Raw genomic sequence first — 55,246 nt, forward strand, 5'->3', positions numbered from 1 at the left:
CGGCATCCGGTCGATGTCGGCCAGCCAGCCGAGCAAGTCCGCCACCGTGCCCCTGACGCGCATTTCCGCCCGCTCGACCTCGAGGTCATCGGTGCGACCGACACCTTCGGACGCCGCGGACGGCCCGGGTCGCGTGGTTTCCAGTATCAAACCGGCACGCGCCACCAATCGCTCCAGATCGGCACGCCAGACGTTCTGAGGCTCGCCACGCGGCGCCTCTGTCTGGAGCCCATCACTGGCTTCCGGCGGATGGGCCGCTCCCGCGGCCGCAACCGCGGCGTCCAATGCACCGTCGACGATCGGCAGCAAGCGCCGCCATGCGATGTCATCGGTCTGAGCGCTGCGAAGCGACGCCGTCAGTGCCGGCAATCGCTGCGCGGCTTCGTCGGTCCGTGCCAGGATCGCCTGCTCGATACCGAGGTCCTTCTGCAACGCGGCTCGCACCGGCAAGCCGACGAGCCACCAGATCGACCACGTCAGCGTCAGTCCGGCCAGCCAGGCCATGGCCGCCGAAATCCATCGCATTGGCGCAGACCACTCCGTCGGCGAGGTGGATGTCCAGGTGGCCCACCGTGTGCGCCAACGGTTCGCCATTTCATGAACGACGTCGCGGACGTCGTCCGGCGGATGGGGATCACCGTACATCGGGCGCCTCCCCCGAGGGCCAGGTCTCGTCGGCAGCGTCGGCGGTCAGCATCACTGGCCTGGGCTGCGCCTTCGGCTCGATACGCAACGTGAATCGGCGAATGTTGGGCTGTGCGCCCGTGGTCTCGCCGCCGGCCCACTGGCGTCTGACGCTCTCGGGTACCACGCTGGATTCGACTTCGGCGACCTTGCGCACCCACGGCAGCGCGCGCAAACGCTTCTGCGTCTCGCGAACTCTCGACTGGGTCGTCGCGTATCCTTCAATGCGCAGGTGGTCGTCGCCGGTCTTGACCGACGTCAGTCGCACACCGTCCGCACAGGCGCGCATGACATCCAGCAGTCGGGGTGCGATCGATTGCCGCTGCTCGATAAGCGTCACGACCGCACGGCGATGCGCCACCATGGCGGCCAGGGTACGGCCGGTGGCATCGAAGGCTGCACGCTCGGCACTGCGCGCTTCGTTCCCCGCGCGTAGTACAGCGAGTTGCTCCCGCGCTTCACCGCGAAGGTATAGGTCTCGTGCGATGGGTGCGGCAGCCGTCATCGCACCCAGTCCCGCGATGGCGCCCCAAAGACGCCACTGACGATGGAACTCACGCTGACGGCGCTGCCCGAGCGTCAGAAGGAAATCGAGCGGAGGCAATATCGCGTTCACTCGCATGACACCCCCTGCATGGACATCGCGCGCAGTGCGAGTCCGCACGCCACCGCCAGGGCGCTGCGCTGCGCGAACGGCTGGCGTCGAAGCGAGGTGGCAAATCGCCGCAAGGGATCGAAAGGCCGCACCGGGATACCGCACGCCGCAGCGAGCGCATCGCAAATCGACACCAGTGTGCCGGAGCTGACGCCCTGTGCGGCGAGGTACATCGCGCGCGGCTTGATCGCCAGCATGCCCGTCAACTCGTGCACGACGCTGGCCAACGCCTCCGGATGTCCGCCGATGCCATCGAAGCGTTCCCTCACGTCCGCCACGCAATCGCGACCGTCAAACACGGAAAGGTCGAGATCATGCGCATCCACCTGCAGCAGCGCCAACGGAGGCGGCTCCCGCTCGCTGTCCGCCGCCGCGTCGACGTCGGCGCCATTGCCAACACTCGTGTCGACACGCGCGGCGCCCGGCCACGCCCATCGGAACGCCCGACGTCCGGCTTCGTGTGCGGCATCGACCGCCTGCGGCTGCAAGCCCGACATCTCCAGCACCGCGACACGGGCGTCGACCAGTTCCGCCTCGCAGGCATACAAGCGCAGCCGATGGCTGGCGGGATCCGCCCACGTCACCCCGACACGGCAGCGCAGGCCTGCGTCCGCGTCGCCGGGTACCAGCAGCGCGGCACGCCGTTCGCACCAGGCACGCAGCGCGCGCGGCGGTACGTCGGGCGGACAGTCGATCACTTCGGTCTTGAGCCCGTGCGCCGGCAGCGCCAGCACGATCGTGTCGTCGCACAGTTCCGAGGCGCTCATGCCGGTTCGCTCCAGCAATTCCGTCAGGTGCCGGGCTGCGGCCTCCGGCTTGGCAATCAGCGCTCCCCGCAGGACATCGTCCTCGACGGGCGCGCTGCCATAGGCCGCCAGACGCAGTCGCGCCGGACCGGCACACCGTGTCAGGCGAACGAATTGCACCGCTGCCGCGTCAAAGTGAATGCCCACCCCGCCGCCACCGGCACGTGGCAGCACCGCCGCCAGTTGGCCGCCCATCCGACGTACTCCGTGCAGGATCGCTCTCATCGTGCCCTCCTTCCGTTTCTCGCTTTGTCGATGCGATCGATCCTAGCGACGGTGATACGGCAGTCCAATCGGACCAGTCCGAATCCGGGGCGGGGGGCGGCAAGCGAATCCCGCTTTGGGATTCCACGCCCGATTTTTCTCGTCCTTTTCCGAGACCCCATGGGCCTGTACTCCGATTTCCGGCAGGTCCGGCAGGCAATACCGAGGCGTTCGTTATAATCGGCCCATCGTTTTTTCCCGTTCCCCCATGGCAAGCACACCCCAAACCGAGACACCTCGCGACAAGCGCCCACCCAAACCGCGCCGCTCCATCTGGCTGCGCCTGGCCTTGTGGTTCGTTGGCCTGATCGCCGCGATGGTCGTGTGCGGCGCGCTGCTCGCGGGGTACATCCTGGTGGTGATGACGCCGCAGTTGCCCTCGCTCGACACCATCGTCGATTACCGGCCGAAGATTCCGCTGCGCATCTATACCGCCGACGAGATCCAGATCGGCGAGTTCGGCGAGGAGCGGCGCAACCTCGTACGTTTCGCCGATATTCCGGACGTCATGAAGAAGGCCGTCCTCGCCATCGAGGACGATCGCTTCTATCAGCACGGCGGCGTCGATTTCATCGGGATCTTCCGCGCCGGGGTGACCAACTTCACTCGCGGCGGCTCGTCGCAGGGCGCCAGTACGATCACCATGCAGGTGGCGCGTAACTTCTTCCTGTCCAGTGAGAAGACGTACACGCGCAAGATCTATGAGGCGCTGCTCGCCTACAAGATCGAATCGCGCCTCACGAAGGATCAGATTCTCGAGCTGTACATGAATCAGATCTATCTCGGCGAGCGTGCCTACGGCTTCGCCAGTGCCGCACGCGTGTATTTCGGCAAGGATCTGAAGGACATCACACTGGCCGAAGCGGCCATGCTCGCCGGCTTGCCCAAGGCCCCGTCCGCCTATAACCCGATCGTCAATTACAAACGCGCCCGCGTGCGTCAGGAGTACATCCTCAAGCGGATGTACGACCTTGGCTACGTCTCGAAAGCCGATTACGAGCAAGCCATCGCCCAGGAACTGGTGGTGCGCGGGTTGGGCAGCGAGTTCAGCGTGCATGCCGGGTATGTTGCCGAAATGGTTCGCCAACTGCTCTACGCGCAGTTCAAGGACGAGATCTACACGCGCGGCTTCAATGTCTATACGACGATCAATTCGGCCGATCAGGAGGCCGCGTACGAAGCCCTGCGCGCAGGCGTCATGGCTTACGAGCTACGGCACGGCTATCGTGGTCCGGAAGCCAATATCGACCTGCCCGACGACCAGGACGCGCGCGAACAGTTGATCGACGACACGCTCGTCGAACATCCGGACAGCGGCGATATGGTCGCGGCCGTGGTGCTGTCGGCCACGCCGCAACAGGTCAAGGCGGTGCTGCTCAACGGCGACGACGTCACGGTGACCGGGGACGGGCTGCGCTTTGCCGCCGCCGGCCTGAGCGCCAAGGCGCAACCGAAGCAGAAAATTCGCCGCGGCTCGGTGATTCGCGTCACGAAGGATGCGAAGGAGAACTGGCGCATCGTCCAGATGCCGGACATCGAAGCGGCATTCGTCTCGCTCGACCCGCAGAACGGCGCGATCCGCTCGCTCGTCGGCGGCTTCGACTTCAACCGCAACAAATTCAACCACGTCACGCAGGCATGGCGCCAGCCGGGGTCGAGCTTCAAGCCGTTCATCTATTCGGCCGCGCTGGAAAAGGGCTTTGCCCCGGCGACGATCATCAACGACGGACCGCTCTATTTCACGGCGGCGCAAACCGGTGGTCAGCCATGGGAGCCGAAGAACTACGGCGGCGGCTTCGAGGGGCCGATGCCGATGCGGGTGGCACTGATGCGCTCGCGTAACCTCGTGTCGATCCGCATTCTTCAGAGCATCACGCCGGGCTACGCGCAGAAGTACATCGGCCGCTTCGGTTTCGAGGCCGACAAGCATCCGGCGTATCTTCCGATGGCGCTCGGTGCAGGCATGGTCACGCCACTGCAAATGGCCAGCGCTTACGCGGTGTTCGCGAACGGCGGCTTCCGCGTGAATCCGTTCATCGTGGCGCGCATCACGGACTCGAAGGGCAACGTCATCATGGAGGAGAAGCCCACGGCGGCGGGCGACGAGTCGATCCGCGCGATCCCGGCGCGCAACGCGTTCCTCATGAACTCGATGCTGCACGACGTCGCCACGCGCGGTACCGCTGCGAAGACCAACGTGCTCAAGCGCAGCGATCTCGCGGGCAAGACCGGGACGACCAACGATTCCCACGACGCCTGGTTCGCCGGCTACCAGTCGCAACTGGTCGGCGTGGCGTGGATCGGCTTCGATCAGCCGCGCAACCTGGGGGATCGCGAAACGGGTGGGGGCTTGGCGCTGCCGATCTGGATCGATTACATGGCCAAGGCGTTGCGCGGGGTGCCGGAATCGACGCGTCCGGTGCCACCGGGCATCATCCAGGCGAACGGAGATTATTTCTATGACGACTATCCGCCGGGCCGCGCGGTGAGCACGGTGGGCCTGAGCGCGGATACAACACCGGATGGTTCGGCGGCCACCGGCCCTGCGGCCGGCGCGCTGCCGGGCCAGATGCCCGCATCCCCGGGCCCCGCGCCGGTCGATCGGCAGGAACGTCAGCGCATTCTCGATATGTTCAACAACAAGCCTTGAGGTCCTTGGCCCTTGGCCTCTGACCTTTAACGGCGGCCGGGCGCCGAGGTAGCCCAGCCGCCGTAATTTCGTGGCCCAGCCCGATCGCATCGGCCCACGCGCGGCCCGATGCGATCGGGTGTCGCGGGCTCATCAGGCCTCGCAGACGCGACGTGGCGCTCAGTCCGCTCGTAACGTGACCGTCTCGCCGGCCTGCTGCGATGCGAAGCGCGAGAGGGCTTCGAACAGCTCGGAGTCGTCGCGGGTGTCGCGCCATTCGTCGCCCTTGAGGCGGTAGTGGTAGCCACCGGAGCGCGCAGCGATCCAGATCTCGCTCATCGGGGTTTGCAGGTTGACGATGATCTTGCTGCCATCCTCGAATTCGAGCGTCAGGACGTTGCCGGAGCGCTCGCAATCGATGTCCACATCGCTGTCCTCGACAGCCGCCTCCACCTGCGCCAGCACTGCCTCGGCGAGCGCCAGGAATTCACTTTCCGTCATGCTAAACTCCACGGTTTGCGTCATCGTTTGCATGCCGCACCACGCGGCGATACCCCCATGACTGCACCTATTCGAACCAGCGCGATTGTAGCGTCGATTGCTCTTCTGAGCGTGTTGGCCGGCTGCGGCCAGGCCGGGCCGCTTTATATACCCGCCCGCCCCGTCAAACCGACGCCGCCGCCGGGCGCCCCGCTGCCCCCGCCACCGCGTGTGCCGGAGCCGCAGCGCGGGCCATCGGTCGACGTGCCGCCTGCGGATGTGGTGCCCCCCGCCAAGCCCGAATAAGGACGGCGTCCGGCCGGGTTCAGATCGACTTCCGTCCGACGCCCGAGCGAATTCCGGCTACATTACGACTGAACGACCGAACTGCGACGCAATCCAGCGCCATTCGGCCGATGCCCGCCCCGCCGGCGGGCCACTGTTTGATCACCGAGTACCTGCGATGTCCGACGCCATCTTCTCCTACCGCGACGACGTGCTCCACGCCGAGGGCGTTGCCCTGCCGGCTCTCGCCGAGCGTTTCGGCACGCCCCTGTACGTCTATTCGAAGGCGGCCCTGACTCGCGCCTACCATGCGTACGCCAAGGCCTGCGAAGGCCGCAATGCCGCGGTGCACTACGCCGCCAAGGCCAATTCGAATCTCGCCGTGCTCGGCGTGTTAGCCCGCCTCGGCGCCGGCTTCGACATCGTGTCGGCGGGCGAACTGGCACGCGTGATCGCGGCCGGCGGCGACCCGAAGCGCGCGGTGTTCTCGGGCGTCGGCAAGCATGCGGACGAAATGCGCTACGCGCTGGAAAAGGACGTCTTCTGCTTTAACGTCGAGTCGCGTCCGGAACTCGATCGCCTCAACGAGGTGGCCGGACAGACCGGCAAGCGCGCTCGCGTGTCGCTGCGCGTGAACCCGAACGTCGACGCCAAGACGCATCCCTACATCTCCACCGGCCTGCGCGGCAACAAGTTCGGCGTGGCCTACGAGGAAGCGTTCGACGCCTATCGCGCGGCGGCGGCCATGCCGCACCTCGAAGTCGTCGGCATCGACTGCCACATCGGCTCGCAAATCACCGAAATCTCGCCGTATCTCGACGCCATCGACAAGATGCTCGATCTCGTCGAGAAGCTCGAGGCCGCCGGTATTTCGTTGCACCACATCGATGTGGGCGGCGGCCTGGGCATCACCTACACCGACGAGACGCCGCCGGACATCACGGCCTTCGCCACCATGCTGCTCGATCACATTGCGAAGCGCGGCCATGGCCATCGTCAGGTGCTGTTCGAGCCGGGTCGCTCGCTCGTGGGCAACGCCGGCGTGCTGCTCACGCGCGTGGAATTCCTCAAGCACGGCGAGACGAAGAACTTCGCGATCGTCGACGCCGCCATGAACGATCTGGCCCGCCCCGCCATGTACGAGGCCTATCACGGCATCGATCCGGTAGAGCGTCGCGCGACGGACGTCGTGACATACGACGTCGTCGGCCCGGTGTGCGAGAGCGGTGACTGGCTCGGCCGCGAGCGTGCACTGGCCATCGCTCCCGGGGACCTGCTCGCCATTCGTTCGGCGGGCGCCTATGGCTTCACGATGAGCTCGAACTACAACACGCGTCCGCGCGCCGCCGAAGTGATGGTCGACGGCGAGAACGCTTACCTCGTGCGCGAGCGCGAAACGATCGAGTCGCTGTTCGCCGGCGAACGACTGCTGCCTGCGGGCGTCTGAACACGCTGCCTGCGAAGCGCCCACAACACGCGGGCGCCGAGCAGGCACGCCACCACGATCGCGTAGATCGCCGGCTCGGCAAAGTCATGCTTGCCCGCCTTCATCCACCAGTAGTGCAGAATCGCCAGCACCGCAATCGCGTATATCGCACGGTGCAGACGTTGCCAGCGGCGGCGCCCCAGGCGGCGCGCCATCGCATACGGTGACGTCAACGCCAACGGCACCATCAGCACGAACGCCGCAAACCCCATCGTGATGAACGGACGCTTGCCCGCGACGTCGCGCACGATGCTCGTCCAGTCGAACCACTGATCCAGCCAGAAGTACGTCGTGAAATGCAGCGCGGCGTAAAAGAACGCGAAGAGGCCGAGCATGCGCCGAAACCGCAGCAGCCACGCCAGCCCCGGCAACCGGCGCACCGGCGTGATGGCCAGCGTGACGCACAGCAGGACCAGCGTCCACGTGCCGGTCGAGCGCGTGATGAACTCGACGGGATTGGCGCCCAGACGATCCGTCATGCCACTCACCACGAGGCGCAGCAGCGGCAGCAGCGCGAGCATGAACACGGCGGCTTTGGCCCACGACACCCAGTGTTGTGCGCCGACCCGATGTGCGGCACGCGCATCGACACGTTGCGGAGCTGCGGGCGCCCGATCGGCAGGCGGCGCGCCAACGGAGAAACCGTCTCGCGGATCGGTGGGTTGCGTGGACACGGTGCGTCGGTAAGGAAGGGTCAGAAGAACTTACGCAGATCCATGCCCTGGTACAGGCTGGCGACCTGCTCGCCGTAACCGTTGAACATCAACGTCTTGCGCTTCGGAGTGAAGATGCCGCCGTCGCCGATCCGCCGCTCGGTCGCCTGACTCCAGCGCGGATGGTCGACCTCGGGGTTCACGTTGGAATAGAAACCGTACTCGTCCGGTGCCGCGCGATGCCAGCTCGTGATCGGCATCTTCTCGACGAACCGGATCTTCACGATGGACTTGGCGCTCTTGAAGCCATACTTCCAAGGCACCACCATGCGCACCGGCGCGCCGTTCTGGTTGGGCAGCACTTCGCCGTACAGGCCGAAGGTCAGTAGCGAGAGCGGATGCATCGCCTCGTCCATGCGCAGGCCCTCCACATACGGCCAGCTCAGGACCGGGTACGACAACCCCGGCATCTGCTTCGGATCCGCCAGTGTGACGAATTCGACGTACCGTGCATTGCCTGTCGGTTGCACCTGCTTGATGAGCGCCGAAAGCGAGTAGCCGATCCACGGAATCACCATCGACCAGCCCTCGACGCAACGCAGGCGATAGACGCGCTCTTCGAGCGGCGCGAGCTTGAGCAGCGCGTCGATATCGTAGACCTTTGGCTGCCGCACTTCCCCCTCGATCGCGATTTGCCATGGACGCGGCTTGAGCGTGCCCGCCCGGCGCGCCGGATCGGATTTGTCAGTGCCGAACTCGTAGAAGTTGTTGTACGTGGTGACGTCCTTGATATCGGTCGGCTTGTCGGTGACGACATAGCGCGTGTTGCGCGGTGCGCTCAGCTTCGCGAGCCCCGTGCCGGGACTGTCGGCAGCCGGCGCCGCCAGAACGGCTCGCGGCGACAGCAAACCCAGCGCCGCACCGCCCAGCCCCGTCAGCCCCGCGCCGGACGCGCGCAGAAAGCGCCGCCGCGCATCCACCAGTTCACGCGGTGTGATGCTGCTCGTCGGGATGTCCGCCCCACGCAGACGCGACTTGTTCGTGTTCATGACTCGCCTCTCCTGATGCCGCCCGCCCGGCGACGCGACGGCCACCGCTGTAGCCCCCGTTGCGCCGGTGCCGTTGATTAGACCCGGCCCAGGCTTCTCCCCGTTCCCACGAACGCGGTGCGGGAAATCATACGCCACGATGAAAAAAGCCGCCGGCTCGTGAGCGCGGCGGCTTTCGGCGATCTTCCAGCGACACGCGTCGCGTCAGAGTTGTCCGTAGCTGTGCAGCCCCGACAGGAACATGTTCACGCCGAGGAAGGCGAACGTGGTGATCAGCAGCCCCGTCAACGACCACCATGCCGCAACGACACCGCGCAGGCCCTTCATGAGACGCATGTGCAGCCACGCCGCATAGTTCAGCCAGACGATCAGCGCCCACGTCTCCTTCGGATCCCAGCTCCAATAGCCGCCCCAGGCGTCCGCGGCCCACAGCGCACCAAGGATTGTGGCGATCGTGAAGAATGCGAAGCCGACCGCGATGGCCTTGTACATCACGTCGTCGAGCAATTCGAGCGATGGCAGACGCGACGAGAAAAAGCCCGTATCCGGCGCCTTGCCCGCCGCCGCCAGACGCTTGTTTTCGCCCGACTTGAGCAGATACGCCACGGCGACCATCGCGGCGAGCGCAAACGTGCCGTAGCCAATGAAGTTCGCCGGCACGTGGATCTTCATCCACCAGCTTTGCAGCGCCGGCACCAGCGGCTGGATTTCATAGGCGCTGCGCGCCACGCTGTACCAGAGGTTGAAGCTCACCGCCGCGCTGATCACCAGCAGCACGAACGGCCCGAGCGAGCGCGTTTCGTAGCGGTGCTCGTAGTACAGGTAGAACAGCGCCGTGATCAGGCAGAAGAGGACGAACACTTCATACAGGTTGGAGATCGGAATGTGTCCGACGTCCGCGCCAACGAGATACGACTCGTACCAGCGCACCATCATGCCGGTAAAACCGAGCAGCACCGCTGCCCAGCACAGCGACGAGCCGACGCTCGCGCCGAACGGCGAGCGCGCGAGCAGGCCGCCCCAGTAGAAGAGCGTCGACAGGAAGAACAGCGCACTCATCCACAGGATGGCCGACTGACTCGACAGGAAATACTTGAGGAAGAACGCCTGATCGGCGCGCGCCAGATCGTGGTGGTACATGCCGATACCGGCGAGCGCGAGAATCGCGATGCCCGCCATCAGCCAGCGCACCGCACGCCAGTGCCAGCCCAGCAGCGCGAAGGTCGGTACGGCAAGCACCAGGATCGTGTGCTCGTAGTAGTCCATGTAGTGGCCGTACTGGCTCAGTGCCACGCCCGCACCAACGGCCAGTGCGAGCACGAACAGCCAGTCGCCGAGGCTGCGCCGACGCAGCCACGAGACCTCCGAATAAGCTTGCGATAACTCCATCTGTCTCACCTTCATCGTTTTGTGACGATCTCGTCCATTTCCGCCTTCGTGCGGGCGAATTCCTTTTCGAAATCCAGTGTGCGGCGCGTGGTCGACACCGCCATGAGCACCGAACTGCCGCCTTGCGGAGCATCCTTGATCCACAGCCACAGACGGCGCTCGCGCACGTAGAACATGGAGAAGATGCCAAGCACCAGCAGCAAGCTGCCAAGATACACGATCTTCTTGCCCGGCGAGCGCGTGAGTTGGAAGACGCTCGCCTGAATCTGGTCGAACGAATCGAGCTGCAGGAACACCGGCGCGTCATACAGGAAATTGTCCGACAGCGCGTTGGTGGCCGTGTGCACGAAGCGCTCGGTCTCCGGCGTGGAGGCCGCCGGCGCTTGCCCGGCCTGCTCGCGTGCAACCTGCCACAACTGCCACACGGTGCCGTCGAGAATGCGGCGGAACATGTCGGCCGCCGCGGACTGCTGCGCCGGCGGCACCTTCTCGCTGACGAACTCGGCTATGGCCTGCAGGCCGCCCGTCGCATGGCCGGTTTTGCTTGCCGGAATCGCGCCCGCAAACAGATCCAGCTCGCGCTTCGCGCTTTCCTGCAATTGACCGCGCAGCTCGGCCGACGTCTGCGCCGGCAACGATTGCGCCGCAAAACGGCGGGCCGCTTCGGTGCGGGCGCCGTCGTCCTGCAACGCGGCGCGCAACAGCATCCATTGCTTGACGGAGCCGTCTTCATCGGCGGGAATGCGCAAGTACTGGAACGGGCCGTCCGGCGTATCGCGCACCCCGGTCATGAACACGCGCTGACCGTCTTCCACGAGAATCGGCAGCATGTAGTTGCGGTACTCCTTCGCCTGCCCGCTGCGATCGCGCACCTTGTACTGCACCGACGGCCCCACGTTGCGCAGATCCTTGCTCAGATCGGTACGCGCGCCGGAACCCAGTTGTGCACCGAGATCGTCGCGCAACGATTTACGGGCCACGCCACGCACGTCGCGCTCACCACCGCCATTGCTGATGTTCTCCACGTTGATCGCGCGGAAATCGCTGAACTCGATGGTGTATTCATCCTTGCCGGCCGCACCGCCGCGCAACTGTGTGGCGCCGCCGACGTCGCCCGAGAATGCGAACGGCTTGTCCGATGCGCCGTGCATCGGGTAGCCGGTCAGGCGCAGCTTGCTGCCGCCATCCTCGAAGCTGGACTGGTAGATTGCGACGCCCTTGTAGATGAACGGCTCGTTGACCTTCACGGTCGCGCTCATCGTCTTCCCGTTCTCGGGATCGGTCACCACGATATCGCTCGCGAACAGCTTCGGCATGCCCGTCGAGTAGTAATCGACGTGGAATTTCTTCAGCTCGATGGAGAACGGCAGATCCTGCACGACCGAGCCGTTCTGGAAGTTCAGGATCGCCGTGGTCGACTTGCCGCCCTCGGGCACGAAGGCGTAGCCGCGAAATGCCGGGTTGTTCGGCGACAGACGATGCGTTTCCGGAATCTGCGCAATGACGGCGTTCCCCTGCAGCGGCGACTTGCCGAACAACGCCATCTGCACGCGAATCAGCAGATCGCTGTCGACGAGTCCGCCCAGGCAGATGATGACGATCGCGCTGTGCGCGAAGATGTAGCCGATCTTGTTGACCGCGCCGGCCTTGGCGGCCACGAGCGTGGCGCCGTCGCGCTCGCGAACCACGAAGCGGTAGCCGCGGTGACCGAGGTAACGCGTCAGACGCGGCAGGAGCTCCGCGCGCGACGCCGGTCCGGAGAACTCGCCCTTGTGGCCGAAGGCGCGCAGGCTACCCTCGCGCACGTGATCGCGCCAGCTCCGGATGTCCGCGATCATCTTCGGCGCGTTGCGCACGATACACAGCGTCGTGGACGCCATCAGGAAGAACAGGATCAGCAGGAACCACCACGAGCTGTACACGGTGTACAGCCCGAGCGAGCGGAAGACGTCGGCCCAGAACGGGCCGAACTGGTTGACGTAGTTAGGATACGGATCGCCCTGCTTGAGCACCGTACCGACGATGCTGGCAATGGCGAGCACGGTCAGCAGGCTGATGGCAAAACGCATCGAGCTGACGAGTTCGACGCCGTCGCGCAACCAGCGTTGCGCGCCCTTGATCTGCATTCCGGAGGTACTGATACTCATCCTGATTCCGACAACAAAAAGGGCGGGGGCGCGTGTCTCACGCGCCCGCCACCCTGTGTATGCTAAACCAGTTCGAAGGCGTCGCCCCGCGGCGACGCTGCTGGTTTCGTTATAAGTCAGCGAATATACCCTGACGTTCACACGATGTCAGAGCAGGGGCTGCCGATCAGCGCAAACCGGCGATGTAATCCGCGACTGCCTTGATTTCCTTGTCCGACAGCCGCGACGCAATGTCGTGCATCGGGGCGTTGTTGCCACGGGTCTCGTCGCGGAACGCCACCAGTTGGGCCGCGGTGTAATCCGCCCATTGGCCAGACAGACGCGGGTACTGCGACGGCATGCCGGCCCCCGCCGGTCCATGACACGAGGCGCAGGCGGGCACCCCCTTGTCGGCCAGACCGCCGCGGTAGATCTTCTCGCCCAGCGGCACCGTGGCCTTGTTGCGCGCGGCGCCCGGCTTCTCGGTTTGCGAGGCGAAATACGCCGACACGTTGCGCATGTCCTGATCGGACAGCGCCGCAACCATGCCGGCCATGATGGGATTGTTACGTGCAGGGGTCTTGCCGGGCTGCGCCTTGAAATCGACGAGCTGCTTGTAGAGGTATTCGGGATGCTGACCGGCGAGCTTGGGATAGGCGCCGCCGGTGCTGTTGCCGTCCGCCGCGTGGCAGGACGCGCAAACCTGACTGGCAATGGCCTGTCCCCGGTTCAGGTCGGGTTTGGCAGGCGCCTGCGGATCGGCGGCCTGACTGGCGCCGCTCAGAAGAAAGCATGCCAGCGCCAACGGTGTTGCAGCGAGAGACTTCCACACTCCTCGGTTCATTCGCACACCTTATATCTGTTTTGTCGGGAAATCGGTCGTTCGAACTCACCGTCCGGCGCCGTGTTTCTCCTCCAACCTCACGGCGCGCGAGACGTTCGGGCAACCCTTGGCAAGGCCAAGGTTAACTTTCATATTGTACAATAAAGACTTTCCCCGGCTTTAGGGGATTTCCATGTAGAAGGCCGCAGAGCGGGGCTTCCCGGGCTGTCGCCGGCGAGCATCGATCTCACCGTTTTGCGTCCCTGCGCCCGCGTTTCGGCCCGCCTCGCGCGGCTGCGCGCTCCCCGGTTTCCGCCATGTCCCTACTTCATCAAGCCCGCTTCTTTACGACCGTCAACCACCTGCGCGACCTGCCTGCGACGGCCGTGCCCGAGGTCGCCTTCGCGGGCCGCTCGAACGCGGGCAAATCCAGCGCGCTGAACATCCTTTGCAACCAGAAACGGCTTGCTTTCTCGAGCAAGACGCCGGGCCGCACCCAGCACATCAACTACTTCGAGATCGCGCACCTGGAGCATCTGTACGGTTATCTCGTCGACTTGCCCGGCTACGGTTACGCCGAAGTCGGCGGTGGTGTGAAGGTGCACTGGCAGCAGTTGCTCGGCGACTACCTGGTGCAACGCCCGCAACTGCGCGGCCTCGTGCTGGTGATGGATTCGCGTCGCCCGTTCACGGACCTCGATTGCGAACTGATCGACTGGTTTCTGCCAACCGGACGCCCCATTCACGCCCTGCTCACCAAGGCGGACAAGCTCACCCGCCAGGACGCGACGGTCGTGCTGCGCGATACGCAAAAGCGTCTGTCCGCACTGCCGCGCACCGATGGCCTGCCGTCGGACGATCCGGCTGTTGCGCCGCAGTTCACCGCGCAACTGTTCTCGTCGCTCAAGCGCACGGGCGTGGACGCCGCCCAGCGCATGCTGGAAGACTGGCTCGCCATCCCACCGCGCGAATCCGCGAAGAAATGAGTGGCGCTCAGCCGCCTTGTCCGTTGCGCTGCGCGCCGTTCGTTTCGGCGGTGTCTGGCGCACGACGCTCAACACCGTAAGGTAGAGGGCGAACGGGCACGGTGGGCGCGACAAAACGTCGCGGCGCCGAACGACGGCGCGTCAGACAGGAAGCGGAGAGTATGGCCTCCTCGGTCGAACGGATGAGGCCGGCAAATTCGGCGAAAATACGCGACTCTCCCGGCATCCGAAGACATCCACACGACAAAGTGCGCGCGCATAAAAAAACCGCCGTGTAGGCACGGCGGGTTTAAATAAGCCTTATCGTAGAACGACAGGCGCCCGCTCAGGGAGGAGAAGCGGGGGACGCCGCACGCAGTGCGAACGTCCGGTTGGTATGATATACCATGCTTCCGAAAGTTTCCGGGCAAGCGCCGTTTTTTTGCGCGCCTTCTTCCTGACGGTTTCATTGAGCCAGACGCAACGGCGGCGCATTTCCGGAACACGTCGACACGACCCGGATTGCGGAATTTTTCACCGCGCCATTCTTCGTCCAAAGGACCGATCGCATGAGTTCCTACCCCCTGCTTCGCCCGCGCCGCATGCGACGCGATGACTTCTCGCGCCGTCTGATGCGCGAAAACCATCTGACTTGCGATGACCTCATCTATCCGGTGTTCGTGCTCGACGGTCAGAAGCGTCGCGAGGCCGTCGATTCGATGCCGGGCGTCGAACGCGTCTCGGTCGACGAGTTGCTGCGTGTGGCCGATACGTGCGTCACGCTCGGCGTGCCCGTCATCTCGCTGTTCCCGAACATCGAAGCGTCGCTGAAGACGCCTGACGGCATCGAGGCCACCAACCCGGACGGCCTCATTCCGCGTGCAGTGCGCGAGCTCAAGCGTCACTTCCCCGATCTCGGCGTGCTCACGGACGTCGCGCTCGATCCCTACACGAGCCACGGACAGGACGGTGTGCTCGACGAGAACGGCTACGTCATCAATGACGTGACCACCTCAATTCTCGTGAAACAAGCGCTCACGCAAGCCGACGCGGGTGTGGACATCGTGGCGCCGTCCGACATGATGGACGGCCGCATCGGCGCGATCCGCGAGGCGCTCGAAGCCGGCGGGCACATTCACACCCGCATCATGGCTTACGCCGCAAAGTACGCGTCGGCGTTCTATGGCCCCTTCCGCGACGCGGTCGGCTCGGCCTCCAATCTCGGCAAGGGCAACAAGATGACCTACCAGATGGACCCGGCCAACTCGGACGAAGCCCTTCGCGAAGTGGCGCTCGATATCGACGAAGGCGCCGACATGGTGATGGTCAAGCCGGGCATGCCGTATCTCGACATCGTGCGTCGCGTGAAGGACGAGTTCCGTTTCCCCACGTACGCCTATCAGGTGAGCGGCGAATACGCGATGCTCAAGGCCGCCGCGCAAAACGGCTGGCTCGACCACGACAAGGTCATGATGGAGTCGCTCCTCGCCTTCAAACGCGCAGGCGCGGACGGCATCCTCACGTACTTCGCCCTCGACGCTGCACGTTTGATCCGCGCTCAGGCCTGACGCGACGACGCAATGGCGTGATGCCGTAAGCATCGCGCGTTTAACGGCTCGTTGGCGTCGCACGCATCCCCTGGCATGACGAGTCGGAAAACAACTCGCCACCGCCCGGGAAATGAAAAAGCCAACCCGGCTGAACCGCGCCCCAAGCGCAGAGATCACCTCGACGCTTGAGGGCGGTCCGACATTCGGGTTGGCTTTTTACTTGCCGGTGGGGGCCCCTCCATACACCGGGTGTGAACTTCACCGGCACGGCTGTGCCGCGATCCCCGGCGTTCAGACGGAAGGTCCGAACGCCTTGTCGAGACTACGCAGGAATTGATCCGGCGACTGGGCACCGATCACGCGCGTCCCCGGAATCTCCTTTCCACCTTCGAAGAAAATGATGCCCGGCGGTCCGAACAGCCCGAAGCGCTTGAGCAGCGCCTGATCGTCGGCGTTGTTCGCCGTCACGTCGGCCTTCAACAATACCAACTGATCGAGCCGCGCCTTCACCTTCGGGTCGGTGAAGACAAACCGCTCCATTTCCTTGCAACTGATGCACCAGTCCGCATAGAAGTCGAGCATCACCGGACGGCTGGCACTGGCCACGATCTGATCGAGTTCGGCCACGCTGTGCACACGCTGGAACCTGGCGCCTTCGGCCGCGGCCACGCCGGTTGCCGAGGCGGTCGCCGTCAGGCCCGCCAAGGGAGCCAGTGGATCGCGCGCACCGGCGGCGGCACCGACAAGCGCCACGGCCCCGAGCAGTGCCACGGCGACACCGAGTCCCTTGAACAGACGCCGTACACCGCTCGTACCATCGGGCAGGCTGTCGAAGACGCGCATGAACGTCGCCGCCACGAGCAGCAGGACACCCCAGGCCAGCAGCAGTACCGGGGTCGGCAGCAACGGCCGCACGATCCACAACGCCACGCCCAGCAGCAGGAAGCCGAAGAAGCGCTTCACGCCTTCCATCCAGCCCCCCGCACGAGGCAGCAACGTGCCGCCGCCCGCGGCGAGAATCACCAGCGGCAACCCCATCCCCAGCGACAAGGCGAACAGCGTGGCGCCTCCGAAGACGGCGTCGCCCGTTTTAGCGATGAAGGCGAGGGCGGCGGCGAGCGGCGCAGTGACGCACGGGCTCACGATCAGCCCTGACAGCACGCCCATCATCGCCGCCCCAATCCATTGGCCGGACTTCTGCTTGCGCGCGGCATTATCGATGCGCTCCCGCAGCGCCACAGGCAATTGGATCTCGTACATGCCAAACATCGAGAGCGACAGGATCACCATCAGCAACGCGAACGATGCCAGCACCCAAGGCGCCTGGAGAAACGCGATCAAGCCTTGGCCCAGCAGCCCGGCAGCCACACCGATCACAGTGTTCACCACGGCCATTCCGAGCACATAGGCGATTGCCAAACGCAGCGCCTTGCCTCGGCTCGCCGACTGCCCCGCCACGATCGACAGGAGAATCGGCACCATCGGCAGCACGCAAGGCGTAAACGCCAGGCCAACGCCCAGCGCGAAGAAAATTCCCAGCGCCACGGCAAAGCTGCCACCCGACAGGATGCGCTCGGCTTCGCTGTAATCCTCCCGAGCCGATAGCCAGCCGCCTCCCTTGCCAGCAGGCGCCGTCGCCGCTTCCGGGGGCGCAACCGCCGCGCCCTCCGCCTCCGCTGCCGGCGCCTTACCCCCCAGCAGCGCCTGCGCGACCGGCCCCGCTGTCGACGCTGCGCCAGACATGCCGGAACCGCCTGCGACGACCGCAGCCGAAATCTTGAGGGGCTTGTCCATCGGCGGGTAACACAGCCCCTTGTCCGCACACCCCTGCATCGTGACGTTCAACGTGAACGGGCCGTTGGCCTGACTCACCGGGATGCGAACCTCAATGGGCTCGTGGTACACCTCCATGTCCTTGCCGAAGGTCTCGTCGTGTTTGACCTCGCCCTTCGGGAATTCGGGTGTGCCTAGCTCGGCAGCACCGTTGTCGGCAGCAAATGCAAATCGCTCGCGGTAGAGGTAGTAGCCCTTCGCCACATCGAAGTGCAGCACGACAGCACCGGGCTGCTCGGTCTTCGAGACCTTGAAGGCGACATCCGGATCGAGAAAATCGGCAGCGGCGTAAGCACGTCCGATCGTCAGCGCCAGCAGCATCGCGACAGCGCACAGGAGCGTCGCCCAGAAGCCGTAGGCGCGCGACGTCGGCGAACCGAACGAGCATCCTCCAGCCTCTGCCGAAACCGTCCGAGCCATCGTCTTCGCGTCAAACATGCAATTCCCCCCGGGTTTCATCCTCGACCCAGCGCGCATAGGCGGGCAACGCCGCGCTGGCCGGCCATGCGACGATTTCGGGCACGTCATAAGGATGGTGGTCTTTGATGTACTGTTCGAGCGCACTGTAACGCGCCGCGCTCGTCTTGATCATGAGCGGCACTTCCACGCTCGTCTCACGCTTGCCTTGCCACCGATAGCTGGAACGCACCGGCGCCATCTGCTGGACGCAGGCGGCAAGGCGCGCGGCCAGCATGCCGTCGATGGCGGCTTCGGCGCTCGCCTCGTCGGGAAACGTCGTCATGACGATGAGAAGGGCATCCATGTTGTGCGGTAGACCAGTCTGACTTGTGGATTGTTCACTCTACACCGACACCGCCGGACATGGGCAATAGCACCCCGATTTCAAGGCAAATGCCGACGTTGGCTTCGGACTATGGCCCAAAAACGAAAAAGCCAGGTCGATGACCTGGCTCTTCTGACTTCCTGCGGCTGTCGATCCGAAGGATCGTTGCGCAAATCGCTTACTCGGCGACTTCCGGCGCTTCCGTGTCGACTTCCGGACGGTCCAGCAGTTCGACGAAAGCCATCGGTGCGTTATCGCCCACGCGGAAACCCATCTTCAGGATGCGCAGGTAGCCGCCCGGACGGTTGGCAAAACGCGGGCCGAGTTCGTTGAACAGCTTGGTGACCATTTCACGATCGCGCAGGCGGTTGAACGCCAGACGACGGTTGGCGACGGTGTCCTTCTTGCCCAGCGTGATGAGGGGCTCGACGACCTTGCGCAGTTCCTTGGCCTTCGGCAGCGTGGTCTTGATCGCTTCGTGCTGGATCAACGAGTTCGACATGTTACGCAGCATTGCCAGACGGTGGCTGCTGGTACGGTTCAGTTTACGCAGACCATGACGGTGACGCATTTCGACTTTCCTTTAAACAGAGTTTTCGACCAAGCTCTTCTATCGGTGACAAACACCGCGGGCCGGTACCTTCGCTATCGGCCGTATCGGATCGCTCCGACGCGCCGCACTTACGTAGCAACACGGCCGCTCGAAGGCGGCCATGCCATTACACTTTACTTCTCGAGACCAGCCGGCGGCCAGTTTTCGAGCTTCATGCCGAGCGTGAGACCACGCGAGGCAAGCACTTCCTTGATCTCGTTGAGCGACTTGCGACCCAGGTTCGGGGTCTTGAGCAATTCGTTCTCGGTACGCTGGATCAGGTCGCCGATGTAGTAGATGTTCTCGGCCTTCAGGCAGTTGGCCGAACGCACCGTCAACTCGAGGTCGTCCACCGGACGCAGCAGGATCGGATCGATCTGCGGCGCACGCGACGGCGCTTCGCTGGCGGCTTCCGTGCCTTCCAGCGCAGCGAACACCGACAGCTGGTCGACGAGGATGCGAGCCGATTGACGGATCGCTTCTTCCGGCGACACCACACCGTTGGTCTCGATGTTCATCACCAGCTTGTCCAGGTCGGTACGCTGTTCCACGCGGGCCGATTCGACCGCATAGCTCACGCGCTTGACCGGCGAGAACGACGCATCCAGCACGATACGACCAATCACCTTGGCCGATTCGTCACCGTAACGGCGCACGTTACCCGGGACATAACCACGACCCTTCTCGATCTTGATCTGGACGTCGAGCTTGCCGCCCTTGGCCAGATGCGCGATCACGTGATCGGGGTTGATCAATTCCACATCGTGCGGCACTTCGATGTCCGAAGCGCGCACCACACCTTCACCATCCTTGCGCAGCGTAACGGTGACTTCATCACGGTTATGCAGCTTGAACACCACACCCTTCAGGTTCAGCAGGAAGTTGACGACATCTTCCTGGACACCATCGATGGTGGAGTATTCATGCACAACGCCGGCGATCGTCACTTCCGTCGGCGCATAGCCGACCATCGACGACAACAGCACGCGGCGAAGCGCGTTGCCCAAGGTGTGGCCGTAACCACGTTCGAACGGCTCCATCACGACTTTGGCGTGATGCTCACCGACCGGCTCAACCGCAATGATCTTGGGCTTCAACAAACTGGTTTGCATAGGTTTCCTTTTCAATACCCTCGGCTCGTTACACCGATAAGGCTGATGGGTGACAACCTGCACGGAACGCAAAACGCGCCGTGAGGCGCGTCAGCATACGGATTAACGCGAATACAATTCGACGATCAGGCTTTCGTTGATGTCGCCCGCGATATCGCTACGTTCCGGCAGTGCCTTGAAAGTGCCTTCCATCTTCTTGGCGTCAACCGAAACCCAGATCGGGAAACCGACTTGCTCGGCCAGCGACAGTGCTTCTTGAATACGCACTTGCTTCTTGGCCTTTTCACGCACGGTGATCACGTCACCGGCCTTGACCTTGATCGACGGGATGTTGGCAACAACACCGTTCAGCACGATCGCCTTGTGGCCGACCAGCTGGCGCGCTTCGGCGCGCGTCGAACCAAAGCCCATGCGGTACACGACGTTGTCCAGGCGCGATTCGAGCAATTGCAGCAGGTTTTCACCCGTGTTGCCCTTGACGCGGTCGGCTTCCGCGAAATAACGACGGAACTGACGCTCGAGCACGCCGTAAATACGCTTGACCTTCTGCTTTTCGCGCAGCTGGTTGCCGTAGTCGGACGTACGAGCACCCGAGGTGCGGCCATGCTGACCCGGCTTGCTGTCCAGCTTGCACTTGTCGGCGAGCGAGCGGCGTGCGCTCTTCAGGAAGAGGTCGGTACCTTCACGACGGGAGAGTTTGGCCTTCGGGCCGATATAACGTGCCACGGTTGTTCCTTTATCTCAAAATCTGACGCAGCGGACTTTGCCCGCTACGCAAGTCCGGTACCAATGTACCGGACGGTGGTCTTAGAAATTGCTACGCGCACGGCCAAGACCGTGCGCGAACCCGCGATTATAGCAGGATTTTCTTACGCGTCTTAGATACGACGACGCTTCGGCGGACGGCAGCCATTGTGCGGGACCGGCGTCACGTCCGAGATGGCCGTGATCTTGATGCCCAGCGCATTGAGTGCACGAACCGCGGATTCGCGACCCGGGCCCGGGCCCTTGATGCGAACTTCCAGGTTCTTCACGCCGTATTCCAGCGCCACGCGGCCAGCCGACTCGGCAGCAACCTGGGCAGCGAACGGGGTCGACTTGCGCGAACCCTTGAAGCCCTGGCCACCCGAGGTCGCCCATGCCAGCGCATTGCCCTGACGATCGGTGATCGTGATGATGGTGTTGTTGAACGAAGCGTGGACGTGCACGACACCTTCGGCAACGCTCTTCTTGACCTTCTTGCGAACGCGCTGCGAAGCGGCGTTGTTCTGTTGCTTAGCCATGAGTTCCTATCCTCTGGTTACTTCTTCAGCGAGACGCCGGCCTTACGCGGGCCCTTGCGGGTACGCGCGTTGGTGCGGGTGCGCTGACCGCGGAGCGGCAGGCCCTTGCGGTGACGCATGCCACGGTAGCAGCCCAGATCCATCAGGCGCTTGATGTTCATGGTCACTTCACGGCGCAGATCACCTTCAACCGTCAGTTGACCGACTTGATCACGCAGCTTTTCGAGATCGGCGTCGTCGAGGTCCTTGACCTTCTTCGAGAACGGCACATTGGCGGCTTCGCAAATTTGGCGAGCGCGCGTGCGACCGATACCGTAAATGGCGGTCAGGCCAATTGCGGTGTGCTGGTGGTTCGGGATGTTAACCCCTGCGATACGAGCCATTCGTAATTCCCCAACTAAATAGCGTTAAAGGCCGATTAGCCCTGACGTTGCTTGTGGCGCGGATCCGAGCTGCAGATCACGCGCAGCACGCCTTTGCGCTTCACAAACTTGCAATTGCGGCAGATGCACTTAACAGATGCCAAAACTTTCATGACAATTCCCTCTCTCTAATCACTTCGCCCGGAAGACGATCCGCGCACGCGACAGATCGTAGGGCGTCAACTCTACCGTCACCTTATCCCCGGGCAGGATGCGGATGTAATGCATCCGCATCTTGCCGGAAATATGTCCGAGTACTACATGGCCATTTTCCAGCTTTACCCGGAAGGTGGCATTGGGGAGGTTTTCAAGCACCTCACCCTGCATTTGAATAACGTCGTCTTTCGACATGATCCCGGATCAGCGAAGCGTCATGTTATTGCCGCCCTTGAAATTCGCCTTGCGGAGCAGCGACTCATACTGTTGCGACATCACATACGACTGCACTTGCGCCATGAAGTCCATCGTCACCACCACGATAATCAGCAGTGAGGTCCCACCGAAGTAGAACGGGACATTCCAGCGCAACACCAGAAACTCGGGCAGCAAACACACCAGGGTGACGTAGGCTGCACCGGCAAGCGTCAGACGCGTCAGGATCTTGTCGATGTATCGCGCCGTCTGGTCGCCCGGACGAATCCCCGGAACAAACGCACCGCTCTTCTTCAGGTTCTCCGCGGTCTCCTTGCTGTTGAACACCAGCGCGGTGTAGAAGAAGCAGAAGAACACGATCGCCAAAGCGTAGAGCATCACGTAGATCGGCTGCCCCGGCGACAGCTTCGCGGCGATGTCCTTGAGCCAGCGCGCATTGTCACCCGCACCGAACCAGTTCGCGATCGTTGCCGGGAACAGGATGATCGACGACGCAAAGATCGGCGGAATCACGCCTGCCATGTTCAGCTTGAGCGGCAGGTGCGAAGCCTGACCACCGTACACCTTGTTGCCGACCTGGCGTTTGGCGTAGTTCACGAGGATCTTGCGCTGACCCCGTTCCACGAACACGACGAAGAACGTCACGAGCACCACGAGAACGCAGATCACGATCGCCGAGAACGGACCGATCGAACCGGTGCTGACGAGCTCGAACAGGCCGCCCACTGCGTTCGGCAAACCGGCCGCGATACCACCAAAGATGATGATCGAGATACCGTTACCGAGGCCGCGTTCGGTGATCTGCTCACCAAGCCACATCAGGAACATCGTGCCGGTCACAAGCGTGATCACCGTCGTCAGGCGGAACAGCATGCCCGGATCGACGACGAGCCCCGGCTCGCTCTCCAACGTCACCGCGATCGCCGCTGCCTGGAAGAGCGCGAGTACCACCGTGAAATACCGGGTGTACTGCGTGATCTTGCGCTGTCCGGCCTGGCCTTCCTTGCGCAACGCTTCCAACTGCGGCGAAACCATCGCCAGCAACTGCATGATGATCGACGCCGAGATGTACGGCATGATCCCCAGCGCGAAGATCGTGAAACGCGACAACGCACCGCCCGAGAACATGTTGAACATGCCCAGGATCCCGCCCGACTGGCGCTGGAACAACTGCGCCAGCTGATCGGGGTCGATGCCCGGCACCGGGATATGCGCACCAATACGGTAGACGATCAACGCCAGCAGCAGGAAAACCAGCCGCCGGCGCAGATCCGCATACTTCGGGCCCTGCGTACCAGGCTTAGCGAGATTAGGAGACTTGGCCAATGATGGCTCCGGGGTGTCCTAACTTACTCAGCGACCGAACCGCCAGCCGCTTGAATGGCGGTGAGCGCACCCTTGGTGACGCCCAGCCCCTTCACAACGACCTTGCGGGTGATCTCGCCCGAGGCGATGATCTTGGCCGACAGCGACAGCTCGCTCACCAGACCGGCCTGCTTCAGAACCAGCAGATCGATCTCGTCGACCGGCAGGCTGTTCAGGTCCGACAGGCGAACTTCGCCCACGAAACGACGCGTCAGCGACTTGAAGCCACGCTTCGGCAGACGACGTTGCAGCGGCATTTGACCGCCTTCGAAGCCCACCTTGTGGAAGCCACCCGAACGCGACTTCTGACCCTTGTGACCACGGCCGGCGGTTTTACCCAGACCCGAACCGATGCCACGGCCGACGCGACGCTTGGCGTGCTTGGCGCCTTCTGCCGGCTTAATCGAATTCAATTCCATTTTGCCCTCGCTCAGTCGACGATCTTCACAAGGTACGAAACCTTGTTGATCATGCCCCGCACAGCGGGCGTATCCTGCAACTCGCTGACCGAATTGAGGCGACGCAGGCCCAGACCCTTGACGGTCGCGCGATGATCTTCACGCGTGCCGATCAGGCTCTTGACCAGCTTAACTTTCACAGTTTGCTGCGACATATTGATCACCCTTAGCCGAGGATCTCTTCCACCGACTTGCCACGCTTGGCGGCGATGTCAGCAGGAGTCGATTGTTTCTTCAGGCCGTCGAGCGTGGCGCGGACCAGGTTGTACGGGTTCGTCGAGCCAAGGCTCTTCGTCACCACGTTGGTCACGCCCATCACCTCGAACACCGCGCGCATCGGGCCACCGGCGATCACGCCGGTACCGTCCTTCGCCGGCGACATCAGGACGCGCGAGGCGCCATGCTGGCCGAGAACGTTGTGTTGCAGGGTGCCGTTCTTCAGGGGCACCTTGAACATGTTGCGGCGGGCTTGTTCCATTGCCTTTTGAACGGCAACCGGGACTTCCTTCGCCTTGCCCTTGCCCATGCCGATGCGGCCATCGCCGTCACCAACCACGGTCAACGCGGCAAAACCGAGAATACGGCCACCCTTCACAACCTTCGTGACACGGTTGACCGCGATCATCTTCTCGCGAAGGCCGTCGTCGCGTTCGTCAGCCTGAACTTTCGCTTGCATCTTTGCCATGACGGATCCTTACTTAGAACTTGAGGCCGGCTTCACGGGCAGCGTCGGCCAGAGCCTTGACGCGACCGTGATAGCGGAAGCCCGAGCGGTCGAAAGCCACGCTTTCGATGCCGGCAGCCTTCGCCTTCTCGGCGATACGACGACCGATCAACGCAGCAGCGGCAGCGTTGCCACCCTTGCCTTCCTTGTCGCCCAGTTCCTTGCGCACTTCGGCTTCCAGCGTCGAAGCGCTGGCCAGCACTTGCGTGCCGTCTTCCGAGAACACTTGCGCGTAAATGTGCACGTTGGTGCGATGCACGGAAAGGCGATGCACCTTCTGAGCTGCCAGCTTGATACGAGTCTGGCGAGCGCGGCGCACACGAGATTGTTTCTTGTCCATGTTTCGCACCCTTACTTCTTCTTGGTTTCCTTGAGGATCACCACCTCGTCCGCATAGCGGACGCCCTTGCCCTTGTAGGGCTCGGGCGGACGGTAACCGCGAACTTCCGCAGCCACTTGTCCGATGCGTTGCTTGTCAACGCCCTTGATGATGATCTCCGTCTGCGTCGGGGTCTCGGCCTTCACGCCTTCCGGCATGGCATGCACGACATCGTGCGAGAAACCCAGCTCGAGCTTCAGGTTGTTACCTTCAGCCTTGGCGCGGTAACCCACGCCAACGAGTTGCAGCTTCTTTTCGAAACCCTTGCTCACGCCGGTCACCATGTTGTTGACCAGCGCACGTTCGGTACCGTACAGCGCATTCGCTTCGCGGCTTTCGTCGGCCGGTGCGAAGGTGATGGTGCCGTCTTCGATCTTGACGCTCACGAGGGGGTTGATACCGCGGGTCAGCGAACCCAGGGCGCCCTTGATCGTCAGCACATTGCCAGCCAGCGTTGCTTCAACGCCCTTCGGCAGTGCAATGGGACTCTTACCTACTCGAGACATTTCAACTCTCCTCGGTTAGGCCACGTAGCAGATGACTTCGCCGCCCACGCCGGTGGCGCGCGCCTTGCGATCCGTCATCACGCCCTTCGGGGTCGAGACGATTGCAACGCCCAGGCCATTCATGACCTGAGGAATGTCGTTGCGGCTCTTGTACACACGCAGGCCCGGACGCGAGACGCGCTCGAGGCGCTCGATCACGGGACGGCCAGCGTAGTACTTCAGTGCGATGTTCAGCACCGGCTTGGTTTCTTCTGCTTCAACCGCGAAGTCTTCGATGTAGCCTTCGTCCTTCAGGACCTTGGCGATCGAGACCTTCAGCTTGGACGAGGGCATCTTCACCGATGCCTTCTCAACCATCTGAGCGTTGCGGATGCGAGTCAGCATATCGGCGATAGGATCGCTCATGCTCATGGTGCTTCTCCTATTACCAGCTTGCTTTGGTCACGCCCGGGATTTCGCCGCGGAAGGCGATTTCACGGATCTTGTTACGGGCCAGGCCGAATTTGCGGAAGGTACCGCGCGGACGGCCAGTCAGGTCGCAACGATTGCGTTGACGCGTCGGGTTGGCGTTACGCGGCAGCTGTTGCAGCGCCAGGCGTGCTTCATAACGCTCGTCTTCCGACTTGCTGGTGTCTTCAATGATCGCTTTGAGGTCAGCACGCTTGGCTGCGTACTTCGCCGCCAGACGGGCGCGCTTCTTTTCGCGTTCGATAAGTGCCAGTTTAGCCACGATTACCTCAGTTACGGAACGGGAATTTGAACGCCGACAGAAGAGCCTTGGCTTCTTCGTCAGTCTTCGCGGTCGTGGTGATGCTGATGTTCAGACCACGCAGCGCGTCGATTTTGTCGTACTCGATTTCGGGGAAGATGATCTGTTCCTTCACACCGATGTTGTAGTTGCCACGACCATCGAACGCACGACCCGAAATACCACGGAAGTCACGCACGCGCGGCAGGGCCACGGTGATGAAACGATCCAGGAATTCGAACATGCGCTCGCCGCGCAGCGTCACCATCGTACCGATCGGGTAACCTTCGCGGATCTTGAAACCGGCGATTGCCTTGCGAGCCTTCGTCACGACCGGCTTCTGGCCAGCGATCTTCGTCAGGTCGCCAACGGCGTGTTCAATGATCTTCTTGTCAGCGACGGCTTGACCAAGGCCCATGTTCAGGGTGATCTTGGTGATGCGCGGCACTTCCATGATGGACTTGTAACCGAACTGCTTCGTCAGCTCGGCGACAATCTTGTCCTTATAGAATTCTTGCAAACGGGCCATTATCTATACTCCCTGCGACTTAGGCACCGACGACCGCACCGGTCGTCTTGAGGAAGCGGACCTTCTTGCCGTCTTCGACCTTGATGCCCACGCGCGACGGCTTGCCATTGGCATCCACCAGCGCCACGTTCGACACGTGGATCGGCATCGTCTTGTCGACCACGCCACCTTGCGTGCCCTTCATCGGGTTCGGCTTGACGTGCTTCTTGGCAACGTTCACGCCCTCGACGACCACTTTGTCGCCATCAACGGCCAGAACCGTGCCACGCTTGGCCTTGTCCTTACCCGTCAGCACGATGACCTGGTCACCCTTGCGAATCTTGTTCATGTGTCGGCTCCTTACAGCACTTCCGGGGCCAGCGACACGATCTTCATGAAGCGTTCGGTACGCAGTTCACGCGTAACCGGCCCGAAGATACGGGTGCCGATCGGCTCGAGCTTGGTGTTGAGCAGCACGGCGGCGTTGCCGTCGAATTTGACCAGCGAGCCGTCCTGGCGACGCACGCCCTTGGCGGTGCGCACGACCACTGCGTTGTAGATTTCGCCCTTCTTGACGCGACCACGCGGGGCAGCATCCTTCACGCTGACCTTGATGATGTCGCCAATGCCGGCGTAGCGACGCTTGGAGCCGCCCAGCACCTTGATGCACATCACTTCGCGCGCACCGGTGTTGTCGGCTACTTCGAGCCGGGTTTCAGTTTGAATCATGGTGTTATCTTCCCAACTTAATCCGACACATACGCGTCGGTCAGTCTTGGTCCCCGTCAGCACCAAAGGGTGCCGTTTGGGTTGAGTCGTTCAAAAGTGGACAACCTTGCTACCTCGACCAGACTCGTAGAGGGTACGAATCGGCTTCGGAAGCCATCCACTCCCTTGCGAAACCAAAGACCGGTTTTGGCGAAAGAAGCGGAAAGTCCGGAATTATACAATGATAATTCCGGACTTGCAAGTCAACGTTCGCTTCAGCGCGCCTTAGATGATGCGGGCGGCTTCCACGAGACGGGAGACCGTCCAGGCCTTGGTCTTCGACAGCGGACGGGATTCTTGAATCTCGACCGTATCGCCTTCCTTGTACTGGTTGGTCTCATCATGCGCGTGGTACTTCTTCGAACGCACGATGTACTTGCCGTAGAGCGGGTGCTTCATTTGACGCTCGACCAGCACGGTAACCGTCTTGTCCATCTTGTCGCTGACAACCTTACCCACGAGGGTACGCTTCAGCGAGGTCTTAGCGGTATCGTTCATTTCTGGCTCGCCTTCTCAGTCAACACGGTACGCACGCGCGCGATGTCCTTGCGCACCTTCTTCAGCTGGCTGGTGTTGCTCAGCTGTTGGGTGCCCGCTTGCATGCGAAGACCGAATTGGGCCTTCAGCAGATCCGACAGTTCCTTGTTCAGACCGTCGACATCCTTGGCACGAAGTTCGGATGCTTTCATTTCATTCTCTCCAATCAGGCGCCAAGGCGACGGACGAGGAACGTCGTCTGGATCGGCAGCTTGGCTGCAGCCAGACGGAACGCCTCGCGCGCCAGCTCTTCGGTCACGCCGTCCATCTCGTACAGCATCTTGCCCGGTTGAATCTCGGCGACGTAGTACTCCGGGTTACCCTTACCGTTACCCATACGCACTTCAGCCGGCTTTTGCGAGATCGGCTTATCCGGGAAGATACGGATCCAGATACGGCCACCGCGCTTGATGTGGCGGGTCATGGCACGACGCGCGGCCTCGATCTGACGAGCCGTCAGGCGACCACGACCGACCGCCTTCAGGCCGAATTCGCCGAACGACACTTCGTTGCCACGGGTGGCGACGCCAGTGTTACGGCCTTTCTGCTCTTTGCGATACTTTCTGCGTTTCGGTTGCAGCATGTTTATTCTCCAGTCTTGGCGTCGCCTTCAGGCTTGCCAGCCGGGCGGCGTGCACCACCGCGCTTCGCGCCGGCCTTGTCGCCAGCGTCGTCACGACGGGGGCGACGGTCGCCCGGACGCGCGTTGCGGCGCGGACGCTTCTCTTCGGCCGGCTCTTCAGCCACCGGAGCGTCGTTGCGGCCCAGCGTGTCACCCTTGTACACCCACACCTTGATACCGATGATGCCGTAGGTCGTCTTCGCTTCCGAGGTCGCGTAGTCGATATCGGCGCGCAGCGTGTGCAGGGGCACACGGCCTTCGCGATACCACTCGGTACGGGCGATTTCGATGCCGTTCAGACGGCCCGAGCTCATGATCTTGATGCCCTGGGCACCCAGACGCATCGCGTTCTGCATCGCGCGCTTCATGGCGCGACGGAACATGATGCGGCGCTCAAGCTGCTGAGCGATCGAATCGGCGATCAGCTGCGCATCGGTTTCCGGCTTGCGGATTTCCTCGATGTTCACGTGCACGGGCACGCCCATGCGCTTTTGCAGCTCGGCCTTGAGGATTTCGATGTCCTCGCCCTTCTTGCCGATCACAACGCCCGGACGCGAGCTGAAAATCGTAATGCGAGCATTACGCGCCGGACGCTCGATGACCACGCGGCCCACCGAAGCGTTCTTCAGCTTCTTCTTCAGATATTCGCGAACGCCGATGTCTTCCTTCAGCATCTGCGCGAAATTCTGGTTGTTGGCGTACCAACGCGAAGCCCAGTTACGGCTGACAGCCAGACGGAAGCCAGTCGGATGAATTTTCTGTCCCATCGTGACCCCTTAGTTGCCCAGCGTCACAGTGATGTGACAGGTTTGCTTCTCGATGCGGTTACCACGGCCCTTGGCGCGCGCGGTGAAACGCTTGAGCGAGGTCGCCTTGTCGACGTAAATGCCCTTGACGCGCAGTTCGTCGATGTCAGCACCTTCATTGTGCTCGGCGTTGGCGATTGCCGACTCCAGCACCTTCTTGATGATGACCGCGGCCTTCTTCGGCGAGAAGGTCAGGACATTCAGCGCACGCTCCAGCGGCAGACCGCGGATCTGGTCAGCGACCAGACGCGTCTTCTGCGCCGAGATGCGGGCACCGCGATGAATTGCTTTCACTTCCATGATCGGCCCCTTATTTCTTCGCCTTCTTGTCGGCCGCATGGCCCTTGAAGGTACGGGTAAGCGCGAACTCACCCAGCTTGTGGCCGACCATGTTTTCCGTCACGTACACCGGCACGTGTTGACGGCCGTTGTGAACGGCGATCGTCAGACCGATGAAATCGGGCAGGACGGTCGAACGACGCGACCAGGTCTTGATCGGCTTCTTGTCACGCGATGCAGCAGCCGCTTCCACTTTTTTCAGCAGATGAGCGTCGCAAAACGGACCTTTTTTAACAGAACGAGTCATTTGCTAGCTCCAATTAACGCTTCTTGCGACGCTGAACGATCATGCTGTCGGTACGCTTGGTCGAGCGGGTACGCTTACCCTTGGTATGCTGACCCCACGGGCTGACCGGATGACGACCAGCCGCCGTACGACCTTCACCACCACCGTGCGGGTGATCCACCGGGTTCATCGCCACACCGCGAACGGTCGGGCGAATACCGCGCCAACGCTTCGCACCGGCCTTGCCCAGTTGGCGCAGGCTGTGCTCTTCGTTGCCGACTTCACCGATGGTGGCGCGGCACTCGATGTGCACGCGACGAACTTCGCCCGAACGCAGACGCACTTGAGCGTACGTGCCTTCGCGAGCCAGCAGCATGGCCGAGGTACCGGCGGCGCGAGCGATTTGCGCGCCCTTGCCCGGTTGCAGCTCGATGCCGTGAATCGTGGTACCGACCGGAATGTTACGGATCGGCAGCGTGTTACCGGCCTTGATCGGGGCTTCCGAGCCGCTGACCAGTTGCTGGCCGACAGTCAGACCCTTCGGGGCCAGGATGTAACGACGCTCGCCATCGGCGTAGCACAGCAGTGCGATGTTCGCGCTGCGGTTCGGATCGTATTCCAGGCGCTCGACCTTCGCCGTGATGCCGTCCTTGTTGCGACGGAAATCGACGATACGATAGTGCTGCTTGTGACCGCCACCCATGTGACGGGTGGTGATGTGACCGTTGTTGTTACGGCCAGCGGTCTTGCTCTTGGTATCGAGCAGCGGGGCGAACGGCTTGCCCTTGTGCAGATCCTTGTTGACGACCTTGACCAGCGAACGGCGGCCCGGCGACGTCGGTTTCGTTTTGACGAGTGCCATGATTACTTGGCCTCCGCTTCAAAATTGATTTCCTGACCCGGCTTCAAGCTCACGTAAGCCTTCTTCTCGTGGTCGCGACGACCCATGAAGCGGCCAAAGCGCTTTTGCTTGCCCTTGCGGTTCAGGATTTGCACCGACTCGACTTCCACCTTGAAGAGAAGCTCGACTGCAGCCTTCACTTCCAGCTTGTTCGCGTCGCGTGCAACTTGGAACACCACTTGTTCGTTCTTGTCGGCCACCAGCGTCGCCTTCTCGGAGATCACCGGCGCGAGCAGGACCTGGTACAGACGATGGTCGTTTTTACGCACGTCGCTCATGACAGCATCTCCTCAATCTTGGCGATCGCGCCCTTCGTCAGCAGCACCTTCTTGAAGTAGATGAGCGACAGCGGGTCGGCGAAACGCGGCTCGGTGACGGCAACGTGAGCCAGATTGCGCGAGGCCAGGAACAGGTTCTCGTCCACGCTATCCGTGATCAGCAGCACCGACTCAAGGCCCATGGCCTTGATCTTTTCAGCGAGCAGTTTGGTCTTCGGCGCATCCAGCTTGATGTCCTCGACGACCGACAGACGACCTTCACGGGCGAGCTGCGACAGAATCGAGCACACACCGGCGCGGTACATCTTCTTGTTGACCTTGTGGGTGAAGTTCTCTTCCGGCGAATTCGGGAAGATACGGCCACCGCCGCGCCACAGCGGGCTCGACGACATACCGGCACGAGCACGGCCCGTACCCTTCTGACGCCACGGCTTCTTCGTCGTGTGCTTGACCTGCTCGCGGTCCTTCTGCGCACGGTTGCCGCTGCGGGCGTTGGCTTGATAAGCCACCACGACCTGATGGATCAGCGCTTCGTTGTAGTCACGGCCGAACACGACGTCCGACGCGTTGACAGCAGCGCCTTCCTGACCTTGCTCATTCAGGAGCTTCAGTTCCATTGTTACGCTCCCTTCGCGAGTTTGGCCTTGACTGCCGAGGTCACGAAAACCTTGCCTTCGTTGGCGCCCGGAACGGCACCCTTCACGAAGATCAGGCTACGGTCAGCGTCAATGCGCGCGATTTCGAGATTCTGCACCGTCGTGGTGACATCGCCCAGGTGACCCGTCATGCGCTTGCCCGGGAACACACGACCCGGATCCTGCGCCATACCGATCGAACCCGGCACGTTGTGCGAACGCGAGTTACCGTGCGAAGCGCGGCCCGAACCGAAGTTGTAGCGCTTGATGGTACCGGCGTAGCCCTTACCGATCGACACGCCTTGCACGTCGACCTTCTGGCCCACCTGGAAGAGATCGACGCCAACGACTGCGCCCGGCTGCAGTTCAGCAGCTTTGGCAGCGTCAACGCGGAATTCCTTGAGGATTTCACCGGCTTCGACACCCGCTTTCGCGAAGTGACCGGCGGCGGCTTTGACCACGCGCGTGGCGCGGCGATTGCCGAAAGTGACTTGAACGGCGGTGTAGCCGTCCGTTTCATCCGTCTTGATTTGCGTCACACGGTTGTTAGACACGTCGAGCACGGTGACGGGAATCGAATCGCCGTCGTCCGTGAAAATACGCGTCATGCCAACCTTGCGACCGACAAGGCCAAGGCTCATGATTTTCTCCATTCCCGACTGCGATTGGCCGGGGCTAAATGACAAAAGGATGGTCCACGGACGTGGGCCATCTTTTCAAAACTACACTTGAGCCCGCCATTATAGGCGAGCCTTTATCGCTTGACAAGTGTTGCTAAATCACATAACGAAAGCCCCGCCGGGTCCAGCATTGGCGGGGCTTTCAAGAGCAAAGTCGCTCGCTAGCCTTACTGCAGCTTGATTTCGACGTCGACGCCAGCCGGCAGGTCCAGCTTCATCAGCGCGTCAACCGTCTTGTCCGTCGGATCGACGATGTCCATCAGGCGCTGGTGCGTGCGGATTTCGAGCTGGTCGCGCGACGTCTTGTTGACGTGCGGCGAACGCAGGATGTCGAAACGCTCGATGCGCGTCGGCAGGGGCACCGGGCCCTTGACGATTGCGCCGGTGCGCTTGGCGGTTTCAACGATTTCGGCGGCCGACTGGTCGATCAGGCGATAGTCGAAGGCCTTCAGGCGGATACGAATCTTTTGGTTCTGCATGGAAATTCTCCAAAGAGCATGGCAACCCTTGTTCGGGCGCCGGGTAAATCACAAAGAGCAAACAGAATGACAACGGCGAGAGGCCGAAACCTCCCGCCATCGATCCACCCGTATCAGGCGACGATCTTGGCAACGACGCCCGAGCCAACCGTACGGCCACCTTCGCGGATTGCGAAGCGCAGACCTTCGGTCATGGCGATCGGAGCGATCAGCTTGACGCTGATCGACACGTTGTCGCCCGGCATGACCATTTCCTTGCCTTCCGGCAGGCTGATCGAGCCCGTCACGTCCGTCGTACGGAAGTAGAACTGCGGACGGTAGTTGTTGAAGAACGGGGTGTGACGACCACCTTCATCCTTCGACAGCACGTACACCTCGGCCGTGAATTCCATATGCGGCTTGATCGAGCCCGGCTTGGCCAGAACCTGACCACGCTGGACGTCTTCACGCTTCGTGCCGCGCAGCAGGATACCGACGTTGTCGCCTGCCTGACCCTGGTCGAGCAGCTTGCGGAACATTTCCACGCCCGTGCAGGTCGTCTTGTCGATGTGCGGCTTGTCGCCGTCCATCTTGATACCGACGATTTCGATTTCTTCGCCGACCTTGATCACGCCCGACTCGACGCGACCCGTCACCACCGTACCGCGGCCCGAGATCGAGAACACGTCTTCCACCGGCATCAGGAACGGCTTGTCGACAGCGCGCTCCGGCGTCGGGATGTACGAATCCAGTGCATCGGCCAGGTTCATGATGGCCACTTCGCCCAGTTCGCCCTTGTCGCCTTCCAGCGCCAGCTTGGCCGAACCCTTGATGATCGGGGTGTCGTCGCCCGGGAACTCGTACTTCGAGAGGAGTTCGCGAACTTCCATCTCGACCAGCTCGAGCAGTTCAGCGTCATCCACCATGTCGCACTTGTTCAGGAACACGATGATGTACGGCACGCCAACCTGACGGGCCAGCAGGATGTGCTCACGCGTCTGCGGCATCGGGCCGTCGGCAGCCGAGCAAACCAGGATGGCGCCGTCCATCTGGGCGGCACCGGTAATCATGTTCTTGACGTAGTCGGCGTGGCCCGGGCAGTCAACGTGTGCGTAGTGGCGCGATGCCGTTTCGTACTCGATGTGTGCCGTGTTGATGGTAATACCACGAGCCTTTTCTTCCGGCGCCGCGTCGATTTCGTCGTACTTCTTGGCTTCGCCGCCGAACTTCGCCGACAGAACCGTTGCGATAGCAGCCGTCAGGGTGGTCTTGCCGTGGTCAACGTGACCGATGGTGCCAACGTTCACGTGCGGCTTGGTCCGCTCGAATTTTTCCTTTGCCATTTCCGAATCCTCAGATACTGAATAGACGATTAAACAGTGTGATGGGCGCTGCATCGCCTGATGCGGACGCCCCTCAATTCAATTACTTGCTCTTGGCGCTGATAATGGCTTCGCTCACGTTCTTCGGAGCTTCAGCGTAGTGCTTGAACTCCATCGTGTACGTGGCGCGACCTTGCGTCTGCGAACGCAGCGAGGTCGAATAGCCAAACATTTCCGACAGCGGCACTTCAGCCTTGATGATCTTGCCGCCGCCCACCATGTCGTCCATGCCCTGCACGATACCGCGACGGCTCGACAAATCGCCCATCACGTTACCCGTGTAGTCTTCCGGCGTTTCCACTTCCACGGCCATCATCGGCTCGAGAATGACCGGACTGGCGCGGCGCATGGCTTCCTTGAAAGCCATCGAACCGGCCATGCGGAACGCGTTTTCGTTCGAATCCACATCGTGGTACGAACCGAACGTCAGGTGAACCGTGACGTCGACCACCGGGAAGCCGGCGAGAACACCGCTCTTGAGGGTGTCTTGAATACCCTTGTCAACGGCCGGGATGTATTCACGCGGAATCACACCACCCTTGATCTCGTCGATGAACTTGTAACCAGCGCCTTGCTCGCTCGGCTCAAGCGTAATGACGGCGTGACCGAACTGGCCGCGACCGCCCGACTGCTTGACGAACTTGCCTTCCACGTCGGCCGCCGTCTTGCGAATGGTTTCGCGGTAGGCAACCTGCGGAGCGCCGATGTTGGCTTCCACGCCGAATTCGCGCTTCATGCGATCGACCAGAATTTCGAGGTGGAGCTCGCCCATACCCGAAATGATGGTCTGACCCGATTCTTCATCGGTCTGCACGCGGAACGACGGATCTTCCTGCGCCAGGCGGTTCAGGGCGAGGCCCATCTTTTCCTGGTCGACCTTGGTCTTCGGCTCGACAGCCTGCGAAATCACCGGCTCCGGGAACACCATGCGCTCGAGCACGATCGGTGCCGACGGATCGCACAGCGTGTCACCCGTCGTAGCATCCTTCAGGCCCACGGCAGCGGCGATGTCGCCAGCGCGCACTTCGTCGATTTCTTCACGCTGGTTGGCGTGCATCTGAACGATACGGCCCAGGCGTTCCTTCTTTTCCTTGACCGAGTTGTACAGCGTGTCGCCCTTGCTCACGACGCCCGAATAGACGCGGAAGAAGATCAACTGACCGACGAACGGGTCCGTCATGATCTTGAAAGCCAGCGACGAGAACTTCTCGTCGTCCGAAGCCTTACGCTCCGCCGGCTGTTCCTTGTCGTCCGTACCCTGAACCGGGGGAATGTCCACCGGCGACGGCAGGAAGTCGATCACGGCGTCCAGCATGCGCTGCACACCCTTGTTCTTGAACGCGGTGCCGCACAGCATCGGCTGAATTTCGGTAGCGATCGTACGAACGCGCAGACCGTTGATGATGTCAGCTTCCGGGAGGTCACCCTCTTCCAGATACTTGTTCATCAGATCTTCGCTCGACTCGGCAGCCGCCTCGACCATGCCTTCGCGCCACTTCTGGGCATCCGCTTGCAGCTCGGCCGGAATGTCGACGTAGTCGAACTTCATGCCTTGCGACGCTTCGTCCCAAATGATCGCCTTCATCTTGATGAGGTCGACCACGCCCTTGAAGTTTTCTTCCGCGCCGATAGGAATCACCACCGGCACCGGGTTGGCCTTCAGGCGAGTCTTCAACTGGTCATAGACCTTGAAGAAGTTCGCGCCGGTACGGTCCATCTTGTTGACGAACGCCAGACGCGGCACCTTGTACTTGTTGGCCTGACGCCACACGGTTTCCGACTGCGGCTGCACGCCACCCACAGCGCAATAAACCATGCACGCACCATCAAGAACACGCATCGAGCGCTCGACTTCAATCGTGAAGTCAACGTGCCCCGGCGTATCGATGATGTTGAAGCGGTGCTCCGCGCGGTCGTTGGCCATGCCCTTCCAGAAACAGGTCGTCGCGGCCGACGTAATCGTGATGCCGCGCTCTTGCTCCTGTTCCATCCAGTCCATCGTGGCAGCGCCATCGTGCACTTCACCGATTTTGTGATTCACACCGGTGTAGAACAGAATGCGCTCGGTCGTCGTGGTTTTACCTGCGTCGATGTGAGCGCTAATACCGATGTTGCGGTAGCGCTCGATAGGGGTTTTACGAGCCACTTTAAGCCTCTTTCAATGTAGCCGCCATTTTTGAGGGGGCTACTAACACAAACGGGCGAGGCGCAATTTCTCATGCGCACCCGCCCCGGTTTCTGCTTTAGGTACTGCCTGCCTGCGTCAGAAGCGGAAGTGCGAGAATGCCTTGTTGGCTTCGGCCATGCGGTGAACTTCGTCACGCTTCTTCATGGCGCCGCCACGGCCTTCCGAGGCCTCGATCAACTCACCTGCCAGACGCAGGGCCATCGACTTCTCGCTACGCTTTTTCGCGGCCTCACGCAACCAACGCATCGCCAATGCCATACGACGCGACGGACGCACTTCGACCGGAACTTGATAGTTTGCACCGCCAACACGGCGGCTCTTGACTTCAACCACCGGCTTCACGTTGCCGAGAGCGGTGTTGAAGACTTCCAGCGGATCCTTGCCCGCCTTGGTTTGGATCTGCTCGAAAGCACCATAAACGATGCGCTCTGCCACCGACTTCTTGCCGGCAAGCATCAGCACGTTCATGAATTTAGCGACATCAACGTTGCCGAACTTCGGATCGGGCAACACTTCGCGCTTGGGGACTTCGCGACGACGCGGCATGATTTCTTCCTTAATAAATTCAGTTGGAGCCAGGCTCCAGGTCACCTACTAGCCGCTCTTCGGCCGAGTGACCACTTACTCAGTGACGATGTACCACCATCACCGAACGTATATCCGCTCAGCCGCTTAGGCCTTCGGACGCTTCGCGCCGTACTTCGAACGGGCCTGCTTACGGTCCTTGACGCCTTGCGTGTCGAGGCTACCGCGCACCATGTGGTAACGCACACCCGGCAAGTCCTTCACACGACCGCCGCGAATCAGCACGACCGAGTGTTCCTGCAGGTTGTGGCCTTCACCGCCGATGTACGAAATGACTTCGAAACCGTTCGTCAGGCGCACCTTGGCAACCTTACGCAGAGCGGAGTTCGGCTTCTTCGGCGTCGTGGTGTACACACGGGTGCACACGCCGCGACGCTGCGGGCAGTCCTGCAGGGCCGGGCTCTTGCTCTTGATTTGAGCAGAGGTGCGCGGCTTGCGGACCAATTGGTTAATCGTTGGCATTGTGATTTCCTAAATGTGTCAAAAGCGTGGCAGCCAAGGCGGACCGCCATGCGACGTTGCTGCGTACTCTCCAGCGACCCCTGCGGATTGCCCTTGCCTAAACGCTTGATGCATAAGCACTTTGCATTGGGCACAGGACTACCGCCGGAAAAACCGGAGCCTGCGACTATACATGGCGTCAATGCAAGTGTCAACGCTTCTGCGCGCGATCCCGCCCGGTAAGTCGTTGATTGTTAACGAGTTGATTGGAGATGGTCGGACGATCACCAACGGCTGACAAGACCACGAGTCCCAGCGACTCCCGTGTGTCCCGTACGGAAACGCCACGCGCCAGGGTGTGGCACCTCGACGTCGGGTTGCGGCATGCATGTATGCAAATTACACTGCACAAATCGTGCATACATCCATTTAATATCCATACATATTACCGACATCCCCATGGACGCCTCCCACGACACCCTGCGCGCCACTTTCTGGAAGCCGGCGTTGACCACCGGCAAGGGCCCCCGTTACCTGCGCTTGGCGAGCTTCATCGAGCAGTCGGTCGCGGACGGCCGGTTGCGGCCCGGCGACCGCTTGCCCGCACAGCGGGAACTGGCCTCGTGGCTGGGCATCGATTTCACGACGGTCACGCGTGCCTACAACCGCGCGCGTGAGCGTCAGGCGATCGAAGGGCGCGGGCCGCTCGGCACGTTCGTGAGTACACCGCGCGTGGCATTCGACCAGGTGCTCGATCTGGGGATGAACATTCCGCCCGCGCCGGCCGGCCTGTTTCTCGGAGAGTTGCTGCAAACGGGTATCGACGAAGTGCTCCGGCATACGGATGCCTCGATGCTCATGGCATATCAACTGGGGGAAGGAGGCATTGCCGACCGACAGGCAGGCGCGCTCTGGCTCGCGCCGATGCTCGGCGCTCTCTCACCATCCGACGTGCTGGTGTGCCCCGGCGCGCAGGCTACGCTCGCGGCGCTGCTCCTGACGGCCGCGGGCCACGATGACACCGTGCTCTGCGAGCCGATCGTCTACCCGGGTCTGCGCAGTGCGGCACGCTCGCTCGGACGTCGACTGGAGAGTGTCGCCGTCGACGGCGACGGCATGTTGCCCGACGCATTGGCCGCCGCCGTTCAGCAGCATCGCGCACGCGTCGTCTATCTGAACCCGACGCTGCAGAATCCAACCACCCGCACCATGCCCAAGCAGCGCCGCCGCGAGTTGCTCGCGGTGGCCGAAAAGCTCGATCTGACGCTGATCGAAGACGACCCCTACTGGCGTCTCGCGCCGGATGCCCCGCCGCCTCTCGCCCGTCTCGCCCCGCATCGCGTGCACTACCTGGCAACGCTGTCGAAATGTCTCACCCCCGGCTTGCGCACCGCCTACGTCCGGCTGGCAGACGCCCGCCAGCGCAACACATTCCTGAGTACCCTCCGTTCATTTGCCCTGATGGCGCCACCGCTGATGACAGGGCTTGCGACGCAATGGATCCACGACGGCACAGCCGACCGGATCATGGACGGCGTGAAGGAAGCCGCGGCCCAGCGCCAGGCGATCGCCGCGGACATTCTGGGCGACGGTCACGCCGCGCCCGTGCCCGGCATCCACCTCTGGCACGCGCTGCCCGCGCCGTGGACCGCCCGCGAGTTGACGATGGCCGCGCGCGCCGAGGGTCTGGCCGTCACCCCCGCCGACGCCTTCTGCCTGTCGTCCGATGCGCCCAATGCCATTCGCATTTCACTCGGCGGTGTCCAGGACGCCGAACGCCTGGCGAACGCGCTCAAACGACTCGGGGCGCTATTGCAGGAAGCGCCTCCGAGCGACCGCGCCGCCGTTGTCTGAGGCACGGCAATATCGATGTGTCGGCTCGCGGAAGTTCGGGCCACGAGCAGGACATCGTTGCCGCGTGCACGGCGCGTTCCAACAGGATCGCTACCGGCTTGCAAAGCCCGGTTGGCGCACGGCGCCCACACTCCCCGGCCGTGACGCATCTTCATGCGTCGTTTCGACCGGAGTACGCTTCATGAACGTAAGTCAGATTGCAACGCAAGTCGTTGCGGCCATTGGCGGCGCGACATTGCTGCCCAGAGCGAGCGCATCGCACCCTCTTGCCCACGAGTTCGACGGCGCTCATTCGGTAATGCGAACCAATCTCTCCCTCCCCCGCGAGCAACGTCTGCCGGGCACCTATCTGGGGCGTGCCGGGAACATTGACGGACCGGAGACCTACAGCGAATTTGTCGCCGAGGAGTTGGCGGACCTTCGTCGCGTGTGCGTAGTCGGCAGCCGCGACGATCGCAGGAATTGCCTGCTTGGTCTCCCCCCGGGCGAACGCACCGAGGTATCCGTAAGTCGACTGGTCGACGCGGGATGCGGTGCGTCATTACCCGACGATATCCGTCGCACACTGTCGAGTACCGGGCGCGAGCCGTGGCAGCTTGCTCGCGAGTATCGAAAGCAATTCAACAGGCTGCTGCGTGGCGAATACTCTGTCGATGCCCTCGAGGGGCGCATCAAGGACGCCATTTCAGCGCTACCGGACACTGTTCAACAGACCATTCGTCACGCGAATACGCCGCTCATCGTGCCGCGTTACACGTTTCATCGAACGGCGGGAAGCGCCGACGAAGCACGGCGTAATGGCGTCAAATTCGAGGACCTGGATGATTACGGCACTGTGAGAGTCGGCCCTGATTTTTCTCGAGATGCGCCACTCGGTCTCTATATCCCGTTGATCGGCAGTGACACCGAATCAGCATCGGTGCTGCTGGTTTCGCTTGCAAACCGGGGAGGATTCATTACATACGCTCCGTTTGCCGGCCCCCGCAGAGACTCGGCGGAATGGCCTATGTACGAGGAAGCGCTCCTGCGTGATAGAGCCAATTTCCTGCCGACGTCCGACGCAGACTTCGAAGAGCACATCAGGCGACACGCCTTTGGTTACGCCCAGCAACTGGTTGGCGCACCGATCACGAAGATGCGGCCTGACCTCTTTGAAACAGAATTTTCCGCCCTGCCCCGCGGCAGCAACGTTGAACGAACCCTTGCCCAATTCCTGCACAGGGGCTTCAGGCGCTTCCTGGAATTTGCCGCGTACGGGCCGCCGGAGCGCAGAGCCCGTGATAGCCAACGCCACCACCGGATCAAACAGGAACTTTGCGACGCGGGCACCTTCGGCGGAATGACGTCGCACGCTCGAGCACAAAGACTCGCGGATATGGAAGCCTGGATGGATCAGGTCGAAAAGGAGGAGTGCTCCCTCCGGCAAATGAGTCGTCCCCGGTTCGGCTGAACACGGTGCGGGCGTCCCACGCCCAAAACGCCCCCATTTCATGAATAGCGGGCATGGCGACAGGCCATTGACCAGCACGCTCGTGCAATGCGAGCGCGCTGGTTTGGCATTACACTCGGCTGTCGCACCGGCGCGGGTGGACAACGCCTCGGCATCCTGACCGATAGCCCGGCAAGAACACGTTCGCTCGTCTGGCGCCAGGACGCGCGTCAACCTCTCGAAACCTACAGCCATTTCTGTCGCGTCCGGCGTAGCGTATGTCACTCGACAAGTTTTTTTCGACGCCGCAAATTCGTACACTCCCACATTTCGGCAGCCAGATCCCGCGCTCCGCCCCGACACAAGTTCACTATCAGCCATGCAGGCGAGTTTCGAAAAAGACAGCATTCTGGTCCTCGACGTCGACGGCACCCTGACCGATTCGGTGCGTATCCACCAGCGCGCGTTGCTCGGCGCCATGCAGTCGCTGGAATTCGAAGACCTAAACACCGACTGGGGCAGTTATCCGCATCACACGGACACCGGCATCCTGATCCACGCCCACGCGGAGCACGGCCGGGCGCTGCCGCAGCCGCACGATCTGGCGCGTTTCGAGCACGAGATCGACGAGCGCTTCACCGCCCTGCTCAATGCCCACGGGCTCGCCGAAATTCCCGGCGCGCGCGCCTTCGTCGAAGCGGCGCACCGCTCGCGCTGGGGAGTCGTATTCGCCACGGGCGGCATCCGGCAGGTGAGCCATCGCAAGCTGCGCTGCGTGGCCATCGACTACACCGACGCCATGCTCATTACGGCTTCCGAATACAGTTCTCGCGAGCAGCTCGTTGCCGAGGCGATCAAACGCGCACAGGCCGGCTATGGCATCGCGAAGCCGCGCGCCATCGTCTCGATCGGCGACGGGATGTGGGACCTGAAGGTGGCTCGCCAGCTCGGCATCGACTTCGTGGGCATCGGTTCGAAACGTCAGCGCTCGCCGCTGTACGACGAGGGCGTCACCGTCTACGACGACATGTGGGACGCCATGCACTGGCTCAATCCGGGCCCCGGGCGCGCAACAGGTATTCGCTTGGCGTCACGCCCATGAAGCGGCGAAACATGGTGGAAAATGCGCTCGGCGTGTCGTAGCCGACTTCGAGCGCCACCTGCGTGATGGCGCGCCCGGTGCTCAGCAGCGACAGCGCCCCGAGCAGTCGCATCTGCTGACGCCACTCGCGAAACGGCAAACCGAACTCCGTCATGAAGCGACGCTCGAGCGTACGGCTCGACGCGCCAACCTCCACCGCCCAGTCCTGCAGGTTGCGGGCATCGGCGGGCGTACTCAGATAGGTGTCGAATATCTTGCGCAGACGCGCGTCGCGCGGCACCTGCAGATGGAGTGGCGAGTCGCTCGTCCATTCGATCTCTTCGAGCAGCAGGGCCATGATGAGCGCGTCCTTGCCGTCGGGGGACCAGTCCACCGGCAGCGTCATCGCGCGCAGGATCAGTTCACGCAGCAGCGCGGACACGCGGATGACGACCGGCGTATCGGGCGTTTCGGCCGCGGGCAACCCGCAGCGCGCCACGTCGACGTAGATCGTGCGCATTTCGACTTTGCCACGCATGCGCACTTCATGCGTGATCTCCCCCGGAATCCACAACGCGCGTTGCGGCGGGATTACCCAGAACGATGTATCGGTCCGCACTTCGAGAATGCCGGCGCAGGCGTACATCAACTGCGCGCGCCGGTGGCTGTGCGGCCGGATGATATGGCCGTCCGGATAATCTTTCGCCAACGCGCCGATGGGACGGTCATGCCCCTGGAAGTCCAGGGGTACCGCGCTTGCAATCGGCATCGGCACCAGGCCTCGTTCTTGGCGATGCCGCCAGCGTAACACCGCGCGAGGGCGCGCTCCAAGCCGAAACCCTTACCGGGCCTCCGCCCCGGCCCGCGGTGCTGCGAACAAACAACGCTGCGCGTCGATAGGCTCGAAAACGCCTGGAAATGCCTGGAAACGCCTGAAAGGCTCAGAACGGCTTGACGATCACCAGCACCACGACCACCGCCATCGATAACAGCGTGATCGGCAGCGCGCGTACGAAGAGCGCATTCGGCTGTGTCTCCGGTTGAGCCGCGTTGGCCACGTTATCGCGCTCCATGCGCCGCAGTGTGCCCGACAGCCGTCCGTGCAGCGCGGAGACGATCACCACGAAAACAAGCTTCGCCATGAGCCACGGCGCGCTCCACCAGTTGGCCGTCACGGCAAGCACCGGACCGGTGACCCACACCACGATCAACGCCGGCGACGCGAGCCGGTAGTCGGCGCGGCGCGCGATACGTCGCCACTCGGGCAACGCGAGACGCCCGCCCAGCGCCATGGTCACCATGCCGGCGATGAACGTGATGACCGCGATCAGATGCACAGCCTTGATCCACAGATAGAGCATCGAAGCCTCCTCGGGCGTCGCTCGATTATTTCCAATCACACAAGAGTTGCTTGCCAGAACTCGTCTTTATCGTTGGTGTGCGCATTAATAGACTGCAACTGTCGACGATGAATTGAACATCGCCCCCTTTAAATGACAGGAGAAATACCATGAAGCGCACGCTTATTGCCTCTGCCCTTGTTTCCGCCATGCTGGCCGTGTCGGCCGGTTCGGCTTTCGCCAGCGACGCATTCGACGGTCCGTCCGAATTTTCGTGGGTACCGCAAACCAGCGCGCTGAGCCGCGCCCAGGTGCGTGACGAGCTGATTCAAGCCCAACGCGCCGGTCTCGTGGTGCAACACGATGCCGTGTATCCGAAGGCCGCCCCCAGCGCCCAACCCGCTTCGGCCAGCGCGCCGGTCACGATGGGTTCGGTCGGCACCGCCCAGCGCGCCGGCATGACCTACTTCGGTTCGTAATGTAACCCGCCGCGCCGCCCGCCTCCTCACGAGGCCGCGGCGCGGTGCACGTTCTGCGCATAACGACGTGCCGGCGCTTCGAGACGCCGGCGCTCCGCGAGATTCTGCGGCCCCTTCCCTTCGCGGCTCTGGAGGCCCTGGGCTCCTGTCGCTGTGCGTGGTGGTTCGACGCACAGGACTTTGCCCGTCGCTTCGGCGACGGGCTTTTTTGGCGGACGCCCCCGGGCTGCCCGCACGCCGGAGACGACGAAGCCCGCCGAAGCGGGCTTTCGCCGTCTACCCTGGTCGAAGCACGATAGCCGCGTGCAACGGGAGCCGGTAAATTACTTCGTCAGCCACTTCGAGAGGAACGCCAGGGTGCGGCCGTGCGCGAGCGCCGCTGCGGGCTGGTGGTACGAGGCGCGCGACCAGCAGTTGAAGCCGTGGTCCGCGCCGGGGTACACATGAAGCTCGGTGTTCGGGCGCGTCTTCACCGCCTCGCCCACGGCGCTGACGATATCCGGCGTGATGTGGGCGTCGAGCGCGCCATAGTGAAACTGCACCGGCACATTCAGATTCGCCGCTTCGCCCAGGAAGTTGTGAATACCGCCGCCGTAGTACGGCACGGCGGCATCGACCAGGCCACGCGTCGCGCCCAGATACGACAGCAGACCGCCGAAGCAGTAGCCGACTGCCGCGATCTTCGCACCGCCTTCGAGCTGCGCACGCAGCGCCTTGGCCGTCGCTTCGATATCCTTCACGGCCTTCTCGACGTCGACCGACTTGCGCAGTTCCATGGCACGCGCCAGGTCGTCGCCCGAGTAGCCGAGTTCGACACGCGGCGCCGCGCGCCAGAATATGTCCGGCGCGAGCACGACATAGCCATCCATCGCATATTGATCGGCCACGCCGCGAATATGCTCATTCACACCGAAGATTTCCTGCACGAGGACCACGCCCGGTGAATTGGCCGTCTTGCCCGCCGGTGGCAACGCCAGATAGGCATCGAAGGCGCCGTCCACGGTTTCGACGCGGATCCACTGACTGTTCGACATGGAAATTGCTCCATCAAGAGAAGGGGGGAAATACCTGCGCATGCCCGTGGGGATCGGGAAGGCCGCCGGAAGCGGCGCGCGCAGTCGGACCGGGCCAGTATAGGCACTTTCGCGCGACCTTTCAGTGCATCACGCCGCCATGATCCGTTCGTTCCATTGCGGCAACCATTCCAGCAGGAATTGCGCGAAGCCTTCGGCGGCCGGCGACGCCGCACGCGCCAGGGGGCGGTACACGCATACCTGACGAATCGTCTCGGGCGACACCACGCGTCGCATCACCAGACCGAACGGATGGGCGAGTGCCGCCACGTACCCGGGCGTGAGCGTCGCGGCCAGACCTTGCGACGCCACGCCGAGCGCCGTCGTCACGTTGTCCACCACGTCGATGGGCGTGATGCGCGCATCGGGCGGTGCGGACAGACGCATCTGGGCGACGCTGCGCTCGTGATCCCGCCCGGCGGCGACGAGCGGCGTGTCGCGCAAATCCTCCCAGCGCACCCGGCGGCGTCGCGCCAACGGATGGTCCGGCGTACACCACAGCACCCAAGGGCTGTCGAAGGCCGGCTCTCCCGCCACATGCGCGCCGGTGGCGCGATTCGGTCCGATGGCGAGATCGAGATCGCCGTTGCCCACCTGATCGATGAGCGCATCGACGGGCGTGTCGACCACGCGCACGACCACCTTCGGCCGCGTTGCCGCATACGCGCGAATCGCGGCCGGCAGCGCCATGCTCGCGAGCACGAGCGGCGCGCCGACGCGCACGATCCCGGCCGCGCGATTGCGCAAGTCGTCGGCGGTCTTCTCGGCCGCCTGCACGTGCCGCAGCACCGACTCGGCCGACGCGAGAAAGTCGCGCCCCGCGCTGGAGAGCGCTACCCGTCGCGTGGTGCGATCGAAAATGCGGAAGCCGATCACCGACTCGAGCTCCGCCACCAACTGGCTGACGGCCGACGAGGTGAGGCCGAGGCGCTTGCCCGCTTCGGCGAAGCTGTGCAACTCGGCAATGGCGACCAGGGCTTCGAACTGGCGCAGCGTGACGCGGGTCAGGGGCATGGCGGGGGGATTATCAAGTTTCGCTTACGAATGGACCAGAATCGATTGATTGTTCCGCAAAGGCGCGTCGCACACAATCGATTTCCAAAATTCCCCGATTTCCCGATTCCCCAGTTCGAGACGGAGCGAGACCTCATATGTTTTCCCACGTCGACGCCTATCCCGGCGACCCCATCCTCGGCCTGAACGAAGCGTTCGGTCATGATCCCCGCGCGCACAAGGTCAACCTGTCGATCGGCATCTATTTCGACGACGACGGACGTCTGCCGGTCATGCGCGCCGTGCGCGAGGCCGAAGCGGCCGTGCTCGCGGACATCGGCCCGCGCCCCTATCTGCCGATGGCCGGCACCCAGGCCTACCGCGACGCCGTGCAGGCGCTCGTCTTCGGCGAGGCGTGCGCCGCCCGGCGCGAGCAGCGCATCGCCACCTTGCAGACGCTGGGCGGCGGCGGTGCGTTGCGCGTCGGCGCCGACTTCCTCAAGCGCTACTTCCCCGACAGCACCGTCTGGATCAGCGATCCGAGCTGGGACAACCATCGCGTGGTGTTCGAGAGCGCGGGCTTCCCGGTGCAGGCGTATCCGTACTACGACGACGCGACCGGCGGCCTGCGCTTCGACGCCATGCTGGGCACCCTCGCCTCGCTGCCGCGGCACAGCATCGTGCTGCTGCACGCGTGCTGCCACAATCCGACAGGTGTGGACCTCACGCAGGCGCAGTGGCAAACGCTGGTGCCTGTGCTGCGCGAGCGCGGTCTCATTGCCTTCGTCGACATGGCCTACCAGGGGTTCGGCGACGGGCTGGATGCCGACGCCTTCGCCGTGCGCGCATTGACCGATGCCGGTGTGCCGACCGTCGTTGCCAATTCCTTCTCGAAGAACTTCTCGCTGTACGGCGAGCGATGCGGCGCATTGTCGGTCGTGTGCGCCACGGCGGACGAGGCGTCGCGCGTATTCGGGCAACTCACCGGCACGGTGCGCGCGAACTACAGCAATCCGCCGACGCACGGGGCACGGCTCGTCGCACAGGTGTTGACCACACCGGCCTTGCGCCGCGCCTGGGAGGAGGAGCTCGACGGCATGCGCACGCGCATCGCCACGATGCGCGCTCAGATTCATGCGCGCCTCGCCCCGCACGTGAGCGGCGAGGCGTTGTCGCGCTACATCGCACAGCGCGGCATGTTTACTTACACCGGACTGTCCGCCGCCCAGGCCGACGCGTTGCGCGAAACGCACGGCGTCTATGTGCTGCGCTCGGGACGCATGTGCGTCGCGGGGCTGAACACGCGCAACGTCGACACCGTGGCGCAGGCCATCGCGCAGGTGCTGACGACGGGTTGACGCGAGTCGGCGACCTGTGGGCGGTGGATGGGCTGTGGATGGGCGATGGGCGATGGGCCGCCCGACCACGGCAATTCGCCTGAAACGTTCGGCGCACGCGTCATGTACGTCATGTCGGTCGTGCACGTGGCGCCGAGCGGGAATCAACGGAGCGCATGCCTCCGGCAAACGCATGTACGACACATAACAACGACTGGAGACAACATGACCACTGCCACTGCCGCCGATGCCCGCATCGGCCGCGACGATACTTCTCATACCTGGCGCGCGGTGATATCGGCGTCCATCGGCAACGCGCTCGAATGGTTCGATCTCGTGGTGTACGGCTTTTTCGCCGTCACGATCGCGAAACTGTTCTTCCCGGCGCACGACGACACGACTTCGCTGCTGCTCACGCTCGGCACCTTCGGCGTGTCGTTCTTCATGCGACCGCTGGGCGCCATCGTGATCGGCGTCTACGCGGATCGCCGGGGACGTCGCGAAGCGCTCACGCTGACGATTCTGCTGATGATGGCGGGCACGGCGATCATTGCGTTCATGCCGACGTACGAAACCATCGGCGTGCTCGCACCGATGGGCATTGTGCTCGCGCGCATGATCCAGGGCTTCTCGGCCGGTGGCGAGTTCGGCAGCGCGACCGCCTTTCTTGCCGAGCATGCACCGCAGCGGCGCGGCTTCTTCGCGAGCTTCCAGGTCGCGAGCCAGGGCCTGACGACGCTGCTCGCCGCGGGCTTCGGCGCGGTGCTCACCGGCGCGCTGTCGCCCGAGCAGATGCAGAGCTGGGGCTGGCGTGTGCCGTTCCTGTTCGGCTTGCTGATCGGCCCGGTGGCGTATTACATCCGTCGTCATGTGAGCGAAACGCCCGAATTCCTGGAGGCCGAGCCGACCGAGACCCCGCTGCGCGACACGCTCGGGCATCAGAAGATGCGTTTGCTGCTGGCCGTGGGCGCCGTGGTTGTCGCCACAGTGTCGACCTATCTCGTGCTGTACATGCCGACCTATGCGATCAAGCAACTGGGATTGCCGGCGTCGGTGGCGTTTGCGGCGACGGTGGCGACCGGCATCGTGCAGATGCTGCTCTCGCCGATCGTGGGCGCATGGTCGGATCGCGTGGGGCGAGCGAAGCCGATGATGATCGCGGCGGCCGCGCTGCTGGTGCTGATCTGGCCGATGTTCTGGCTGCTCTCGACGCATCCGAGCTTCGGCGTGATGCTTGCGCTGCAAACGTTGCTCGGCGTGTTGATGACGATGTACTTCGCGCCGCTGCCGGCGCTCGCGTCGGAGATCTTCCCGGTGAAGACGCGCACGACGGGTCTGTCGCTGTCGTACAACCTGTCGGTGACGTGCTTCGGCGGCTTCGCGCCGTTCATTCTGACGTGGTTGATCAATGCGACGGGCAGCAAGCTCGCGCCGAGCTTCTACATGATGGCCGCCGCCGCGGTCGGCCTCCTCGCTCTGAGCCGGGTGTACCGGCATACGGGGGTGCGGTGATCGCCGGCAATGCGCAGGAAGGGGCGGTCAACGCCCCTCGAGACGCATGTGATCGAGATAGCCAGGAAGACGTGTCTCGCTCATACCGGGCGCGCCTCAGCCAATACCTGGTCGCGGAACTTGACCGGCAAGTCTTCGGGCGTGAGCACATCGACGTGAATGCCGAACATCGACTCCAGCTCGTCCTGCAGACCGCCCAGATCGAAAAGCGTGGTTCCAGGCAACGCGTCGACGAGAATATCGAGATCGCTTCCTTCCCGGTCCGTGCCGTGCAGCACGGAACCGAAAACACGCGGATTGGACGTGCGGTGGCGCCGTGCCGCCTCGCGCACAGCGGCACAATGACGCTCCAACAGCAATGACGGTCGCATGGCGTACCTCGCTCACCTTCAATAGCCGTCAATATAACCCATGCACCCGCCCGAACAAACGGGTGAGGCCCAGCAGGGCGTCGATGTTCGGCGTGGGCACCGATACGCGCTGGCCGATTTCGCGGACCACGCTCACCAGCGCATCGAGCTCGATGGGACGGCTCGCTTCGACATCCTGCAACATCGACGTCTTGAACGCCCCCAGCTTCGCCGTCACTTCATGACGATCTTCCGGCGACTGGTCGATCGCGCAGCCGATGCGCGCGCCAATGGCCGCCGCCTCGCGCATGGCCGACGAGCAGAAGTCGCGCACGAGCGGATCGCCGAGCAGGCGATCGATCGTCGCCCCCGTGATCGCCGACACCGGGTTCATCGTCAGGTTGCCCCACAGCTTGTACCAGATGTCCAGGCGCACGTTCTCCGACGCCTTCGCCTCGAAGCCCGCGCGCTCGAGCAACGCCGCGAGCCGCCGCACGCGCTCGCTCATGCCGCCGCCCGGCTCGCCCACGATCAATCCGCGTCCCATCCTATGGTCGACGAGCCCCGGCGCCGGTGTCGTCGCGCTCGCATGCACCACGCACCCGAGCACGTTCGCCTGCGGGATGGCGGCGCCGATCGCACCGTCCGGATCCACGCTCGTGAGCGATTCGTCGCCGAAGGGCGCCACGCCCTTGCAGAACCACCACGGCACGCCGTTCATCGCCGGCAACACGATCGTCTGCGGGCCGAGCAGCGGCGTCACCGACGCCGCCACCTGCGAGAGCGCCGGCCCCTTCACCGCGACGACGACGAGATCCTGCACGCCCAGTCTGGCAGACGCCTCCAGCGGATGCGCCGCCGCCACCGGCGCCGCCGTCAACGTCTCGCCCTGCCGCACGCGCCAGCCGCGCTCGCGCAGCGCCGCCAGCGTGGCGCCGCGTGCAAGCGCGCTTACCTGCGCCTCACCCGTCGCCGCGAGCCTCGTGCCCAGCAATCCACCGATGGCGCCCGCGCCAATGATCGTCACCTTCATCCCTTCACTCCTGTCGTTGCGCCGCGAGTCGATAGTTTTCCTTGAATCGCTCCGGCACCCGTTCGTCGAAACCCAGCGCCACGCGACGCACTTCGGGACTGTCGCCCGGCGCGTGCCCCACCCCGAGCGCCGCCGCGCGAGGGGCGTCGATGCGCACCACCCTGCCCGCCAGCCGGCCGAGCCCCGTGATCTCGCACTCCACGACGTCGCCCGCATCGACCGAGCGCGAATGGCAGGGCGTGCCCATCAGGATCACGTCGCCCGGCGCCAGCGTGATATGTCGCGCGATATCCGCAATCACATAGTGCGGGCCCCAGATCGTCTCGTCGCCGATGTGCGCTTCCTGCACGACGCGTCCGTTACGATAGGTGCGCAGCGTCTGCTCGAACAGGTTCACGCCGCGCACGATGCCGGGGCCGATGGGCAACAGCGTGTCCGCCCCCTTCACACGCAGCATCGAACCCTGATCCGTGTCGCGAAAGTCCTGCAGCCCCATGTCCAGCGCCGGGCAGAACCCTTCGATGTAGTCCCACGCCTCGTCCGGCAGCACATTGCGGCAGGTGCGTCCGATCACCACCGCGTACTCGCCCTCGTAGTTCAGATAGCGGCAGTCCTCGGGCTTGAGGATCTGTCCGCCATGACCGTTGAGCGACGTGGACGGCTTGGTGAAATAGGTCGGCGTATCCGTCGGCTTCGGCTTGTTGCGCGTCTCCATGCTACGCGAGCGATAGGAGATATGCACGGCGATGATCTTCGACGGATCGACCGGCGGCAGATGCGCCACCGTCTGCGGATCGACGGTGCGGCCATCGTCCAGACGCAGCAGCCCGCGCTCGGGCCCCGCTTCGACGATCGTGCCCCAGAACGCGCTGCCGCCGAGCAGGATGCGACGGCGTTCGACGCGCGGGCCACACATCACGGCGGGCAATTCGCGCAGTGGAAATTCGAAATCCATGGCGTCGCCTCGTCAAACGGTGTCGAACCAGATATGCACGTTGCCGGTGCCGCGCGCGTTCTCGTAATCGGACAACACCGTGCCCGGGCTGCGGCAGGCCGCACCGCCCAGCGCGCCGACCATCTGCAGGTAGTGCGCGCCGTGCGCCTCCCATGGACGCTTGCGGTAGTCCTCGTCCCAATCGGCCAGGATGCGATCGTGACGACCCGCGCGGAACGCCTCGATCGCGCGCTTGTCGCTCTCGATGTTTTCCGGGCGCGACACGTTGCTCTCGTGAAAGATGCGCGGATGGTTGGGTTTCCAGTCGATGCCGTTGAACTTGTGGCTGAGCGCACCGGAGGCAAGCATCACCACGCGCAGGCCGCTGCGCCGGATCGCCTCGCCGATCACCTCGCCCGATTGCAGAAAGTGCTGCGTCTCGCAGTTCTGGCACGAACTCACCGTGACCACCGGCCACGCGTCGAGACGCATCTGCTTGATCACGTTGATCGTCGGGTAGTGACGCGGCAGATCGGGATGCTGCACCGCACGCGCGCGCACGCCGCGCTCGCGCGCCACGGCGTCGACCAGGAACGCCAGCTCCGGATGCCCGCGATAGTCGTACGGCACGCCGTGCAGATACCACGGCATCTCGTCGGAGACGTACATCCCCGAGTAGCGGGGACCGGCGTCGATCAGGTGATAGCCCGTCGTGAACCAGTGCGAATCGAAGATCACGATCGCATCGGGACGCACCGCCTCGATACGCTCGCGCACGCGCGCATAGCCAGGTATCAAATCCGAATCCGCGCCCGCACCCTGCAACACGCGAAACTCCTCACACTGCATCAGGCCGGGGTGATGCGACACCAGCGCCGCGCCAACGATCTGTCCCATGTTGCTCTCCTCTCACATCCTGTTTTGATGGCGCAAGTGCGGCTCAGCGATGGCTGAAGCTCGCCTTGAACGGTTGTTTCGGTACGACGACATCCTTCACGTCGCAGAAAAACTCGAAGCTCCAGTCTCCGCCCTCGCGGCCGACGCCCGAGCGCTTGATGCCGCCAAAGGGCGCCACCAGATCGCGAATGCCGAAGCTGTTGACCCAGATGAAGCCCGTGCGCACGCGCTCGGCGACGTCGATGGCATGCATCTCCTCGCCGTAACACACGCCGCCCAGCCCGTAGTCGGTGCCGTTGGCCATGTCGACGACGTCGTCGTCGCTCGCGAACGTCTGCAACGTGAGCACCGGGCCGAAGACCTCCTGCTGCACGATCTCGTCGTGCTGACGCAGGTCGGTGAGCAGCGTCGGCGCGAAGTACTGTTCGCCGCACGGGTGACGCTTGCCGCCCCACAGCACGCGCGCACCGCCCGCCACCGCACGCGCCACGAAGCCTTCCACGCGTTCGAGCTGGCGCGAGTGGATGATCGGGCCGACCTCGGTGGCGGCGTCGCGCGGATCGCCCACGACCAGGCGCTCGACCACCGCGCGCAGCTTTTCGGTGAAGACGGCGGCGACATCGCGATGCACGAGCAGGCGCGTGCCCGCCAGGCACACCTGCCCCGCGTTGCGGTACATCAGAGCGGCGGTGGCCGCGGCGGCATCGAGGTCGGCGTCGGCAAGCACGATGAATGCCGACTTGCCGCCGAGCTCCAGGCTGCACGGCACCAGATTCGCCGCCGCGGTCTTCGCGATCCATTTGGCGGTCGCCACCGAGCCGGTAAACGAGATGCGGGCGAGCCGTGCGTCGCTCACGAGCGCCGCCCCGGTCTGCGCGCCCGGGCCCTGCAGCAGATTGAACACACCGGGCGGCAGGCCCGCTTCGTGCGCGCAGTCGGCCAGCAACGAGGACGTGAGCGGCGCCCACTCCGGCGCCTTGAGCACCACCGTATTGCCCGAAGCGAGCGCGGGCCCGATCTTCCACGTGGCGAGCATCAGCGGCGAGTTCCACGGCGTGATCACGGCCACCACGCCCGCCGGATCGTGACGCACGAAGTGGCGCGCCTGCGGCGTCTCGATCATGCGGTCCTGCAACGCAAGCGCGTGCTCGGCGAACCATGCGATGTTCTGCATGGCGCGCGGCACCACGCCGTGCGCCATGCGCGAGCGCAGCACGCCGGCGTCGTGGCTCTCCAGCGTGGCGAACGCCTCGACACGGCGGCCGATGGCGTCGGCGAAACGCCGCAGGTACGGCTGACGCGCCGCCGCGCCCAACGCCGCCCACGCGGGAAACGCCAGCGCGGCCGACGTCACGGCCGCCTCGACGTGCGCCGCACTGCCGCTCGCGATATTGCCCAGGTGCGTCTGGTCGATGGGGGAAACGCACTCGAACGTGTCGTCCGACGCCACACGTCTGCCGTCGATGTAATGATCGGGCGAGACCGATATGCCAGCGACTTCAAGGTTGGGGGAATGCATGCCTTGTCTCGGGAGAAGAGGAAATGAATGGGGATGTCCGAATGCGAGCGCAACCAGCAGAACGACCGCGTGGATCGATCACCGCGGGCCGTCGCGCGACTCGTCCTGGGCCTCGCCTTTGACGGTCGCGAACTTCGCGGCGAGCGCCCGGCTCGCGTTGGCCAGCAACGTCGTATCGACGCCGACGGCGATGAACGTCACGCCGGCGTCGAGATAGCCGCGCGCGAGCCCCTCGTCCACGCACAGAATGCCGGCCGCCTTGCCGGCGCGACGAATGCGGGCGATGCCGTCCTCGATCGCTTTGCGCACTTCCGGATGCGTCGCCTGGCCGAGATAGCCCATCGACGCCGCCAGATCCGCCGGGCCGATGAACACGCCGTCAACGCCGTCGACGGCAGCGATGTCGTCGATCTGCGCGAGCGCTTGGGCCGTCTCCACCTGCACCAGCAGACACGTCGTGTCGTTCGCCGTGTGCAGATAGTCCTCGTAGCGATTCCATCGCGACGAGCGCGCCAATCCGCTGCCCACGCCGCGCGTGCCCTGCGGCGGGTACTTCGAGGCGCGCACGAGTTCGCGCGCCATGGCCGCCGATTCGACCATCGGCACGAGCAGTGTGGTCGCACCGATCTCGAGCACCTGCTTGATGAGCGTGGCATCGCCATGCGGCAGGCGCACGACGGGATGCGTCGCATAAGGCGCCACGGCCTGCAATGTTGCGAGCATGCTGCGCAGATCGTTCGGCGCATGCTCGCCGTCGATCGTCAGCCAGTCGAAGCCGCTGCCGGCGCACAGCTCGGCGGCGTACGGCGTGGCGAGGCCGAGCCACAGGCCGATCTGACGCTCGCCCCGAGCGAGCGCCTGCTTGAAGAGGTTCGGGGGCGTTTTCATGAATTCGGCTCCGATGAACAGTGCGTGACGTGAGCGCGCGCGAATCGATGGGAACAGTGACGGCGGCGAAGACAAGGACGGCGCAGGCCGTCAAATAAAGCGCACGCCGATGGCGCCGAGCGGACCGTAGTCCGCATGGAACACATCGCCGGCGGCGCAGGCAACGGGACGCGTGAACGATCCGGCCAGCACGATTTCGCCCGCCTGCAGGCCTTCGTCGAACGCGCCAAGCTTGTTGGCAAGCCACGCGATGCCGTTGCCGGGATGCCCCAGCACGGCAGCGCTCAGCCCGGATTCCTCGATGACGCCGTTGCGATAGAGCAGCGCACCGGTCCAGCGCAGATCGATGGCGTCCGGCTTCACGGGCCGCCCGCCGAGCACCACGGCCGCGTTCGCCGCATTGTCGGCAATCGTGTCGAACACCTTGCGCGGCGCCTTCGTCTCGCGATCGAACAATTCGATGCGACCGTCGATCAACTCCAGCGCGGGGGTGACCCACGCGGTCGCGTCGAGCACGTCGAAGAGGGTCACGCCGGGGCCCTTGAGCGGCTTGGAGAGAATGAACGCGAGCTCCACCTCCAGGCGCGGCACGATGAAGCGCGAGGCGTCGAGCGTGGCGCCGTCGGCCACCAGCATGTCGTCGAGCAATGTGCCGTGATCCGGCTCCGTGATCTGCGCGGCGACCTGCATGGCGCGCGACGTCAGCCCGATCTTGTGCCCGATCATGCGACGGCCCTGCGCGTACTTCAGC

66 protein-coding genes (2 of these 66 only partly in view) are annotated in these 55,246 nt (G+C 63.3%); 11 read left to right on the plus strand and 55 right to left on the minus strand.

What is annotated here, in order from left to right; all coding sequences use genetic code 11:
- The 3 genes from pilQ to pilM form a co-directional block, all read right to left on the minus strand.
- On the minus strand, positions 1-504 hold the 5' portion of the coding sequence (pilQ, locus tag RO07_RS23550; protein WP_160118093.1) for a type IV pilus secretin PilQ. It extends 2,061 nt beyond the left edge of the window; only the first 504 of its 2,565 coding nucleotides appear in the window; the start codon lies at positions 502-504; its stop codon lies beyond the left edge, outside the window.
- Between the two features lie 130 nt (positions 505-634).
- Positions 635-1,306: a PilN domain-containing protein gene (locus RO07_RS23555; protein WP_039406306.1), complete on the minus strand. Its 672-nt coding sequence runs from the start codon at positions 1,304-1,306 to the stop codon at positions 635-637.
- Entirely contained in the window at positions 1,297-2,370 is a 1,074-nt protein-coding gene (pilM, locus tag RO07_RS23560; RefSeq protein WP_084072780.1) for a type IV pilus biogenesis protein PilM, read from the minus strand. Before pilM ends, RO07_RS23555 begins: the two co-directional genes overlap by 10 nt.
- Before the next feature lie 247 nt (positions 2,371-2,617).
- Here pilM and RO07_RS23565 point away from each other — a divergent pair, with 247 nt between their 5' ends.
- A complete protein-coding gene (locus tag RO07_RS23565) occupies positions 2,618-5,059 on the plus strand; it encodes a penicillin-binding protein 1A (RefSeq protein ID WP_039406313.1) in 2,442 nt (813 codons plus the stop codon).
- Between the two features lie 159 nt (positions 5,060-5,218).
- Here RO07_RS23565 and cyaY read toward each other — a convergent pair whose 3' ends face one another.
- Positions 5,219-5,539: an iron donor protein CyaY gene (cyaY, locus tag RO07_RS23570; protein ID WP_039406315.1), complete on the minus strand. Its 321-nt coding sequence runs from the start codon at positions 5,537-5,539 to the stop codon at positions 5,219-5,221.
- A 57-nt stretch (positions 5,540-5,596) separates the two neighbouring features.
- Here cyaY and lptM point away from each other — a divergent pair, with 57 nt between their 5' ends.
- Complete coding sequence (gene lptM / locus RO07_RS26975) at positions 5,597-5,824, plus strand: LPS translocon maturation chaperone LptM (RefSeq protein WP_072637140.1); 228 nt, start codon at positions 5,597-5,599, stop codon at positions 5,822-5,824.
- A 157-nt stretch (positions 5,825-5,981) separates the two neighbouring features.
- A complete protein-coding gene (lysA, locus tag RO07_RS23580; RefSeq protein ID WP_039406317.1) occupies positions 5,982-7,250 on the plus strand; it encodes a diaminopimelate decarboxylase in 1,269 nt (422 codons plus the stop codon).
- On the opposite strand, the gene RO07_RS23585 is transcribed toward lysA, so the two are convergent.
- The 5 genes from RO07_RS23585 to RO07_RS23605 form a co-directional block, all read right to left on the minus strand.
- Complete coding sequence (locus RO07_RS23585) at positions 7,178-7,963, minus strand: protein-methionine-sulfoxide reductase heme-binding subunit MsrQ (RefSeq protein ID WP_418303697.1); 786 nt, start codon at positions 7,961-7,963, stop codon at positions 7,178-7,180. The two genes, lysA and RO07_RS23585, sit on opposite strands and share 73 nt — an antisense overlap.
- Positions 7,964-7,983: 20 nt before the next feature.
- Positions 7,984-8,991, minus strand: a complete 1,008-nt coding sequence (gene msrP / locus RO07_RS23590; RefSeq protein WP_039406318.1) for a protein-methionine-sulfoxide reductase catalytic subunit MsrP — start codon at positions 8,989-8,991, stop codon at positions 7,984-7,986.
- Positions 8,992-9,195: 204 nt separating this feature from the next.
- Positions 9,196-10,380, minus strand: a complete 1,185-nt coding sequence (ccsB, locus tag RO07_RS23595) for a c-type cytochrome biogenesis protein CcsB (RefSeq protein ID WP_039413493.1) — start codon at positions 10,378-10,380, stop codon at positions 9,196-9,198.
- Positions 10,381-10,391: 11 nt separating this feature from the next.
- Entirely contained in the window at positions 10,392-12,527 is a 2,136-nt protein-coding gene (locus RO07_RS23600; protein ID WP_039406320.1) for a cytochrome c biogenesis protein ResB, read from the minus strand.
- A 166-nt stretch (positions 12,528-12,693) separates the two neighbouring features.
- Complete coding sequence (locus RO07_RS23605; RefSeq protein WP_039406324.1) at positions 12,694-13,350, minus strand: c-type cytochrome; 657 nt, start codon at positions 13,348-13,350, stop codon at positions 12,694-12,696.
- A 296-nt stretch (positions 13,351-13,646) separates the two neighbouring features.
- On the opposite strand from RO07_RS23605, the gene yihA reads away from it, so the two are divergent.
- Positions 13,647-14,315, plus strand: coding sequence for a ribosome biogenesis GTP-binding protein YihA/YsxC (gene yihA / locus RO07_RS23610; protein ID WP_039406328.1), 669 nt, complete (start codon positions 13,647-13,649; stop codon positions 14,313-14,315).
- 548 nt (positions 14,316-14,863) lie between these two features.
- Complete coding sequence (hemB, locus tag RO07_RS23615; protein ID WP_039406331.1) at positions 14,864-15,862, plus strand: porphobilinogen synthase; 999 nt, start codon at positions 14,864-14,866, stop codon at positions 15,860-15,862.
- A gap of 273 nt (positions 15,863-16,135) precedes the next feature.
- Here hemB and dsbD read toward each other — a convergent pair whose 3' ends face one another.
- From dsbD to rpsL, 35 genes are all read right to left on the minus strand, one after another.
- Entirely contained in the window at positions 16,136-18,097 is a 1,962-nt protein-coding gene (gene dsbD / locus RO07_RS23620) for a protein-disulfide reductase DsbD (protein WP_052267463.1), read from the minus strand.
- A 10-nt stretch (positions 18,098-18,107) separates the two neighbouring features.
- A complete protein-coding gene (cutA, locus tag RO07_RS23625) occupies positions 18,108-18,440 on the minus strand; it encodes a divalent-cation tolerance protein CutA (protein ID WP_039406333.1) in 333 nt (110 codons plus the stop codon).
- Positions 18,441-18,639: 199 nt separating this feature from the next.
- Positions 18,640-19,032: a 50S ribosomal protein L17 gene (gene rplQ / locus RO07_RS23630; protein WP_039406335.1), complete on the minus strand. Its 393-nt coding sequence runs from the start codon at positions 19,030-19,032 to the stop codon at positions 18,640-18,642.
- A 155-nt stretch (positions 19,033-19,187) separates the two neighbouring features.
- Positions 19,188-20,165 carry a DNA-directed RNA polymerase subunit alpha gene (locus RO07_RS23635; RefSeq protein WP_039393697.1) on the minus strand — a complete coding sequence of 326 codons (978 nt, stop codon included), beginning with the start codon at positions 20,163-20,165 and terminating at the stop codon, positions 19,188-19,190.
- Positions 20,166-20,267: 102 nt separating this feature from the next.
- Positions 20,268-20,891, minus strand: coding sequence for a 30S ribosomal protein S4 (gene rpsD / locus RO07_RS23640; RefSeq protein WP_023593836.1), 624 nt, complete (start codon positions 20,889-20,891; stop codon positions 20,268-20,270).
- Positions 20,892-21,043: 152 nt separating this feature from the next.
- Entirely contained in the window at positions 21,044-21,448 is a 405-nt protein-coding gene (rpsK, locus tag RO07_RS23645; protein WP_010804113.1) for a 30S ribosomal protein S11, read from the minus strand.
- Between the two features lie 17 nt (positions 21,449-21,465).
- Positions 21,466-21,831: a 30S ribosomal protein S13 gene (gene rpsM, locus RO07_RS23650; RefSeq protein WP_039406337.1), complete on the minus strand. Its 366-nt coding sequence runs from the start codon at positions 21,829-21,831 to the stop codon at positions 21,466-21,468.
- Between the two features lie 35 nt (positions 21,832-21,866).
- A complete protein-coding gene (gene rpmJ, locus RO07_RS23655; protein ID WP_010804115.1) occupies positions 21,867-21,983 on the minus strand; it encodes a 50S ribosomal protein L36 in 117 nt (38 codons plus the stop codon).
- Positions 21,984-22,002: 19 nt separating this feature from the next.
- On the minus strand, positions 22,003-22,221 hold the full coding sequence (infA, locus tag RO07_RS23660) for a translation initiation factor IF-1 (RefSeq protein WP_010804116.1): 219 nt from the start codon (positions 22,219-22,221) through the stop codon (positions 22,003-22,005).
- A gap of 9 nt (positions 22,222-22,230) precedes the next feature.
- Positions 22,231-23,568 (minus strand): preprotein translocase subunit SecY, encoded by a 1,338-nt coding sequence (secY, locus tag RO07_RS23665; RefSeq protein WP_039406340.1) that lies wholly within the window; start codon positions 23,566-23,568, stop codon positions 22,231-22,233.
- A 23-nt stretch (positions 23,569-23,591) separates the two neighbouring features.
- Positions 23,592-24,026: a 50S ribosomal protein L15 gene (gene rplO, locus RO07_RS23670; RefSeq protein WP_039406343.1), complete on the minus strand. Its 435-nt coding sequence runs from the start codon at positions 24,024-24,026 to the stop codon at positions 23,592-23,594.
- A gap of 11 nt (positions 24,027-24,037) precedes the next feature.
- Positions 24,038-24,220 (minus strand): 50S ribosomal protein L30, encoded by a 183-nt coding sequence (rpmD, locus tag RO07_RS23675; RefSeq protein ID WP_023593832.1) that lies wholly within the window; start codon positions 24,218-24,220, stop codon positions 24,038-24,040.
- An 11-nt stretch (positions 24,221-24,231) separates the two neighbouring features.
- Positions 24,232-24,750: a 30S ribosomal protein S5 gene (gene rpsE / locus RO07_RS23680; RefSeq protein WP_010804120.1), complete on the minus strand. Its 519-nt coding sequence runs from the start codon at positions 24,748-24,750 to the stop codon at positions 24,232-24,234.
- Between the two features lie 13 nt (positions 24,751-24,763).
- Positions 24,764-25,129 (minus strand): 50S ribosomal protein L18, encoded by a 366-nt coding sequence (gene rplR, locus RO07_RS23685; RefSeq protein WP_010804121.1) that lies wholly within the window; start codon positions 25,127-25,129, stop codon positions 24,764-24,766.
- Between the two features lie 11 nt (positions 25,130-25,140).
- Positions 25,141-25,674 (minus strand): 50S ribosomal protein L6, encoded by a 534-nt coding sequence (gene rplF, locus RO07_RS23690; RefSeq protein ID WP_039406346.1) that lies wholly within the window; start codon positions 25,672-25,674, stop codon positions 25,141-25,143.
- Positions 25,675-25,689: 15 nt separating this feature from the next.
- The gene (gene rpsH / locus RO07_RS23695) at positions 25,690-26,085 is read right to left on the minus strand and encodes a 30S ribosomal protein S8 (RefSeq protein ID WP_010804123.1); all 396 of its coding nucleotides are present in this window, start codon (positions 26,083-26,085) and stop codon (positions 25,690-25,692) included.
- Between the two features lie 13 nt (positions 26,086-26,098).
- Positions 26,099-26,404, minus strand: a complete 306-nt coding sequence (gene rpsN, locus RO07_RS23700; RefSeq protein WP_039406348.1) for a 30S ribosomal protein S14 — start codon at positions 26,402-26,404, stop codon at positions 26,099-26,101.
- A gap of 7 nt (positions 26,405-26,411) precedes the next feature.
- Positions 26,412-26,951 carry a 50S ribosomal protein L5 gene (gene rplE, locus RO07_RS23705; RefSeq protein WP_039406351.1) on the minus strand — a complete coding sequence of 180 codons (540 nt, stop codon included), beginning with the start codon at positions 26,949-26,951 and terminating at the stop codon, positions 26,412-26,414.
- 19 nt (positions 26,952-26,970) lie between these two features.
- On the minus strand, positions 26,971-27,279 hold the full coding sequence (gene rplX, locus RO07_RS23710; RefSeq protein WP_039406354.1) for a 50S ribosomal protein L24: 309 nt from the start codon (positions 27,277-27,279) through the stop codon (positions 26,971-26,973).
- A gap of 11 nt (positions 27,280-27,290) precedes the next feature.
- Positions 27,291-27,659: a 50S ribosomal protein L14 gene (rplN, locus tag RO07_RS23715; RefSeq protein ID WP_010804127.1), complete on the minus strand. Its 369-nt coding sequence runs from the start codon at positions 27,657-27,659 to the stop codon at positions 27,291-27,293.
- 264 nt (positions 27,660-27,923) lie between these two features.
- A complete protein-coding gene (gene rpsQ / locus RO07_RS23720; RefSeq protein WP_010804128.1) occupies positions 27,924-28,196 on the minus strand; it encodes a 30S ribosomal protein S17 in 273 nt (90 codons plus the stop codon).
- Positions 28,193-28,387, minus strand: coding sequence for a 50S ribosomal protein L29 (gene rpmC, locus RO07_RS23725; RefSeq protein WP_010804129.1), 195 nt, complete (start codon positions 28,385-28,387; stop codon positions 28,193-28,195). The genes rpsQ and rpmC overlap by 4 nt, the downstream gene beginning before the upstream one ends.
- Positions 28,388-28,401: 14 nt before the next feature.
- Positions 28,402-28,818, minus strand: a complete 417-nt coding sequence (rplP, locus tag RO07_RS23730; RefSeq protein WP_039406357.1) for a 50S ribosomal protein L16 — start codon at positions 28,816-28,818, stop codon at positions 28,402-28,404.
- A 2-nt stretch (positions 28,819-28,820) separates the two neighbouring features.
- The gene (rpsC, locus tag RO07_RS23735) at positions 28,821-29,624 is read right to left on the minus strand and encodes a 30S ribosomal protein S3 (RefSeq protein ID WP_039406359.1); all 804 of its coding nucleotides are present in this window, start codon (positions 29,622-29,624) and stop codon (positions 28,821-28,823) included.
- 9 nt (positions 29,625-29,633) lie between these two features.
- Positions 29,634-29,963, minus strand: a complete 330-nt coding sequence (gene rplV, locus RO07_RS23740; RefSeq protein ID WP_023593826.1) for a 50S ribosomal protein L22 — start codon at positions 29,961-29,963, stop codon at positions 29,634-29,636.
- A gap of 10 nt (positions 29,964-29,973) precedes the next feature.
- Positions 29,974-30,249 carry a 30S ribosomal protein S19 gene (gene rpsS, locus RO07_RS23745; protein WP_010804133.1) on the minus strand — a complete coding sequence of 92 codons (276 nt, stop codon included), beginning with the start codon at positions 30,247-30,249 and terminating at the stop codon, positions 29,974-29,976.
- A gap of 13 nt (positions 30,250-30,262) precedes the next feature.
- The gene (gene rplB / locus RO07_RS23750) at positions 30,263-31,090 is read right to left on the minus strand and encodes a 50S ribosomal protein L2 (RefSeq protein ID WP_039374943.1); all 828 of its coding nucleotides are present in this window, start codon (positions 31,088-31,090) and stop codon (positions 30,263-30,265) included.
- 2 nt (positions 31,091-31,092) lie between these two features.
- Positions 31,093-31,407, minus strand: a complete 315-nt coding sequence (gene rplW / locus RO07_RS23755; protein WP_039406361.1) for a 50S ribosomal protein L23 — start codon at positions 31,405-31,407, stop codon at positions 31,093-31,095.
- Entirely contained in the window at positions 31,404-32,024 is a 621-nt protein-coding gene (gene rplD / locus RO07_RS23760; RefSeq protein ID WP_010804136.1) for a 50S ribosomal protein L4, read from the minus strand. The genes rplW and rplD overlap by 4 nt, the downstream gene beginning before the upstream one ends.
- 2 nt (positions 32,025-32,026) lie before the next feature.
- Positions 32,027-32,683 (minus strand): 50S ribosomal protein L3, encoded by a 657-nt coding sequence (rplC, locus tag RO07_RS23765; RefSeq protein WP_039406363.1) that lies wholly within the window; start codon positions 32,681-32,683, stop codon positions 32,027-32,029.
- Between the two features lie 206 nt (positions 32,684-32,889).
- Positions 32,890-33,201, minus strand: coding sequence for a 30S ribosomal protein S10 (gene rpsJ, locus RO07_RS23770; RefSeq protein WP_010804138.1), 312 nt, complete (start codon positions 33,199-33,201; stop codon positions 32,890-32,892).
- 113 nt (positions 33,202-33,314) lie between these two features.
- The gene (gene tuf, locus RO07_RS23775; RefSeq protein WP_039406364.1) at positions 33,315-34,523 is read right to left on the minus strand and encodes an elongation factor Tu; all 1,209 of its coding nucleotides are present in this window, start codon (positions 34,521-34,523) and stop codon (positions 33,315-33,317) included.
- Between the two features lie 82 nt (positions 34,524-34,605).
- Positions 34,606-36,708 (minus strand): elongation factor G, encoded by a 2,103-nt coding sequence (gene fusA, locus RO07_RS23780; protein WP_039406366.1) that lies wholly within the window; start codon positions 36,706-36,708, stop codon positions 34,606-34,608.
- 117 nt (positions 36,709-36,825) lie between these two features.
- Positions 36,826-37,296: a 30S ribosomal protein S7 gene (gene rpsG / locus RO07_RS23785; protein ID WP_010804141.1), complete on the minus strand. Its 471-nt coding sequence runs from the start codon at positions 37,294-37,296 to the stop codon at positions 36,826-36,828.
- Between the two features lie 126 nt (positions 37,297-37,422).
- Positions 37,423-37,797, minus strand: a complete 375-nt coding sequence (gene rpsL / locus RO07_RS23790) for a 30S ribosomal protein S12 (protein ID WP_010804142.1) — start codon at positions 37,795-37,797, stop codon at positions 37,423-37,425.
- 438 nt (positions 37,798-38,235) lie between these two features.
- On the opposite strand from rpsL, the gene RO07_RS23795 reads away from it, so the two are divergent.
- From RO07_RS23795 to RO07_RS23805, 3 genes are all read left to right on the plus strand, one after another.
- On the plus strand, positions 38,236-39,630 hold the full coding sequence (locus RO07_RS23795; protein WP_084072781.1) for an aminotransferase-like domain-containing protein: 1,395 nt from the start codon (positions 38,236-38,238) through the stop codon (positions 39,628-39,630).
- A 181-nt stretch (positions 39,631-39,811) separates the two neighbouring features.
- On the plus strand, positions 39,812-41,080 hold the full coding sequence (locus RO07_RS23800) for a hypothetical protein (protein ID WP_039406369.1): 1,269 nt from the start codon (positions 39,812-39,814) through the stop codon (positions 41,078-41,080).
- A 358-nt stretch (positions 41,081-41,438) separates the two neighbouring features.
- Positions 41,439-42,161: an HAD family hydrolase gene (locus RO07_RS23805; protein ID WP_039406370.1), complete on the plus strand. Its 723-nt coding sequence runs from the start codon at positions 41,439-41,441 to the stop codon at positions 42,159-42,161.
- Here RO07_RS23805 and RO07_RS23810 read toward each other — a convergent pair.
- Complete coding sequence (locus tag RO07_RS23810) at positions 42,109-42,909, minus strand: AraC family transcriptional regulator (protein ID WP_237171334.1); 801 nt, start codon at positions 42,907-42,909, stop codon at positions 42,109-42,111. The genes RO07_RS23805 and RO07_RS23810 overlap by 53 nt on opposite strands.
- A gap of 172 nt (positions 42,910-43,081) precedes the next feature.
- Positions 43,082-43,501, minus strand: coding sequence for a CopD family protein (locus tag RO07_RS23815; RefSeq protein ID WP_039406372.1), 420 nt, complete (start codon positions 43,499-43,501; stop codon positions 43,082-43,084).
- Positions 43,502-43,650: 149 nt separating this feature from the next.
- Here RO07_RS23815 and RO07_RS23820 point away from each other — a divergent pair, with 149 nt between their 5' ends.
- Complete coding sequence (locus tag RO07_RS23820; protein WP_039406374.1) at positions 43,651-43,959, plus strand: DUF4148 domain-containing protein; 309 nt, start codon at positions 43,651-43,653, stop codon at positions 43,957-43,959.
- A gap of 323 nt (positions 43,960-44,282) precedes the next feature.
- Here the strand turns inward: RO07_RS23820 and RO07_RS23825 are convergent, their stop codons facing one another.
- Together RO07_RS23825 and RO07_RS23830 are read right to left on the minus strand one after the other, a co-directional pair.
- Entirely contained in the window at positions 44,283-44,993 is a 711-nt protein-coding gene (locus tag RO07_RS23825; protein ID WP_039406376.1) for a dienelactone hydrolase family protein, read from the minus strand.
- A gap of 129 nt (positions 44,994-45,122) precedes the next feature.
- Entirely contained in the window at positions 45,123-46,046 is a 924-nt protein-coding gene (locus RO07_RS23830) for a LysR family transcriptional regulator (protein ID WP_039406379.1), read from the minus strand.
- Between the two features lie 137 nt (positions 46,047-46,183).
- On the opposite strand from RO07_RS23830, the gene RO07_RS23835 reads away from it, so the two are divergent.
- Complete coding sequence (locus tag RO07_RS23835; protein WP_039406382.1) at positions 46,184-47,383, plus strand: amino acid aminotransferase; 1,200 nt, start codon at positions 46,184-46,186, stop codon at positions 47,381-47,383.
- A 204-nt stretch (positions 47,384-47,587) separates the two neighbouring features.
- The gene (locus RO07_RS23840; protein WP_052266849.1) at positions 47,588-48,874 is read left to right on the plus strand and encodes an MFS transporter; all 1,287 of its coding nucleotides are present in this window, start codon (positions 47,588-47,590) and stop codon (positions 48,872-48,874) included.
- Positions 48,875-48,954: 80 nt separating this feature from the next.
- On the opposite strand, the gene RO07_RS23845 is transcribed toward RO07_RS23840, so the two are convergent.
- The 7 genes from RO07_RS23845 to hpaH form a co-directional block, all read right to left on the minus strand.
- Entirely contained in the window at positions 48,955-49,245 is a 291-nt protein-coding gene (locus RO07_RS23845; RefSeq protein WP_039406384.1) for a nucleotidyltransferase family protein, read from the minus strand.
- 28 nt (positions 49,246-49,273) lie between these two features.
- Positions 49,274-50,257 (minus strand): 2-dehydropantoate 2-reductase, encoded by a 984-nt coding sequence (locus RO07_RS23850; protein ID WP_039406385.1) that lies wholly within the window; start codon positions 50,255-50,257, stop codon positions 49,274-49,276.
- Between the two features lie 4 nt (positions 50,258-50,261).
- Positions 50,262-51,212 (minus strand): fumarylacetoacetate hydrolase family protein, encoded by a 951-nt coding sequence (locus tag RO07_RS23855; protein ID WP_039406387.1) that lies wholly within the window; start codon positions 51,210-51,212, stop codon positions 50,262-50,264.
- A 12-nt stretch (positions 51,213-51,224) separates the two neighbouring features.
- A complete protein-coding gene (locus tag RO07_RS23860; protein WP_039406389.1) occupies positions 51,225-52,088 on the minus strand; it encodes a DODA-type extradiol aromatic ring-opening family dioxygenase in 864 nt (287 codons plus the stop codon).
- A gap of 43 nt (positions 52,089-52,131) precedes the next feature.
- Positions 52,132-53,607, minus strand: a complete 1,476-nt coding sequence (locus RO07_RS23865; protein ID WP_039406391.1) for an aldehyde dehydrogenase family protein — start codon at positions 53,605-53,607, stop codon at positions 52,132-52,134.
- A gap of 78 nt (positions 53,608-53,685) precedes the next feature.
- Complete coding sequence (gene hpaI / locus RO07_RS23870; RefSeq protein ID WP_039406392.1) at positions 53,686-54,495, minus strand: 4-hydroxy-2-oxoheptanedioate aldolase; 810 nt, start codon at positions 54,493-54,495, stop codon at positions 53,686-53,688.
- 90 nt (positions 54,496-54,585) lie between these two features.
- On the minus strand, positions 54,586-55,246 hold the 3' portion of the coding sequence (hpaH, locus tag RO07_RS23875; RefSeq protein WP_039406393.1) for a 2-oxo-hept-4-ene-1,7-dioate hydratase. 143 nt of this gene lie beyond the right edge of the window; the window shows 661 of its 804 coding nt (coding positions 144-804); its start codon lies off the right edge, out of view — the gene reads right to left on this strand; it ends in the stop codon at positions 54,586-54,588.

Source organism: Pandoraea pulmonicola (assembly GCF_000815105.2).
In the GTDB taxonomy this organism is placed as follows: domain Bacteria; phylum Pseudomonadota; class Gammaproteobacteria; order Burkholderiales; family Burkholderiaceae; genus Pandoraea; species Pandoraea pulmonicola.

Coding starts and splice junctions, on each gene's coding strand:
- RO07_RS23555 (WP_039406306.1), bottom strand. CDS start 1,306: ATGCGAGTGAACGCGATATTGCCTCCGCTCGATTTCCTTCTGACGCTC.
- rplR (WP_010804121.1), bottom strand. CDS start 25,129: ATGGACAAGAAACAATCTCGTGTGCGCCGCGCTCGCCAGACTCGTATC.
- dsbD (WP_052267463.1), bottom strand. CDS start 18,097: ATGGCTCGGACGGTTTCGGCAGAGGCTGGAGGATGCTCGTTCGGTTCG.
- hpaI (WP_039406392.1), bottom strand. CDS start 54,495: ATGAAAACGCCCCCGAACCTCTTCAAGCAGGCGCTCGCTCGGGGCGAG.
- RO07_RS23605 (WP_039406324.1), bottom strand. CDS start 13,350: ATGAACCGAGGAGTGTGGAAGTCTCTCGCTGCAACACCGTTGGCGCTG.
- RO07_RS23840 (WP_052266849.1), top strand. CDS start 47,588: ATGACCACTGCCACTGCCGCCGATGCCCGCATCGGCCGCGACGATACT.
- rplP (WP_039406357.1), bottom strand. CDS start 28,818: ATGCTGCAACCGAAACGCAGAAAGTATCGCAAAGAGCAGAAAGGCCGT.
- rplE (WP_039406351.1), bottom strand. CDS start 26,951: ATGGCCCGTTTGCAAGAATTCTATAAGGACAAGATTGTCGCCGAGCTG.
- rplX (WP_039406354.1), bottom strand. CDS start 27,279: ATGAACAAGATTCGCAAGGGTGACCAGGTCATCGTGCTGACGGGTAAG.
- rpmD (WP_023593832.1), bottom strand. CDS start 24,220: ATGTCGCAGCAAACTGTGAAAGTTAAGCTGGTCAAGAGCCTGATCGGC.
- rpsM (WP_039406337.1), bottom strand. CDS start 21,831: ATGGCTCGTATCGCAGGGGTTAACATCCCGAACCACCAGCACACCGCA.
- rpsC (WP_039406359.1), bottom strand. CDS start 29,624: ATGGGACAGAAAATTCATCCGACTGGCTTCCGTCTGGCTGTCAGCCGT.
- lysA (WP_039406317.1), top strand. CDS start 5,982: ATGTCCGACGCCATCTTCTCCTACCGCGACGACGTGCTCCACGCCGAG.
- rplN (WP_010804127.1), bottom strand. CDS start 27,659: ATGATTCAAACTGAAACCCGGCTCGAAGTAGCCGACAACACCGGTGCG.
- RO07_RS23860 (WP_039406389.1), bottom strand. CDS start 52,088: ATGGGACAGATCGTTGGCGCGGCGCTGGTGTCGCATCACCCCGGCCTG.
- RO07_RS23850 (WP_039406385.1), bottom strand. CDS start 50,257: ATGAAGGTGACGATCATTGGCGCGGGCGCCATCGGTGGATTGCTGGGC.
- RO07_RS23635 (WP_039393697.1), bottom strand. CDS start 20,165: ATGCAAACCAGTTTGTTGAAGCCCAAGATCATTGCGGTTGAGCCGGTC.
- rplO (WP_039406343.1), bottom strand. CDS start 24,026: ATGGAATTGAATTCGATTAAGCCGGCAGAAGGCGCCAAGCACGCCAAG.
- rpsE (WP_010804120.1), bottom strand. CDS start 24,750: ATGGCAAAGATGCAAGCGAAAGTTCAGGCTGACGAACGCGACGACGGC.
- msrP (WP_039406318.1), bottom strand. CDS start 8,991: ATGAACACGAACAAGTCGCGTCTGCGTGGGGCGGACATCCCGACGAGC.
- hemB (WP_039406331.1), top strand. CDS start 14,864: ATGAGTTCCTACCCCCTGCTTCGCCCGCGCCGCATGCGACGCGATGAC.
- rpsK (WP_010804113.1), bottom strand. CDS start 21,448: ATGGCTAAGCAACAGAACAACGCCGCTTCGCAGCGCGTTCGCAAGAAG.
- rplV (WP_023593826.1), bottom strand. CDS start 29,963: ATGGAAGTGAAAGCAATTCATCGCGGTGCCCGCATCTCGGCGCAGAAG.
- rpsL (WP_010804142.1), bottom strand. CDS start 37,797: ATGCCAACGATTAACCAATTGGTCCGCAAGCCGCGCACCTCTGCTCAA.
- rplB (WP_039374943.1), bottom strand. CDS start 31,090: ATGGCACTCGTCAAAACGAAACCGACGTCGCCGGGCCGCCGTTCGCTG.
- rplQ (WP_039406335.1), bottom strand. CDS start 19,032: ATGCGTCACCGTCATGGTCTGCGTAAACTGAACCGTACCAGCAGCCAC.
- pilM (WP_084072780.1), bottom strand. CDS start 2,370: ATGAGAGCGATCCTGCACGGAGTACGTCGGATGGGCGGCCAACTGGCG.
- RO07_RS23865 (WP_039406391.1), bottom strand. CDS start 53,607: ATGCATTCCCCCAACCTTGAAGTCGCTGGCATATCGGTCTCGCCCGAT.
- rpsS (WP_010804133.1), bottom strand. CDS start 30,249: ATGACTCGTTCTGTTAAAAAAGGTCCGTTTTGCGACGCTCATCTGCTG.
- RO07_RS23825 (WP_039406376.1), bottom strand. CDS start 44,993: ATGTCGAACAGTCAGTGGATCCGCGTCGAAACCGTGGACGGCGCCTTC.
- RO07_RS23830 (WP_039406379.1), bottom strand. CDS start 46,046: ATGCCCCTGACCCGCGTCACGCTGCGCCAGTTCGAAGCCCTGGTCGCC.
- rplD (WP_010804136.1), bottom strand. CDS start 32,024: ATGGAACTGAAGCTCCTGAATGAGCAAGGTCAGGAAGGCGCTGCTGTC.
- RO07_RS23855 (WP_039406387.1), bottom strand. CDS start 51,212: ATGGATTTCGAATTTCCACTGCGCGAATTGCCCGCCGTGATGTGTGGC.
- RO07_RS23600 (WP_039406320.1), bottom strand. CDS start 12,527: ATGAGTATCAGTACCTCCGGAATGCAGATCAAGGGCGCGCAACGCTGG.
- RO07_RS23820 (WP_039406374.1), top strand. CDS start 43,651: ATGAAGCGCACGCTTATTGCCTCTGCCCTTGTTTCCGCCATGCTGGCC.
- infA (WP_010804116.1), bottom strand. CDS start 22,221: ATGTCGAAAGACGACGTTATTCAAATGCAGGGTGAGGTGCTTGAAAAC.
- RO07_RS23845 (WP_039406384.1), bottom strand. CDS start 49,245: ATGCGACCGTCATTGCTGTTGGAGCGTCATTGTGCCGCTGTGCGCGAG.
- cutA (WP_039406333.1), bottom strand. CDS start 18,440: ATGGATGCCCTTCTCATCGTCATGACGACGTTTCCCGACGAGGCGAGC.
- RO07_RS23565 (WP_039406313.1), top strand. CDS start 2,618: ATGGCAAGCACACCCCAAACCGAGACACCTCGCGACAAGCGCCCACCC.
- rplW (WP_039406361.1), bottom strand. CDS start 31,407: ATGAGCGACGTGCGTAAAAACGACCATCGTCTGTACCAGGTCCTGCTC.
- rpsG (WP_010804141.1), bottom strand. CDS start 37,296: ATGCCGCGTCGTCGCGAAGTCCCCAAGCGCGAAGTGTTGCCCGATCCG.
- tuf (WP_039406364.1), bottom strand. CDS start 34,523: ATGGCAAAGGAAAAATTCGAGCGGACCAAGCCGCACGTGAACGTTGGC.
- rpmJ (WP_010804115.1), bottom strand. CDS start 21,983: ATGAAAGTTTTGGCATCTGTTAAGTGCATCTGCCGCAATTGCAAGTTT.
- ccsB (WP_039413493.1), bottom strand. CDS start 10,380: ATGGAGTTATCGCAAGCTTATTCGGAGGTCTCGTGGCTGCGTCGGCGC.
- rpmC (WP_010804129.1), bottom strand. CDS start 28,387: ATGAAAGCATCCGAACTTCGTGCCAAGGATGTCGACGGTCTGAACAAG.
- rpsQ (WP_010804128.1), bottom strand. CDS start 28,196: ATGAACGATACCGCTAAGACCTCGCTGAAGCGTACCCTCGTGGGTAAG.
- rpsJ (WP_010804138.1), bottom strand. CDS start 33,201: ATGCAGAACCAAAAGATTCGTATCCGCCTGAAGGCCTTCGACTATCGC.
- RO07_RS23815 (WP_039406372.1), bottom strand. CDS start 43,501: ATGCTCTATCTGTGGATCAAGGCTGTGCATCTGATCGCGGTCATCACG.
- RO07_RS23810 (WP_237171334.1), bottom strand. CDS start 42,909: ATGCCGATTGCAAGCGCGGTACCCCTGGACTTCCAGGGGCATGACCGT.
- RO07_RS23795 (WP_084072781.1), top strand. CDS start 38,236: ATGGACGCCTCCCACGACACCCTGCGCGCCACTTTCTGGAAGCCGGCG.
- RO07_RS23835 (WP_039406382.1), top strand. CDS start 46,184: ATGTTTTCCCACGTCGACGCCTATCCCGGCGACCCCATCCTCGGCCTG.
- cyaY (WP_039406315.1), bottom strand. CDS start 5,539: ATGACGGAAAGTGAATTCCTGGCGCTCGCCGAGGCAGTGCTGGCGCAG.
- RO07_RS23805 (WP_039406370.1), top strand. CDS start 41,439: ATGCAGGCGAGTTTCGAAAAAGACAGCATTCTGGTCCTCGACGTCGAC.
- yihA (WP_039406328.1), top strand. CDS start 13,647: ATGTCCCTACTTCATCAAGCCCGCTTCTTTACGACCGTCAACCACCTG.
- rplF (WP_039406346.1), bottom strand. CDS start 25,674: ATGTCTCGAGTAGGTAAGAGTCCCATTGCACTGCCGAAGGGCGTTGAA.
- RO07_RS23800 (WP_039406369.1), top strand. CDS start 39,812: ATGAACGTAAGTCAGATTGCAACGCAAGTCGTTGCGGCCATTGGCGGC.
- rpsH (WP_010804123.1), bottom strand. CDS start 26,085: ATGAGCATGAGCGATCCTATCGCCGATATGCTGACTCGCATCCGCAAC.
- lptM (WP_072637140.1), top strand. CDS start 5,597: ATGACTGCACCTATTCGAACCAGCGCGATTGTAGCGTCGATTGCTCTT.
- rplC (WP_039406363.1), bottom strand. CDS start 32,683: ATGAGCCTTGGCCTTGTCGGTCGCAAGGTTGGCATGACGCGTATTTTC.